The 56,800-nt window shown below is 61.8% G+C and carries 52 protein-coding genes and 2 pseudogenes (2 of these 54 only partly in view); 19 read left to right on the forward strand and 35 right to left on the reverse strand.

Annotated features, from left to right (window positions below):
* A protein-coding gene (gene xoxF5 / locus X265_RS11120) for a lanthanide-dependent methanol dehydrogenase XoxF5 (protein ID WP_128964864.1) crosses the window boundary here: on the reverse strand, window positions 1–1,695 show its 5' portion. Its footprint begins 108 nt before the window's first position; 1,695 of the gene's 1,803 nt are visible here — the first part of the coding sequence; its start codon is at window positions 1,693–1,695; its stop codon lies beyond the left edge, outside the window.
* Between the two features lie 515 nt (window positions 1,696–2,210).
* Between xoxF5 and X265_RS11125 the strand changes: the two genes are divergently transcribed.
* Window positions 2,211–3,179 (forward strand): helix-turn-helix domain-containing protein, encoded by a 969-nt coding sequence (locus X265_RS11125; protein WP_128964865.1) that lies wholly within the window; start codon window positions 2,211–2,213, stop codon window positions 3,177–3,179.
* Window positions 3,180–3,234: 55 nt separating this feature from the next.
* On the opposite strand, the gene X265_RS11130 is transcribed toward X265_RS11125, so the two are convergent.
* From X265_RS11130 to X265_RS11140, 3 genes are read right to left on the reverse strand one after another with little or no spacing between them, the layout of a single operon-like run.
* Window positions 3,235–4,158, reverse strand: coding sequence for a substrate-binding periplasmic protein (locus X265_RS11130; RefSeq protein WP_128964866.1), 924 nt, complete (start codon window positions 4,156–4,158; stop codon window positions 3,235–3,237).
* Entirely contained in the window at window positions 4,155–4,508 is a 354-nt protein-coding gene (locus X265_RS11135; protein ID WP_128964867.1) for a c-type cytochrome, read from the reverse strand. The genes X265_RS11130 and X265_RS11135 overlap by 4 nt, the downstream gene beginning before the upstream one ends.
* A gap of 12 nt (window positions 4,509–4,520) precedes the next feature.
* Window positions 4,521–6,185: a methanol/ethanol family PQQ-dependent dehydrogenase gene (locus tag X265_RS11140; RefSeq protein WP_128964868.1), complete on the reverse strand. Its 1,665-nt coding sequence runs from the start codon at window positions 6,183–6,185 to the stop codon at window positions 4,521–4,523.
* Between the two features lie 340 nt (window positions 6,186–6,525).
* Here X265_RS11140 and lanM point away from each other — a divergent pair, with 340 nt between their 5' ends.
* The 3 genes from lanM (at window position 6,526) to pqqA (ending at window position 7,677) form a co-directional block, all read left to right on the forward strand.
* A complete protein-coding gene (gene lanM / locus X265_RS11145; RefSeq protein WP_128964869.1) occupies window positions 6,526–6,918 on the forward strand; it encodes a lanmodulin LanM in 393 nt (130 codons plus the stop codon).
* A gap of 113 nt (window positions 6,919–7,031) precedes the next feature.
* Window positions 7,032–7,358 carry a hypothetical protein gene (locus tag X265_RS11150; protein ID WP_128964870.1) on the forward strand — a complete coding sequence of 109 codons (327 nt, stop codon included), beginning with the start codon at window positions 7,032–7,034 and terminating at the stop codon, window positions 7,356–7,358.
* A 238-nt stretch (window positions 7,359–7,596) separates the two neighbouring features.
* Entirely contained in the window at window positions 7,597–7,677 is an 81-nt protein-coding gene (pqqA, locus tag X265_RS11155; protein ID WP_012029362.1) for a pyrroloquinoline quinone precursor peptide PqqA, read from the forward strand.
* 101 nt (window positions 7,678–7,778) lie between these two features.
* Here pqqA and X265_RS11160 read toward each other — a convergent pair whose 3' ends face one another.
* Window positions 7,779–10,913 (reverse strand): efflux RND transporter permease subunit, encoded by a 3,135-nt coding sequence (locus X265_RS11160; protein ID WP_128964871.1) that lies wholly within the window; start codon window positions 10,911–10,913, stop codon window positions 7,779–7,781.
* Window positions 10,903–11,919, reverse strand: coding sequence for an efflux RND transporter periplasmic adaptor subunit (locus tag X265_RS11165; RefSeq protein WP_244659224.1), 1,017 nt, complete (start codon window positions 11,917–11,919; stop codon window positions 10,903–10,905). The genes X265_RS11160 and X265_RS11165 overlap by 11 nt, the downstream gene beginning before the upstream one ends.
* A 261-nt stretch (window positions 11,920–12,180) precedes the next feature.
* Here X265_RS11165 and X265_RS11170 point away from each other — a divergent pair, with 261 nt between their 5' ends.
* Entirely contained in the window at window positions 12,181–12,390 is a 210-nt protein-coding gene (locus X265_RS11170) for a hypothetical protein (RefSeq protein ID WP_128964872.1), read from the forward strand.
* A gap of 5 nt (window positions 12,391–12,395) precedes the next feature.
* Here X265_RS11170 and X265_RS11175 read toward each other — a convergent pair whose 3' ends face one another.
* From X265_RS11175 to X265_RS11190, 4 genes are read right to left on the reverse strand one after another with little or no spacing between them, the layout of a single operon-like run.
* Window positions 12,396–12,746 carry a hypothetical protein gene (locus X265_RS11175; protein ID WP_128964873.1) on the reverse strand — a complete coding sequence of 117 codons (351 nt, stop codon included), beginning with the start codon at window positions 12,744–12,746 and terminating at the stop codon, window positions 12,396–12,398.
* A 48-nt stretch (window positions 12,747–12,794) separates the two neighbouring features.
* Window positions 12,795–13,505: an ABC transporter ATP-binding protein gene (locus X265_RS11180; protein ID WP_128964874.1), complete on the reverse strand. Its 711-nt coding sequence runs from the start codon at window positions 13,503–13,505 to the stop codon at window positions 12,795–12,797.
* On the reverse strand, window positions 13,495–14,232 hold the full coding sequence (locus tag X265_RS11185) for an ABC transporter permease (protein ID WP_128964875.1): 738 nt from the start codon (window positions 14,230–14,232) through the stop codon (window positions 13,495–13,497). The genes X265_RS11180 and X265_RS11185 overlap by 11 nt, the downstream gene beginning before the upstream one ends.
* A gap of 1 nt (window position 14,233) precedes the next feature.
* The gene (locus X265_RS11190; RefSeq protein ID WP_373291570.1) at window positions 14,234–15,208 is read right to left on the reverse strand and encodes an ABC transporter substrate-binding protein; all 975 of its coding nucleotides are present in this window, start codon (window positions 15,206–15,208) and stop codon (window positions 14,234–14,236) included.
* A gap of 86 nt (window positions 15,209–15,294) precedes the next feature.
* On the opposite strand from X265_RS11190, the gene X265_RS11195 reads away from it, so the two are divergent.
* On the forward strand, window positions 15,295–15,654 hold the full coding sequence (locus X265_RS11195; RefSeq protein WP_128964877.1) for a hypothetical protein: 360 nt from the start codon (window positions 15,295–15,297) through the stop codon (window positions 15,652–15,654).
* Window positions 15,655–15,710: 56 nt separating this feature from the next.
* On the opposite strand, the gene X265_RS11200 is transcribed toward X265_RS11195, so the two are convergent.
* On the reverse strand, window positions 15,711–16,529 hold the full coding sequence (locus tag X265_RS11200; protein WP_164938516.1) for a quinoprotein dehydrogenase-associated SoxYZ-like carrier: 819 nt from the start codon (window positions 16,527–16,529) through the stop codon (window positions 15,711–15,713).
* 52 nt (window positions 16,530–16,581) lie between these two features.
* The gene (locus tag X265_RS11205; RefSeq protein WP_128964879.1) at window positions 16,582–17,508 is read right to left on the reverse strand and encodes a quinoprotein relay system zinc metallohydrolase 2; all 927 of its coding nucleotides are present in this window, start codon (window positions 17,506–17,508) and stop codon (window positions 16,582–16,584) included.
* Window positions 17,509–17,635: 127 nt separating this feature from the next.
* On the opposite strand from X265_RS11205, the gene X265_RS11210 reads away from it, so the two are divergent.
* Complete coding sequence (locus tag X265_RS11210; protein WP_128964880.1) at window positions 17,636–18,514, forward strand: substrate-binding domain-containing protein; 879 nt, start codon at window positions 17,636–17,638, stop codon at window positions 18,512–18,514.
* Window positions 18,511–19,068 carry a PQQ-dependent catabolism-associated CXXCW motif protein gene (locus X265_RS11215; RefSeq protein ID WP_128964881.1) on the forward strand — a complete coding sequence of 186 codons (558 nt, stop codon included), beginning with the start codon at window positions 18,511–18,513 and terminating at the stop codon, window positions 19,066–19,068. The genes X265_RS11210 and X265_RS11215 overlap by 4 nt, the downstream gene beginning before the upstream one ends.
* A 139-nt stretch (window positions 19,069–19,207) precedes the next feature.
* On the opposite strand, the gene X265_RS11220 is transcribed toward X265_RS11215, so the two are convergent.
* The 6 genes from X265_RS11220 to X265_RS11245 all read right to left on the reverse strand — a co-directional run bounded on the left by X265_RS11220 (window position 19,208) and on the right by X265_RS11245 (window position 24,051).
* Window positions 19,208–19,510, reverse strand: coding sequence for a copper-binding protein (locus X265_RS11220; RefSeq protein ID WP_128964882.1), 303 nt, complete (start codon window positions 19,508–19,510; stop codon window positions 19,208–19,210).
* A 135-nt stretch (window positions 19,511–19,645) separates the two neighbouring features.
* The gene (locus X265_RS11225; protein WP_128964883.1) at window positions 19,646–20,257 is read right to left on the reverse strand and encodes a hypothetical protein; all 612 of its coding nucleotides are present in this window, start codon (window positions 20,255–20,257) and stop codon (window positions 19,646–19,648) included.
* The gene (locus X265_RS11230) at window positions 20,254–21,102 is read right to left on the reverse strand and encodes an ABC transporter permease (protein WP_128964884.1); all 849 of its coding nucleotides are present in this window, start codon (window positions 21,100–21,102) and stop codon (window positions 20,254–20,256) included. The genes X265_RS11225 and X265_RS11230 overlap by 4 nt, the downstream gene beginning before the upstream one ends.
* The gene (locus X265_RS11235; protein ID WP_128964885.1) at window positions 21,099–21,905 is read right to left on the reverse strand and encodes an ABC transporter ATP-binding protein; all 807 of its coding nucleotides are present in this window, start codon (window positions 21,903–21,905) and stop codon (window positions 21,099–21,101) included. Before X265_RS11235 ends, X265_RS11230 begins: the two co-directional genes overlap by 4 nt.
* Window positions 21,902–22,885 carry a YVTN family beta-propeller repeat protein gene (locus X265_RS11240; RefSeq protein ID WP_128964886.1) on the reverse strand — a complete coding sequence of 328 codons (984 nt, stop codon included), beginning with the start codon at window positions 22,883–22,885 and terminating at the stop codon, window positions 21,902–21,904. The genes X265_RS11235 and X265_RS11240 overlap by 4 nt, the downstream gene beginning before the upstream one ends.
* Window positions 22,870–24,051, reverse strand: a complete 1,182-nt coding sequence (locus X265_RS11245) for an ABC transporter substrate-binding protein (protein WP_128964887.1) — start codon at window positions 24,049–24,051, stop codon at window positions 22,870–22,872. Before X265_RS11245 ends, X265_RS11240 begins: the two co-directional genes overlap by 16 nt.
* A 60-nt stretch (window positions 24,052–24,111) precedes the next feature.
* Between X265_RS11245 and X265_RS11250 the strand changes: the two genes are divergently transcribed.
* On the forward strand, window positions 24,112–24,684 hold the full coding sequence (locus X265_RS11250) for a DUF3280 domain-containing protein (protein ID WP_128964888.1): 573 nt from the start codon (window positions 24,112–24,114) through the stop codon (window positions 24,682–24,684).
* Between the two features lie 157 nt (window positions 24,685–24,841).
* Here the strand turns inward: X265_RS11250 and fghA are convergent, their stop codons facing one another.
* Entirely contained in the window at window positions 24,842–25,687 is an 846-nt protein-coding gene (gene fghA / locus X265_RS11255) for an S-formylglutathione hydrolase (protein ID WP_128964889.1), read from the reverse strand.
* A 67-nt stretch (window positions 25,688–25,754) separates the two neighbouring features.
* Window positions 25,755–26,375: a response regulator gene (locus tag X265_RS11260; RefSeq protein WP_128964890.1), complete on the reverse strand. Its 621-nt coding sequence runs from the start codon at window positions 26,373–26,375 to the stop codon at window positions 25,755–25,757.
* A gap of 198 nt (window positions 26,376–26,573) precedes the next feature.
* On the opposite strand from X265_RS11260, the gene X265_RS11265 reads away from it, so the two are divergent.
* Both X265_RS11265 and X265_RS11270 read left to right on the forward strand, forming a co-directional pair.
* Complete coding sequence (locus X265_RS11265; protein WP_164938517.1) at window positions 26,574–27,932, forward strand: histidine kinase; 1,359 nt, start codon at window positions 26,574–26,576, stop codon at window positions 27,930–27,932.
* Between the two features lie 198 nt (window positions 27,933–28,130).
* Window positions 28,131–30,533 carry a TonB-dependent receptor gene (locus X265_RS11270; RefSeq protein ID WP_373291569.1) on the forward strand — a complete coding sequence of 801 codons (2,403 nt, stop codon included), beginning with the start codon at window positions 28,131–28,133 and terminating at the stop codon, window positions 30,531–30,533.
* Between the two features lie 321 nt (window positions 30,534–30,854).
* Here the strand turns inward: X265_RS11270 and X265_RS11275 are convergent, their stop codons facing one another.
* Complete coding sequence (locus X265_RS11275; protein ID WP_128964893.1) at window positions 30,855–31,586, reverse strand: choice-of-anchor K domain-containing protein; 732 nt, start codon at window positions 31,584–31,586, stop codon at window positions 30,855–30,857.
* 983 nt (window positions 31,587–32,569) lie between these two features.
* Entirely contained in the window at window positions 32,570–33,046 is a 477-nt protein-coding gene (locus X265_RS11280) for a DUF3833 family protein (protein WP_128969213.1), read from the reverse strand.
* Between the two features lie 194 nt (window positions 33,047–33,240).
* Between X265_RS11280 and X265_RS11285 the strand changes: the two genes are divergently transcribed.
* Complete coding sequence (locus tag X265_RS11285) at window positions 33,241–34,371, forward strand: YihY/virulence factor BrkB family protein (protein ID WP_128964894.1); 1,131 nt, start codon at window positions 33,241–33,243, stop codon at window positions 34,369–34,371.
* A gap of 53 nt (window positions 34,372–34,424) precedes the next feature.
* On the opposite strand, the gene X265_RS11290 is transcribed toward X265_RS11285, so the two are convergent.
* Window positions 34,425–36,350 carry an AI-2E family transporter gene (locus tag X265_RS11290; RefSeq protein ID WP_128964895.1) on the reverse strand — a complete coding sequence of 642 codons (1,926 nt, stop codon included), beginning with the start codon at window positions 36,348–36,350 and terminating at the stop codon, window positions 34,425–34,427.
* Between the two features lie 276 nt (window positions 36,351–36,626).
* Here X265_RS11290 and X265_RS41275 point away from each other — a divergent pair.
* Window positions 36,627–37,078 (forward strand): annotated as a pseudogene (locus tag X265_RS41275) (YidB family protein).
* Window positions 37,079–37,116: 38 nt separating this feature from the next.
* Window positions 37,117–37,380 (forward strand): GlsB/YeaQ/YmgE family stress response membrane protein, encoded by a 264-nt coding sequence (locus X265_RS11300; protein WP_128964896.1) that lies wholly within the window; start codon window positions 37,117–37,119, stop codon window positions 37,378–37,380.
* A gap of 108 nt (window positions 37,381–37,488) precedes the next feature.
* On the opposite strand, the gene X265_RS11305 is transcribed toward X265_RS11300, so the two are convergent.
* The 12 genes and pseudogenes from X265_RS11305 to X265_RS11360 all read right to left on the reverse strand — a co-directional run bounded on the left by X265_RS11305 (window position 37,489) and on the right by X265_RS11360 (window position 51,340).
* The gene (locus X265_RS11305; protein ID WP_128964897.1) at window positions 37,489–38,223 is read right to left on the reverse strand and encodes a hypothetical protein; all 735 of its coding nucleotides are present in this window, start codon (window positions 38,221–38,223) and stop codon (window positions 37,489–37,491) included.
* The gene (locus X265_RS11310) at window positions 38,220–38,636 is read right to left on the reverse strand and encodes a phage holin family protein (protein WP_128964898.1); all 417 of its coding nucleotides are present in this window, start codon (window positions 38,634–38,636) and stop codon (window positions 38,220–38,222) included. Before X265_RS11310 ends, X265_RS11305 begins: the two co-directional genes overlap by 4 nt.
* Complete coding sequence (locus tag X265_RS11315; RefSeq protein WP_128964899.1) at window positions 38,633–39,313, reverse strand: hypothetical protein; 681 nt, start codon at window positions 39,311–39,313, stop codon at window positions 38,633–38,635. Before X265_RS11315 ends, X265_RS11310 begins: the two co-directional genes overlap by 4 nt.
* 12 nt (window positions 39,314–39,325) lie before the next feature.
* Window positions 39,326–40,285 carry a DUF3618 domain-containing protein gene (locus X265_RS11320; protein WP_128964900.1) on the reverse strand — a complete coding sequence of 320 codons (960 nt, stop codon included), beginning with the start codon at window positions 40,283–40,285 and terminating at the stop codon, window positions 39,326–39,328.
* Window positions 40,286–41,131: 846 nt separating this feature from the next.
* A pseudogene (locus X265_RS11325) lies at window positions 41,132–42,274 on the reverse strand (ABC transporter substrate-binding protein); the annotation flags it as partial.
* Window positions 42,275–42,295: 21 nt separating this feature from the next.
* A protein-coding gene (locus tag X265_RS11330; RefSeq protein ID WP_128963646.1) for an IS3 family transposase occupies window positions 42,296–43,464 on the reverse strand; the annotation gives its coding sequence in 2 pieces (ribosomal slippage) (window positions 42,296–43,176 and window positions 43,176–43,464; 1,170 coding nt in all).
* Window positions 43,465–44,899: 1,435 nt separating this feature from the next.
* The gene (locus X265_RS11335) at window positions 44,900–46,033 is read right to left on the reverse strand and encodes a helix-turn-helix transcriptional regulator (protein WP_128964901.1); all 1,134 of its coding nucleotides are present in this window, start codon (window positions 46,031–46,033) and stop codon (window positions 44,900–44,902) included.
* Window positions 46,034–46,786: 753 nt separating this feature from the next.
* Window positions 46,787–47,497, reverse strand: coding sequence for an ABC transporter ATP-binding protein (locus X265_RS11340; RefSeq protein WP_128964902.1), 711 nt, complete (start codon window positions 47,495–47,497; stop codon window positions 46,787–46,789).
* A complete protein-coding gene (locus X265_RS11345; RefSeq protein ID WP_128964903.1) occupies window positions 47,494–48,264 on the reverse strand; it encodes an ABC transporter ATP-binding protein in 771 nt (256 codons plus the stop codon). The genes X265_RS11340 and X265_RS11345 overlap by 4 nt, the downstream gene beginning before the upstream one ends.
* On the reverse strand, window positions 48,243–49,202 hold the full coding sequence (locus X265_RS11350; protein WP_128964904.1) for a branched-chain amino acid ABC transporter permease: 960 nt from the start codon (window positions 49,200–49,202) through the stop codon (window positions 48,243–48,245). Before X265_RS11350 ends, X265_RS11345 begins: the two co-directional genes overlap by 22 nt.
* Window positions 49,199–50,098, reverse strand: coding sequence for a branched-chain amino acid ABC transporter permease (locus X265_RS11355; RefSeq protein WP_128964905.1), 900 nt, complete (start codon window positions 50,096–50,098; stop codon window positions 49,199–49,201). The genes X265_RS11350 and X265_RS11355 overlap by 4 nt, the downstream gene beginning before the upstream one ends.
* A 6-nt stretch (window positions 50,099–50,104) precedes the next feature.
* Entirely contained in the window at window positions 50,105–51,340 is a 1,236-nt protein-coding gene (locus tag X265_RS11360) for an ABC transporter substrate-binding protein (protein WP_128964906.1), read from the reverse strand.
* Window positions 51,341–51,730: 390 nt separating this feature from the next.
* Here X265_RS11360 and X265_RS11365 point away from each other — a divergent pair, with 390 nt between their 5' ends.
* The 5 genes from X265_RS11365 to X265_RS11385 all read left to right on the forward strand — a co-directional run.
* Window positions 51,731–52,690 (forward strand): N-acyl homoserine lactonase family protein, encoded by a 960-nt coding sequence (locus tag X265_RS11365; RefSeq protein WP_128964907.1) that lies wholly within the window; start codon window positions 51,731–51,733, stop codon window positions 52,688–52,690.
* A gap of 108 nt (window positions 52,691–52,798) precedes the next feature.
* Window positions 52,799–53,737, forward strand: coding sequence for an ABC transporter ATP-binding protein (locus X265_RS11370; RefSeq protein ID WP_128964908.1), 939 nt, complete (start codon window positions 52,799–52,801; stop codon window positions 53,735–53,737).
* The gene (locus X265_RS11375) at window positions 53,734–54,435 is read left to right on the forward strand and encodes an ABC transporter permease (RefSeq protein ID WP_128964909.1); all 702 of its coding nucleotides are present in this window, start codon (window positions 53,734–53,736) and stop codon (window positions 54,433–54,435) included. The genes X265_RS11370 and X265_RS11375 overlap by 4 nt, the downstream gene beginning before the upstream one ends.
* Window positions 54,432–56,036: a Gldg family protein gene (locus tag X265_RS11380; RefSeq protein ID WP_128964910.1), complete on the forward strand. Its 1,605-nt coding sequence runs from the start codon at window positions 54,432–54,434 to the stop codon at window positions 56,034–56,036. The genes X265_RS11375 and X265_RS11380 overlap by 4 nt, the downstream gene beginning before the upstream one ends.
* 35 nt (window positions 56,037–56,071) lie before the next feature.
* Window positions 56,072–56,800 carry the 5' portion of a hypothetical protein gene (locus X265_RS11385; RefSeq protein ID WP_128964911.1) on the forward strand. 288 nt of this gene lie beyond the right edge of the window, so only the first 729 of its 1,017 coding nucleotides appear in the window; the start codon lies at window positions 56,072–56,074; its stop codon lies beyond the right edge, outside the window.

The following is a 56,800-nucleotide window of genomic DNA, read 5'->3' on the forward strand; positions in this document are numbered from 1 at the left end:
TGCCGCCAGACCGATGCCGGCCCAGCCGCCCACGCCGGAGAGCACGGCAACGTACTGCTTGCCATTGTTCTCATAGGTCGTGACGTTGCCGATGATGCCGGAGGGAGTCTTGAACTTGTAGAGCTCCTTGCCGGTCTTGGCATCGACCGCCTTCAGGTAGCCTTCGAGCGTGCCGTAGAACACCACGCCGCCGGCGGTGGCGAGCGCACCCGACCAGACCGAGAACTGCTCCTTGTTCGACCAGACGATCTTGCCGGTCTTGCCATCCCAGGCGATGAAGTTACCCATGTTGGTATCGCCCTGCGGCGGATACATCGAGAGCGTCGCGCCCACATAGGGCTGGCCCGCGGTGTAGCTCACCTTGAACGGCTCGTAGTCCATGCAGACGTGGTTGGTCGGGACGTAGAACAGCTGCGTGTCCGGCGAGTAGGCTGCCGGCTGCTCGTCCTTGGTGCCCAGCGCTGCCGGGCAGATGCCCTTCACGTTGTGATCTTCACCGGCCTTGTCCGTCGAGGCCGCGTCGAGCACCTTCGGACGGCCATAGGTCGCCGAGTTCTTGTCCATGTCGACGCCGGAGGTCCAGTTCACCTTCGGATCATACTTTTCGGCGACTAGCAGTTCGCCAGTGGCGCGATCGAGCGTATAGCCGAGGCCGTTACGATCGAAATGCGTCAGCAGCTTGCGGGCCTGGCCGTTGATCGACTGGTCGGAGAGAATCATCTCGTTGACGCCGTCATAGTCCCACTCGTCATGAGGCGTCATCTGATAGACCCACTTGGCGACGCCGGTGTCCGGGTTACGTGCCCAGATCGTCATCGACCATTTGTTGTCGCCGGGACGCTGTTTCGGATTCCAGGTCGAGGGGTTGCCCGACCCGTAATAGATCAGGTTCAGCTCGGGATCGTAGGAGATCCAGCCCCAAGTGGCGCCGCCGCCGATCTTCCACTGATCGCCTTGCCAGGTCTTGAGGCTCGAATCCTTCCCGATCGGCTTGCCGAGCGCGGTGGTCTTGTCGTCGACCAGGATCTGGTCATCAGGACCTTCCGAATAGCCGCGCCAAGCCAGCTTGCCGGTCTTGATGTCGTAAGCGCTCATGTGAGCCTGGACGCCGAATTCGCCGCCCGAGATGCCGATCAGCACCTTGTCCTTGATGACCATCGGCGCCGAGGTGCCGGTCTCACCCTTGCTGGGATCGCCGTTCTTGGCAGTCCACGCAACCTGGCCGGTTTTGGCGTCGAGCGCGACGAGAGTCGTGTCGGCCTGATGCAGGAAGATCTTGCCGTCGCCATAGGCGAGGCCGCGGTTAACCGTATCGCAGCACATCACCGGGATGACGTTCGGGTCCTGCTTGGGCTCGTACTTCCAGACGATCTTGTTCTCGTTGGAAAGGTCAATGGCGTAGACCTTGTTCGGGAACGGCGTGTGGACGTACATCATGTTGCCGATGATCAACGGGCCACCCTCGTGACCGCGCAGCACGCCGGTCGAGAAGGTCCAGGCGACCTGGAGCTTGCCGACATTTTGTGCGTTGATCTGGTTCAGCTTGGAATAGCGGTGATTGGCGTAGTCGCCGGTCGGCATCACCCAGTCCTTCGGGTTCTGCGACATCTTGTTCAGCTCGTCATTGGCCGACGCGGTCCCGACGGCGAGCGCCGCCGCGGAGCCAAGGAAAGTCGCCAGTAGCACCTTGCGCATAGTCATTTCCTCCGTTGGTCTCGTTTATTGTTTCCGAAGCATTGCTTGATTTACCGGGCTTCTCGTCCGGCATCTGCTCGTGCAGGGCGGTCGCTGATGGGACCAGAAACGATACTGTGCTGTTTCCTCCTCCTGATGAGAGCTACAGGTCCGCGTGCAGGAGCGGCCCGTTCTTTTTGTTCCTGCCGCAATTCCTAACGGCTTCGTAACCGGGAAACTTGCCCAAGAGAGAAGCCGATTTGCTCGATAGCGCACGGACGCGAAGTTTTTGATTTTGCAGGAGCGAATTCAGCGGCCGCGACGTCGCGTGAGGCCGCGCTCAACGGTCAGGTTCCCCTTGACGGCGGTGCAACTAAGGCGGAGGATTAAGTTTCAAGGGTGGCAACGGAGTGATGGCGCTCGTTCTCAAAGACCGCCCAAATTTGAGGTAAACGTCACGCAATCACGGCTGAGGGCTCCAGCAAGCGCTGGTCGCGATTCGCGTCGAATCCGGGGACACACCAGTGGCTGGATTAATGTCCGACACAATTCATACGCTCTCGACGACCGGACTGACGCCGAAGCGCCAGATCCAGAGCTGGATCGACGGGCTCACGAGTCTGTGTGGTCACTTCGATGTCGATCCGCTGGAGGCGTCCTCGCTTGAAGGGCGTATCGATTACACCACGGTCTCGCGTCTGAAGCTTTGCCAGATCGAGGTGAGCCAGCATCGCATCGCGCATACGCTGGCGCGCGCCAAGTCAAACGAACACCCTTACATCAAGATCCACTTCCAGACCTACGGCGTCTCCTATTTCGAACAGGAAGGCCGCCACATCGAGCTGAACCCCGGCGACATCCTTGCCTACGACGTCTCATGTCCGCATTTGATCGTCAGTCCCGCCTTCACGCGCCACGACGTGGTGATCGTGCCGAAGGCGCTGCTGCGCGATCGCGGCTTCCCGTCGCAGCGCATGCCGGCCTGCAAGCTGACGGCGAAGACGGGGACGGGGCGGATCGCGCACGATTTCGTCCATGCCACCTTCGACGAGGCGGCGAAACTCTCGGCCAACAGTGCGGTCGGCGTGGCCGATTCGCTGATCGACTTGTTGTTGCTGCCGCTGCGCGAGGCCGACACGATGTTCGATCGGGTCGGGCCCGAGGCGATGTATGTTCGTGCCCAATTTTTCATCCGAGAACATCTGCGCGATCCCGATTTGTGCATCGACCAGATCTCGGCCGAGCTCGGCTGCTCCAAGCGCTATCTGCACATGTTGTTCTCCGAGCGCGGCACGACGGTGAGCGACTACATCTGGCAGGCGCGCCTTCAGAACTGCCGCCAGGAGCTCGAGGCCCACGCCGGCAAGACCATTACCGATGTGGCATTCTCCTGGGGCTTCTCGAGCTCATCGCATTTCAGCCGCGTATTCCGGAAATATTTCGGTGTGGTGCCGTCCTCCATCCACAAGGCGCAGCAGGGCGCCGTGGCGGCGGACGAGAATTAGGCGCCGGCCCGCCGACTCGTCTCGGGGCTGCCAGGGCAGCCCTCCGCGACAAGGTTCACCGCTGAATGATCCTGGTCCACACGTCGCCGAGGATCGCGGGCTCGTGCGGCGGCAGATAGGTCAGTCCTGCCTGCTTGGCGAATTCGGCGATCTTGCCCTCCGCGGCAAGGTCCGTCAGCGCCTTGCTGACGGCATCGACCAGGGCGGCGTCGCTGGCAAGTCCGACATAGCCGCGATTGGCACCAATTGGATAATAGTAGCCGGAGGCGGCGATAGCCGTAGCTGGATGCGCGGCACGATAGGCGTCGAAACGGGCAAGATCGATCAAGGTGGCGTCGTAGTCGCCGCGATCGAGTGCACCCAGGAGGTCGTCGCGGCCGGGGACCAGATGCGTGATGTTGTCGATCAGCCGTCCCTTGTCGAAGTTCATCAGGATCGCGTCGCCCAATGAGCCGCTCTCGACCGCGAGGCGGAGCCCGGCAAGATCGCCGATGTCGCCGATCTTGCGGTCGCGCGCCTTCGGCCCGAGCACGACGGTCATCGGCGCATAGACGTAAGGCCTGCTCGGCGCGAGCTCGCCGAGCGCAACGCGGCGGCGCCGGTCGTCGCGCGTGGCTCCGGTGAAATCCGGCAGACGCGCGGTCTTCACGCCCGGCTTGACGAGCGAATCCACCGTCAGCGCGTAGCCGCCGATCAGCGAGCATCGCCCGTCGGAGAGCAATGCATTGGCCTCGAGCTGCGGGCTGGAATCCTCATCCAGTTTGCTTTCGAACCACTGGATCTTGAGCGGCCGTCCCATCCGGTCGGCGATCGCCTGCGCCAGCAGCACGTCGAAGCCGGAATCCGGCTTGCCGCGGTGATGCGCCGAGAGCGGCGGGCGATCCTCGTCGAGGCAGATGCTGAGCGGATCGGCCGCCCACGCCGTGGCCGGAGCGGCCAGCATCGCAACAAGACCGAGCACTGGCAGCCGGCGCCTCATGGCTTCCTCCGGCTCGAGATGAAGGCCCAGAGATTTGCTATGTCGTCGTCGCTCAAGACGTCGCCCCAGGGCGGCATCCTATTGTTCTTGCCGTTCTTGACGGTGGTGACGAAGCGCGTCTTGTCGTCCGGAAAGGCGCGCAGGTCCGGCGTGATGGTGCCGGAGTTCATCATGTTGGGGCCGTGGCAGTGCGAGCATCTTTCGGCATAGGTCGACTTGCCATGGTCGATCTGCGCCTGCAACGGATTGCCGTTCGAATCATCCGCAGCACGAACGGTCGCCGCAAGCGCGACCGTCAGCGCCGCGACGGTGGCGAGGATCGCCACCGTCCTGTGAGATGTGTTCCTCAACGTTCCTTGCCGCTACTGCTTCACCGCAAAGACCCACAGGGAGCCGCCGGGCGGCACCTTGGCCAGCCGCTCGTCGCCGGAGAACAGCGAGTAGACGCCGCCATAGCCGCTCGTGACGGCGACGTACTGCACGCCGTCCTGCTGCCAGGTCACCGGCTGTCCCTCGATGCCGGAGCCAGTCTGGAATTGCCAAAGCTTCTTGCCGCTGTCGGCGTCGAAGGCCTCGAACTCGCCGGTCAACGCGCCCGTGAACACGACGCCGCCCGCCGTCGAGAGCACGCCGGAGAAGCGCGGAATGTCGCTCGGTGCCTCCCACTTCGCCTTGCCGGTCATCGGATCGATGGCCTTGAGGTGACCGCGCGGCCCGTCGCCCCACTCCCAGGGGTCGGTGAGGTCCATGCCGAGATACCATTCACCCTGCTTGAAGGTGGCCGGCTCCGTCTTGTACTTGCCGCCAAAGGCGAGCGTGTTGGCGTAGGCCAATCCGGTTTGCGGGTTGAACGACATCGGTTCCCAGTTCTTGCCGCCGAGGATCGACGGATAGACCGTAACCTTCTTGCCCTCGCGCGCATCCTTGACGACGTCGGTCTCGATCGGACGGCCGGTCTTCATGTCGACGCCGGTTGCCCAATTCACCTTCACGTAAGGATTGGCCGCGAGCACCTTTCCGTTGGTGCGGTCGAGTACGTAGAAGAAACCGTTGCGATTGGCATCCATGAGCACCTTGGTCGGCTTGCCCTCGACGTTCATGTCGGCGAGGACCATCTCGGCCACTGAGTCATAATCGAACGGATTGTTCGGTGAGAACTGATAGTGCCACTTGATCTTGCCGGTCTTGGGATCCATCGCCAGCACCGAGCAGGTGTAGAGGTTGTCGCCGGGACGCACCGCCGCATTGAACGGGCCGGGGTTGCCGATGCCCCAATAAACGGTGTTCAGCTCCGGATCGTAGGACCCTGTGATCCACGTCGAGCCACCGCCGAGCTTCCAGGTGTCGCCCTTCCACGTATCGCCGCCGGGCTCGTCCGGCGAGGGGATCGAATGGGTGCGCCAGAGATGCTTACCGGTTGCCGGGTCCCAGCCGTCGATGAAGCCGCGGGTGCCGAACTCGGCGCCGGAGATGCCGGTGATGACGACGCCGTCGGCGACCAGCGGGGCCACCGTCATTGAATAGCCTTCCTTGATGTCGGCCGCCTTCTGCCGCCACAGCTCCTTGCCGTCCTTGGCGTCGAGTGCGATGACGTTGGCATCGAGCGTGGTGCGGAACAGCTTGCCTTCATAGAGCGCCGCGCCGCGGTTGATGATGCCGCAGCAGACGATGCGCGGCGTCTCGGCCGGATATTCGATCTTGGATTTCCAGATCTGCTTGCCGGTCTTGGCGTCGACCGCCATGGTCGCGTTGTGCGAGGTCACGTAGATCACGCCCTGGTAGACCAGCGGCTGCGATTCTTCGCTGCGATCGTCGTTGAAGGAGTAGTTCCAGATCGGGACGAGGTTCTTGACGGTGTCTTTGTTGATCTGGTTCAGCGTCGAGAAGCGCTGGAGATTGTAACCCATCCCGTAGTTGAGAACGTTCGACGTATCGGTTGCACCCTTGACCAGTTGGTCGGTCGTCTGTGCGCTCGCAACCGAGCATGCGGATATGACGAGGCTCGCGGCCATCGCAAAACGTTTCATCCGTTCCTCCCAATATGCGCGCCTTTTGACGCTGCGAGCGCAACACTCCGTCGGAAAACAAAACGCGTCAATACGAAAGTCGAAAGCGGCTTGCCGATATGTTGGACGTCGGATGCCGGTCACCTCAGGGAAACCCGACGATCGACTCCTCACTTGTGCGCAGACGCTGAAATAATTCCGCGGCATGAAGTTGTCTCGGGGGCGTTGCAATCGGAGGCCGTGGTCCCGCGAGTTGTGGGGCGTGCAGGTTGCAATTCCGGGCTTGAACCGAGGCAGGCTTGTGGACTTATGTAGCTTTCGAGCCCCGATGAATCAGGGCTGTTGGTCAAGGAGGTCTCAAATGATATCGCGTCATTCGGTTGCGCTTGCGCTCACGATCGCATTGCTGGCGGGGCCGGCCTGGTCGGCATCCGGCAGCGCCGTCAAGATGTTCGACACCGATAATGACGGCACAGTCGATCTCGCCGAGGTGAAGAAGGCCGCAGCCGCGCTGTTCGCAAAGCTCGACCCCGACCATGACGGGACGCTCGACGCGCGCGAATTGCGCGGACGTTTAACCGCGAAGGAACTCGGTGCCGCGGATCCCGACCATGATCGGACCCTGACGCTCGACGAGTATCTTGCCGTGGTGGAGCGACGCTTCAATGCAGCCGATCCAGACAAGGATGGAACGCTGGACGCGAACGAGCTGAAGTCGCGCGCTGGCGGCGCATTGCTGCGGCTGCTGCGATAGGCAGGGGCGGAACTCTGCCCAACTTCGGAACATCGGCCGATTCGACCTGTTCTCCTCAACATCCCCGCCCGGCGCTGGGCTCCCGCGGCGGGAAGGTTGAGGAGACGAAGCGGATGAACACGAAGCGATCCATTCTTCTTGCATGCACAGCCCTGACGCTGAGCGCCGGCATGGCAGTGGCGGGTCCCTGCAAGACCAATAGCGCCAGCAACAAGGATGCCGGTTCTGGTCCTGTCACGGTGGGCTCGGCGCAGTCACATCCATCCGACGCGGCCAGCAACACCGGCCAGCATCCGCCGACCAGCACGATGAATCGCGCGAGCGGCGAAACACCGACATCGTCCGAGGACGCGCAGCGTCAGATGCAAAGTCAGCCGACGGCGGCTCAGAGCGCCCAAGGCGCCAAGCCGAATGCGATGACGTCCGACAAGGGCTGCTGACCGGGAAGGGCAGCCCGCATCGAGAGGTGCGCCGCCTCGCGCGGGGGCGCTCCTCGGTCGTTGCGTTTGACCAAGAGGGAACTGGCTTTGTCCGAGAGCGAAATGCAGCCGCGAAGAATCGGCATAGAGTCGCTCGGCGTTCGAATCCAGGCTTGAACTGCGTGGAGCACAGCCCTACGTTTTGCCCCGCGCGATGTCGCGCTCGAATACTTGGCTCAAAATACTTGGGGAGACCCGAATGGCCTGGAAAGCTCCGAAGATCGTGGAAGTGCCGGTCGGCATGGAAATCAACATGTACGCCTGCGCTGCGCGCAAGTAAGACTGACGATCTGTCACGGCTTCGATGGCGGATGCCGTCGACGCCGTGACAGTGTTCGGCGTTCGGCGCCGTTCACTCTCCGACATTGGGCGAATTTCCCTTTAGTCGGCACGGACCTTGAAACGCGCGTAACGAAGCGCAAGGGTCGGCAACACCAGCAGACTAAGCGCCATCGAGGTCATAAGACCCCCAAGGATGACGATCGCCATTGGGCCCTCGATTTCACGGCCAGGCTCTCCTGCGCCTATCGCGAGCGGCAGCAATCCCAAGCCGGTTACGAGAGACGTCATTAGGATCGGGACAAGGCGATCCGCCGCGCCCTCAATAGCAGTCTCCGCTCCCCATACACGACCATCGATGAGGACGAGATGCTCGTAGTGCGAAATCATGAGGATCGAATTCCGCAGCGTGATTCCGAGCAGCGTGACGAAGCCGACCATCGACCCCAGTGAAAGCAGGCCACCCGTTAAGGCGAGTGCGAGCACGCCACCGACCAATGCAAACGGCAGGTTGATCATCACCAGCAACAGATTTCGCCAATGGCCTGTGACCATCGAAAGCAGAACGACGATGCCTGTCCCGGCCAGCAGCGAATTGACGATGAGATCGCGTCGCGACCTGGCTTGAGCCTCTGCCGCTCCGGCAAATTCGATGTGAGCGCCGGGCGGGAGTTTGACTTCGCGGGCAAGTTTACGTTTGGCAGCGGCCACGAAGGATTCGAGATCGCGTCCGCTGACATTCGCCGTCACGGTTTGAACGCGCTGCGCATTCTGGTGCTGGATCTGATAGCGGCCAGTCGTTTCATAGACGTCCGCGATCTGTTTCAGCAGAATGTAGGCGCCGCTCGGCGTGCGCACCGGCAGGTCGCCGATCTGAGTGAGCCGGGCGCGGGCGGGCGCATCGAGGATCACGATGATGTTGAAGACGGCGTTGCCTTCATACCCCTGACCGACGACGTCGCCCTGATAGGCGGTGCGCACCAGTTCGAGCACTTCGACCGCATCGAGGCCCCAACGCTGCAGGTCGGCCGGCCGAAGCGTCACGTTGACCTGCGGCATTCCGGGCGGTGACCGTCGCTGCACGTCGGCGGCACCGCCGACTTCGTCGAGCTCTCGCGCGACGTCGCGTGAGGCGCGATCGAGCGAGTCGAGATCAGTCCCGTAGATGTTGACGACCACCGCCGCGCTGAAGCCGGAGACGGTTTCCTCTACGCGCTCAGTGAGGTAGGTCTTGCTGGAGAAGGAAACTCCCGGGAAGTCGGCGAGCGCATCCCTGATGCGCGCTTCCGCTTGGGATTGGGCCTGACCCGAAAGCCCGGGCGCCAAATCGACCTCGAACTCGCTGGAATGCGGACCGACCGTGTCGATCCCGGCCTCGGCCCGGCCTGCATGCTGCGCCACCCTGCGGACGCCCGGGATCTGCCGGAGCGCATTCGTCATCAGTTTGCCGATGCGAAGAGATTCGTCGAGCGAGGTGCCGGGGATTGCCGAGACGTGCAGAATCAAATGGCCTTCCCTAAGGTCGGGGAGGAAAGTGCCGCCAAAGAACGGCAGCATTGCTATTCCGGCGATGGTGACGGCTGCGGCTGCCGTCATCACCAGCTTCGGGTAGCGGCCGATACGACGGAGCAAGGCCTGATAGGAGCGACGGGACCAACGCACCACGGGCGGTTCATGCAGGCGCTGCCCGCCGCTCCTCCCGACGAGGAGCAGCATCGAGAGTGCCGGCGTCACCGTCAGAGCGACCGCGAGCGAAGCAATCACGGCGAAGATATAGGCGATGCCCAGGGGGCCGAACAGACGGCCGGCAATGCCGGAAAGCGTCAGGACCGGAAAGAACACCAGCAACACCGCAAACGTCGCATAGGCGACGGCCGTGCGCACCTCGAGGAAAGCGTCTAGCACGACGCGCGCTTCTGCCCTCGGCGCCGCGGCGCGGCGATTTTCGCGCAACCGGCGCACGACGTTCTCGACGCCGATCACGGCGTCATCGACGACTTCGCCGATCGCGATGGCGAGGCCGCCCAGCGTCATCGTGTTGAGGGTTTCCCCCATCCACTGCAATGCGAGCACGGCCGCTATCAACGACAGGGGGATCGCGGTGCAGCTGATGATGGACGTGCGCCAGTCGGATAGAAACATGACCAGGACGACGACCACGAGCGCTCCGCCGATCAACAGGGCGTCGAGGACGTTCTCGGTCGCCGCATCGATGAAATTGGCCGGACGAAAGATGTCCGCATGAAGCTTGACGCCGTCGGCTTGAAGGCCCGGTCGCAGCTCCTGCAGTGCGGCTTCCGCGCGTGTGGTGACATCTCGCGTATTGGCGCCGTATTGCTGGCTGACCATGAGCATGATGCCGGGCACGCCGTCGATGAGGGCGGCTCCGATCGGCTGCTCGGGAGCGGTCACGACGGTTGCGACGTCGCCGAGAACCACGCTTGCGCCGCCTTGGTGCAGGAGCACGGTGCGGGCCAGCTGGTCGGGCGTCAGCGACTGTCCCTGGGTTTGCAGCGTGATGCGCTGATTGGCGGTATCGATGAAACCGGCGCCGCGCACGCCGGTGGCTTTGCGCGCCGCGGCCAGCACGTCGTTCAGGCCGACCCGGAAGCGGATCAGATCGTCGGGGCGGACCTGCACTTGCAGGGATCTGACGTCTTTGCCGTAGGTCGAGACCTGGGCGACGCCCTGCACGGCCAGAAGCCGTCTTGCCACGGTCCAGTCCGCGATCGTGCGCAAATCCATCAGCGAACGCTTGTCGGACGTCAGGCCGATGACCAGCACCGTGCCGGCCAGCGGCGTCAACGGCGTCATCGAGGGCGGCTGAACGCCTTGCGGCAGCCGCGCGGCCACGACCGCGAGGCGTTCGGTCACCAACTGACGCGCCCGATAGATATCGCTGCGCGGCTGGAAGATGACGGTCACGACCGAGAGCCCCTGGATCGACGATGAGCGCAGACTCTCGACGCCGGCCAGGCCGTTGATCGACGTTTCGATCGGCTGCGTGACCAGGATCTCGACATGCTCGGGGCTGAGGCCTGGGGCCTCCGTCTGGATCGTGACCTGCGGTGGCGCGAATTCGGGGAAGACGCCGTACTTGGCTTCGCCAAGGGCGAACAGGCCGTAGCCCAGGAGCGCAAACGAAAGCGCGAGCACGATGCCGCGGAAACGGATGGCAAAGGCGACGAGAGCGGCTTGCGGCCCTGACCTGCCGGAGCCGGTGCCATCAATCGTCATCGCCGCCCCGAAGCTCGCTTTTGGCCTCCTCGGACAACAGGACCTGCGCGCCCCGCATGACGATTTCGGACCCGGATGGGATGTCCCGAACCACGTAGTCGTCATCGGAGACCGGCTGGTCCGTGCTGATCGGATGCCGTCGGAAGCTGTCGGGGCTTACACGCAGGTAGACCCACGCCCGACCTTGCCACCGCACGATGGCGGTGTCCTCGATGAACACGCCCTCGTAGCTGTTGCCGGAGGGCACATAGACCGTGGTGTTCATGCCGGGCAGCAGGCCGCTATCGCCCGGCACGGAGAAGAAATAGCTCAATCCCTGAATGCGAGGGTCGGTGCGCGTTGCCGGCGAGATGTACTGCAGATCGATATTCGCATTCCGCGTCGGCGCCTGCGCCAGCGCCGTTCCCGGAGTGCCGGTGACGGTCGTGCCCGGCGGCAGCGTCACCTGGACCAGAAGCTGATCACGTTCGATCAGCCTGACGACGACCGGCGAGCGCTCGATGATTCCCCGGCCGATGACGGGCCCCCATTCCTGCTGTGCTGTTGCCGCGAGCGTCCTGAGCTGTGATTCCGCCGCGGCCAGCGCCGCCTTGTCGACCCGCCATGTGCCTTCTGCGGCTTCGGCTTCCTTTTTTGGGAGGGCGGCGGAGTCGACGAGATTCCTGGTCCGGTCGTATGCGCTCTTGGCGACTTCGAGCTTGGCTTGCGCCGTCTGAAGTTGGGCTTGCGCATTGGCGTAGCTGTTGGCGAGCTCCGTAATGCGGGAAATATCGAGCACGGCGCCATAGGCACGGAATTGCTCGGGATGGGGAGCTGCTTGCAGAGCCGTAGTTTCCAGCCCGACCTGAGCCTGCTGGCTCGGCGTCAGCTTGACCACCGGCTGGTCGCTATTTGCTGTGCGGGAAGGCTCGGTGTTGCCCGAATTCGGTTTGTCCGGCTGCGTCTCCGCTTTAGCTCGCTGGACATAACCCGTGAGGGCACAGGCGCTGGCGACGAGCACCAGCACGCAGACTGCGGTGGCGACGCCGCGCCGGGAGGTTTCCTTAAGAGCCATCAGCCTGTTAGCAGTTGTCGGGAACCAGCTTATTGACGAAATTGGCAGGCGGCAAGGCGGCGATGGCACCTAGGCTATCTCTGCGATGGCTCACTGGGTGTGGTTGCGTCGCCGTGATCATGCTCGCCCGGCTCACGCCTGTGTGAAACTTCCTGCCCGCTGAGGCGTAGCGTTCTATGATAACGTTCCAGCGATCCCTGAAGGATTCTCGGCATGAACCCGATCGACCTGGTGGTGACTGTGTGTGCGGTGCTCTCGCCTGCGACCTGCGAGGAGCAGCATCTGGTGTTCAACTTTGGCGGCTCGCCGGCGCAATGCTCCATGGCCGCGCCGCCCTATATTGCACAATGGGTCGGCGAACATCCGAAATGGCAGGCGGTGCGCTGGCGGTGCGAATATCCACACACGCATGACAAGGCGTAAGCCGCCTACTTGCTGCAATCCTTCAGATCCTTGTCCGCGATCGAGAACACCGCATCCGCCTTGATCTCGATGTCGCGAACGACGCATTGCCGTGAATTGGGATAGCTGACCTTGGCGTCGTAGCGGCCGGGCTCGACGCCGGTGATGCGCAGCCGCTCGTCATGATCGACCTCCTTGTCCTTGTCGTTCAGACACTGGTTCGGACCCCAATCCGTCTTGCCTGCTGGTGCAAGCTGGAAGCCGGAGATCGTCTCGCTCGTCAGGTTCCAGAGCCTGATGCCTTTGCCCTTGCTCTGCGCGAGCGTCGCGCCCGGCATGACAGCCAACAGGATACCGATCGCAATCAGCCGCCGCATGGTGGTCTCCTCAGGACAATCTCGTTTGATCCAATTGACCACGAGTGTTCACTTCGATTCAAGCAGCAAGGCTGCAAGCTCGGCCCTGATCCTCGCAAGCTCAGCCTCGCTGCGCCCGGCGCGCGGCACGGCGATCGGCACCTCCTGCACGATGCGGGCGGGACGGGGCGACAGGAAGAACAGGCGGTCACCAAGACGGATGGCATCGTCCAGGCTGTGGGTGACGAGCAGCGTCATCACGGGACGACTCGCCACCAGCGTCGCGATCTCGTCGCGCAGGCGGCCGGCAAGCGCATCGTCGAGCGAGGCGAGGGGTTCATCGAGCACGAGCAGGTCGGGCTCGACCGCAAAGGCGCGGGCGAGCGCGACGCGGCGGGCGAGGCCCAGCGACAACTCGCCGGGAAAATGACTGCGATGCGCGTCCAGCTCGAGGATCTTGAACAGCTCCGACAGCTTTGCGTCGGTGACGTCAGGCGCGGCCAGCCGGACATTCTGCTCGACCGAGCGCCACGGCAATAGTCGCGGCTCCTGAAATACCATGCCGATGCGCGCCTCTGGCGGCCGCGCGACATGGCCGTCGAAGTCGCGATCGAGTCCGAGGATGATGCGCAGCATCGTGCTCTTGCCGCAGCCGGACGGCCCGATCAGCACGCCGACCTCGCCTGACTGCAGAGCGAATTTGACCGGGGCCAGCACCTCGTGCGTGCCGCCCGCGGCGCTGCTGTAGGTCTTGCCTGTGATCTCGACCTCAAGCCGCACGGGGCCGCCACCGCGTTGCGCGGGCCTCGAACGGCTGCACCAGCGCCGTCTCGATCACGAGCACGACGGCGGCGAATGTCAGGGAATACGCGAGCAGTCGTGGCGTGTCGAACAGCTGGAAGGCGACGCCGATCTCGAAGCCGACCCCGTTCGGGCGTCCCAGCAGCTCGGCCACCAGCACGATCTTCCAGACCAGCGACAGACCGGAGCGGGCGGAGGCCGCGATATAGGGCGCAAGCTGCGGCAGCACAACATGGCGGAACGCGCGCCAGCGCGGCATCGCGAATACGCTCGCCATCTCGTCGAGCGAGCGGTCGAGCGCGCGCGTGCCCTCGCGCAAGGTGACGACCGCCGTCGGCAGCTTGTTGATGGCAATCGCCGCTATCGCGGCGGCTTCGGTGAGTCCGGCCCAGATATAGGCCAGCACGATCACGACCAGCGCCGGCAGATTGAGCAGCAGGATCAGCCAGGGATCGCCGAGCCGGTCGGCAAGCTTCACCCGCCCCATCAGATAGCCGATGGCACTGCCGACCGACATGGCCAGCACGAAAGCGAGCGCGACGCGCGCCAGCGTCGCACCGAGGTGCAGGAACAGCGCGCCGCTCGCGGCTTCAGCGATGATGACATTGAGCACCGCGGGCGGGGAGGGCAGCTTCGCGCCGCCGACGAACAGCGCGGCGATCCACCAGATCGCGAGAAACAGGGCGAAGGAGAGAAGGCGCAGCAACTCAATCTCCGGAGAGGGCGTGATAGAAGGTGCCGGGATCGAGCTCGGCCGCCGGACCGACCAAGTCGCGACCGCCGATCTCGGCGAGCACGCGGTAGAGCACGCGCGCATCCGCCTCTTCGTCACTGATGCTCCGGCGCGGAATACCATCGCGATAACGGTCGCGATAGGTCTTGACCATGGCCGGATCGGTCGCGCCGGTGAGCGCGGCGATCTTGTCCCAGGCCGCATCCGAAGTGACCAGCAATTGTTTGGCCTTGCGCGTCATGGCGATGAAACGTGCCACGGCGTCGCGATGGCTCGCGGCCCAGCTCTCGTCGAAGACATAGCCGACCGCGGACACCGCGCCCTTGGCGCCGAGCTTGGGCAAAATCTCCTCGATGCCGACGAGGCGCCTAAAACCCTTGGCCTCGAGCTGGGCACAGAAATTCCAGAAATTGAGGCTCGCATCCATCTCGCCGTCGAGTGCCTTGGCCGCGATCAGGGGCGGGGCGCCATAGACGATGGTGGCATCCGACTTCAGGTCGATGCCGTCCTGCTTCATCCGCGCCTGCAGCAGCAGCCAGCTCTTGTCGATCGGGCCGCCGCCGACGGCAAGCTTGCGGCCCTTCAGATCAGCCAGCGTCTTGATCGGCGAGGCGGCCGGCACCATCACGGCGCCGAGGGCGCTGGAATAGGGATAGAAGGTCAGCTTGGCACCGAGCGCGCGCTCGCGCGACACCCAGAGCCAGTCCGACAGCATGATGTCGGCATTGCCGGCGCGGAGCGCGATCTTGCCGGCCTCGGGACTCGCAAGCTCCGTGACCTCGAGCGCCAGGTTGGCTTCCTTGTCGAGCCCGGCCTCGCGGATCGTCGCCAGTTCCCAGGAGAATGTTCCGGTCTTCTGCACGGCCAGGCGGATGGTGTCCGCAGCATGGGCCGCCGTGCCGCACGCCAGCACCATCGCGAGCGCCAATGTCCGTGCCAAAACTCTCATCACTTGTGAGCCATTTCCTCTGACAGAGTGCTTTTCAGGACAATACGCATAGCATAGCTTCCATCGCAACCAGCGGGAGGACGCCTATGAGTTTTGCGGGACAGGTACGACCGATTGTCGCCGCTTTGGTCGTGCTCGCAGCAGTGGTCACCGCGGCGCGGGCCGAGGAGGCCAACGACTATCCGACGTCGGCGCGCGCGGAATATGTCTATGGTTGCATGAAGGCCAATGGCGAGACGCGGCAGGCGATCGAACAATGCTCCTGCTCGATCGACGTGGTCGCCTCGATCGTGCCCTATGAAAGATATGTCACTGCCGAGACCGCACTCAGCATGTCCCAGGTCCGCGGCAATCTCGGCACCCAGTTCAGGACGTCGGAGCAGGCGAATGCGGCCGTGAACGATTTGCGCCGGGCGCAAGCCGAAGCCGAGGTGAGGTGTTTCTGATCTGGCTGGTCATTCCGGGTTCGCGCTCTGCGCCCCGGAATGACGGCAAGAGGCATTCACGTCCCCGACTTCTCCACATCCCACTCATGGCGGAATACGTGTCCCTCCGTGTCCTTGGCTTCCGCGCGGAAGCGCTTGGCGCCGTTGGAGACATAGGTGAAGCGCAGATTGGGGTCTTCCGAGATCGAGATGCCGCCTTCCATCGACAGCACGGGGCTGTCGTCCTGCGTCAGCTTCAGCTGGTTGATGAAGAAGGCGGGGATATAGAGCTGCGTGACCTGGTCCATCTGCAGGCCGGAATTGTTTGGATGCCCGATCATGATTTGCGCCTCGCGGATGCGGCTTGCCGGCGCGTCCTCGCGCGCGAATTGCCGGTAGCGCATCTGGCCGAGGCGATTGTTGGCCTCCTCGGCATTCTTGCCGGCCGGTGCCGAGCAGCCGCCCGAGGCCTTCACATAGGTCTTTGAGACGTAGAGCTGGCCATCGCTGAGCTCGGCGACCGCGTGGACGTCGGTGTAATTGTTGACGCGCACGCGCGTGGAAATCTCGGTGACGTTGGCATCCGCGCCAAGCTCGAATTTCGCCGCCATCGGCGCCGGATTGCGATCGATCACCAGCGTGATCGATCGGATGCGGCGGCTATCTGCCGGCGACAGCTTGCTGCGCAGGGTCACCGGCACGATCGCCGCGTCCTCGGCGCGATAGGGCATCTCGATGGCGATGACGCCGCTGCCGTCGTTCATCGGACGGTTGTTGAAGATGTCCTGCACCAGACCCGGCCAGGGGTCGTAGGCCTCTTCGGCGCTGGCAGGCAGCGCGAAGGCGATGCCGAGCAATGCGGCGATCAGGGGCAGGCGGCGTGTGCATCCCGTCATGGTCAAGATCCTGTGCGGACGACGCGGTTGTTCGAGTAAGGTAGCGCGCCCGCTACTCCCATTCAATTTCAGAAAATGCTGCGGTTGCGTTGCGCGCGTTGTAATCGTCGAACAGTTCCCAACGCGGCCGCTCGGACGCCGCGGCCTTTTCGGCTGCGGTTCTGATCGGCTCGCCCTTCTTGTTCGAGGCGCGGACGTCCGACAGCAGCGTCGAAAGATAACGCTTCTCATCGGCCAGCGCGGCCGGCCAGTCGCTCACAGGGCCGTGACCCGGAACGACGCGGACCGCCGGAACGGTCTCCAACTCCTTCAGCAAGGCAAGCCAGCCGCGAATGCTGCCGTCCATGACCGGAATATGGCGGAGAAAGACCAGATCGCCGGCGAACAGTGTCTTCGTGGTCTCGTCGAATACCGTCAGGTCGTTGTCGCTGTGCGCGGCCGGCCAGGCTCGCAAGGTCAGCTGCCGCGATCCGAGATCGAGCGTCATCGTGTCCTTCACGAGCACGGTGGGCTGCACGATCTTCACGGGATCGATCAATTCGGCGCCCATGATGCGCCGGAAATTATCGAGATAATACGGCCCGCGTGTCGCCAGCGCCTGCGGCAGCTTGCTTTGGCCGACGAAGCTGGTTCCGTCTGCGACAAAGGCCGCATTGCCGAAGACATGGTCGGGATGGCCGTGGGTATTGATGACATAGCGGATCGGCTTGCTGGTTCGGGACCGCACAGCGGCCAGCAGCTCCTCGCCTTCGCGAAGGCTGCCCCCGGTATCGATCACGGCCACCGCCTCATCGCCGACGATGAAGCCGACATTGGCAATGTCGCCCTCGTTCTCCCGCGTCATCAGGGCGATAGTCCCGGAGTGCACGAAGATTCCCGGTGCCACTTCGCTCACAGGCAATTCGGTCGCCCCGGCGCGTGCTAGCGTCGCTGCGACCAGCAGGGTCAAGGCGGCGATCTTTGACGTGAGATGAGACACTTTTTCGCCTCAGTTCAGGTTTCACTGCATTGCACTGCAATACGAAAAGCCAACGCAAAGTTTGGCGAGACATGGTGCGTCCATGGCGTGCATGGATAGCATTCGAACGAAACGAGGAGGAAGCGCGATGGAGGCCGGACGACATCGTCGCTGGTTATTTTCACTTTTTGTGGTAGCGGCGTCTTGTGCAATCGGCAGCATGGCTCGCGCGCAGACGACTGACGGTGGTGACCTCTCCTTCGAGCTGGTCGATCCGAAGGTGCTTCGGGTCTGCGCCGACCCGCGCAACATGCCGTTCTCCAACGAAAAGGGCGAGGGGATCGAGAACAAGATTGCCGAACTGTTTGCGGACAAGCTGCAGAAGAAGCTCGACTACGTGTTCTTTCCGCAGGCCACGGGTTTCGTGCGAATGACGCTGGGTGCGCATCGCTGCGATGTCATCATGGGATTTCCGCAAGGCGACGACATCGTGCAGGGTACGAACCCCTATTACCGCACGACCTACGCGCTGGTCGCGAAATCAGGCAGCGGGCTCGAAGATGTCGATACGCTCGAGGATCCCAGGTTGAAGGGCAAGCACGTCGGCATCATCGCCGGCACCCCGCCGGCGACCAATATGGCCATTGCGGGGCTGATGCGCGACGCAAAGCCCTATCCGCTGATGATCGACACGCGCTACGACAATTCGGCGCAGGCGATGATCGACGATCTCACCGCGGGCAAGATCGACGCCGGGGTGCTGTGGGGGCCGATGGCGGGCTACTACGCCAAGAAGGCCGGCTCGCTGCACGTCACGCCGCTGGTGAAGGAAACCACGGGTCCCAAGCTGGTCTATCGCATCGGCATGGGCGTGCGCGCCGCCGATCAGAACTGGAAGCGGCAGCTCAACAAGCTGATCCAGGAGAACCAGGGCGAGATCAACAAGATCCTGCTCGATTTCGGCGTGCCCCTGCTCGACGAAAACGACCGGCCGCTCGGTGCGGAGACGGCCAAGACGTCGCCATGAGGCGACATCTTGCCGCTGCGCTCCTCGTCGCCGCCCTGGCGGTGCCGGCGTTGGCGCAGCAGCAGGAGCCGTTCGAGCCGGAAGGCTATCGCACCGACAATTACCGCGCGCCCGTGCCGGCGACGCTGGAAGGCGCGCGGGTGCTCACGACGGCGGATGCCGAGGCGATCTGGCGCGCGAAGAGCGGAGCCTTCATCGACGTATTGCCGCGTGCGCCGAAGCCGAAGAACCTGCCGGCCGGAACGGTCTGGCGCGATATGCCGCGGAGAAATATTCCGGGCAGTATCTGGCTGCCGGACACCGGCTACGGCGCGTTGCCGCCGGCGATGGACGATTATCTCCAGCGTGGCCTTGCGCGCGCCTCGCACGGCGACAAGGCCGCGCTGCTCGTGATCTATTGCCTCGCCGACTGCTGGATGTCCTGGAACGCCGCCAAGCGCGCGTTGACTTATGGCTATTCCAATATCGCCTGGTACCCTGATGGGACCGACGGCTGGGAACGCGCGAAGTTGCCCACGGACGAGGCGCAGCCGGAGCCGCGGCCCGAGCAGTAGGCAAACTATCTCCTCGTTATTGCGCACGGAGCGAATCAATCCAGATCTTTCCGCGGAGGGACTCTGGATTGTTTTACTCCGCTCGCAATGACAACGCGGATGCAGCATCGTCATCAGTCGGACTGCGCCGACCTGAATCTTACTGCTTCTGCAACTTCGTCAGCGTGCTCGAGCCGTCAGCGTCCGTCGCGGAGTACGTCACCCTGTCGCCGGCATGCACGGCATCCAGCATCGCGGCATCCTTGGCTTTGTACTGCTGGAGCGCGCCGGCTGCTCCACCAGTGCCGCTGCCCACCGTGCCTTTCTGGATCTGCTGGATCGAGATGGTGTTGTTGAGCCTGTTAATGCTGGTGACCATTCCGGTCATGTCGTCAGCAAAGGCGCTGGATGCGAGCATAGTGATGGCTGCAGCGCCCGCGAGGATGAATTTTGCTGTTCCCATCGAGGCCTCCCGGCGTTGGAGATTCTCATCGACAAGCCATCCTAGATCGATTTGGTTCCGGCAGATAGCGCGGTAACATTAAGGATCGCGTTGATATCGCGGGAACTTTTATGAAAGTCGTCAGCAAGGCTGACGCTATTCCATTTCCTGCTGGATGACGCGACCGAGCGCGAACAGGCGCTGGTCGATCGTGGTCGGCACTTCGCAGACGAAGCGCACCACCTTGCGGCGGTCCTCGAAGATGCGGGTGTCCCAGATCAGCTGGTTGCTCATGGTGTCGACCTTGGCGTCATCGCGCGGCGTTGCGTCCTGAAGCGCCTGGAGCTCAATCGTCTCCTCGCGGATCCTGTCGGCAGCGTCACGTTGCTTGCGGCTGACGCGCTCTAACCCACTCATGACCTGGGCGCGTTGGGCGTTCAGGGTGTCGAACAGGCCGGCAAACAGCAGCTTGGCATTGGTGGTCTTGTCGGCCGAGGCCGCGAGGAATTCCTTCACCGACTTCTCGGCCTCGTCCAACGGCGTCTTGCGCGCCGCGAGCTTGGAGACCAGTGCGCTGACCTTGCTGTCGTCCTTCCACTTGTTCTCGGCGTCATCGAGCGGGGGACCAGCCCAAACGGCGGCCAGCGAGATATCCGGAACCTTGGCCTGCGCGCAGGGCCAATTGGGATAGCGTGGATCCGCTGCGCGTGCGGCCGAGCCTGCGACCACGAACGCAAGCGCCGTCATGGCAAATGTGCGAACCATCATCCTTCGCCTCCCGCAGGCCCGCGCCGTGCCAGCCCGCGTGACGGATCATAGGCATAGATCGCGGCGATCATGAAGACGATTGTGCAAGCTCCGACCACCGCCAGCGAGATCCAGTTGATCTGCCCATACAGCGCGAAGCGGATCAGTTCGACCGCATGGGTGAACGGATTGGCCTGGCAGATATAGTACAGATAGGGACTGCCCTCCTGCACGCGCCAGAGCGGGTAGAGTGCCGAGGAGGCAAAGAACATCGGGAAGATGACGAAATTCATCACGCCGGCAAAGTTCTCGAGCTGCTTGATGCCGGAGGAGATCAGCATGCCCAGCGAGCCCAGCATCAGGCCGGACAGGATCAGGGCGGGCAGTACGGTGAGGTAGCCGATCGGGGGCGGGGTGATGTCCCAGAACCAGGCGATGATCAGGAACGCATAGACCTGGAGCAGCGACACGGCGGTGCCCGCAAGCAGCTTGCAGAACAGGAGGAAGCCGCGCGGCAGCGGGCTCACCAGCAAGGTGCGCATGTTGCCCATCTCGCGGTCATAGACCATCGAGAGCGAGGATTGCATGCCGTTGAAGAGCTGGATCATTGCCATCAATCCCGGCGCGATGAAGACCTCGTAGAGAATGTAGGTCTCGTAGGGAGGGATGATGGAGATGCCGAGCACCTGGCGGAAGCCGGCGGCGAAGATGAACAGCCACACCAACGGCCGCACCAGCGCCGAGACGAAGCGCTCGCGCTGATGCAGGAAGCGCAGGCCCTCGCGCCAGACGATACCGGTGAGGCAGGTCATGTACTCGGAGGCCGAGAAGCCGCGCGGCACGTCGCGCGTGGTGATGCTGCTCATGCGCCGCCTCCCGGCATCACTTGCGCGCCGGTCAGGCGCATGAAGGCGGTGTTGACGTCCTGCGCGCCGGCCTCGGCGATGACGCGGCTCATCGAGCCCTGCGCCAGCACCTTGCCCTGGTGCAGCACCACCAGGTCGTCACTGGGCATGATTTCGTCGAGCAGATGCGTCGCCCAGAGCACGCCGATGCCCTGCTCGGTGACGAGCTGCCGGACATGGCTGATGATATCGGCCCGCGCCTTGACGTCGAGGCCGACGGTCGGCTCGTCCAGCAAGAGCAGCCGCGGCCGATGCAGCAGTGCGCGGGCAATCTCCAGTCGCCGCATCTGGCCCCCGGAGAGATCGCGCACCTTGCTGCCGGCGCGCTCGGTGAGCCCAATGCGCGCCAGCAACTCGGCGCTGCGGGCGGCCGCCTCGCGCCTGGCGATGCCATGGAGGGCTGCGTGATAGAGCAGGTTCTGCGTCAGTGACAAATCGAGATCGAGCGTTCGCGGCTGGAATACGACGCCAAGCAACCGCAATGCCTCGCCGGGCGACCGCCTGATGTCGTGGCCGAAAATGCCGACGCGGCCGGACTGGATGCCGAACAATCGCGTGATCAGCGAGAACAGGGTGCTCTTGCCGGCGCCGTTGAGGCCGAGCAGAGCGGTGAAGCTTGCGGGCTGCACGTTGAAGGACACGTCCATCAGCGCGCGGCGCGGGCCGTAGGAATGGCTGACGCCGTCGATCGACAGCGCCGGCACCGGGGCGGCTTCCAGCCTCGGTCTGTCCTGCGATTCGGCGATGGTGGCGGGGCTGGTCATGGTGCGATCGTGATGCCCCAGGGCAGTTCGCCCACTTGAATGGTCTTGATGACTTTCTGCGCGGCGACGTCGATCACGGAAACATCGTTGGAGACGCCGTTGGTGGTGAGCAGATATTTTTCATCCGGCGTGAACGCCATGTGCCAGACGCGCTGGCCGACCAGGAGATATTTCGTCACCTTGCGCGTGGCGGTATCGACCACGGCAATGCGGTTGGCGGGGCCGAGTGCGATGAAGGCGGTCTTGTCGTCCTTGGTCATGCCGATGCCAACCGGCTGGATTGCCTCTTTGCGCAAGCCCGGAATCTCGAAATTGACCTTGCCGATCACCGCATGCTTGTTGGGATCGACAATCGAGACTGTACCGCCGATCTCCGATGACACCCACAATTCGGATGCGTCGTGCTTGTAACAGGCAAAGCGCGGCCGTGCGTCGACCAGCACGTTGGCGACGATCTGGCGCGAGCCAGTATCGATGAAGTGCGCCATGTTGGTCGTTTCCGACGTGTTGATCAGGGTTTTGCCGTCGGGGCTAATGGTCATACCCTCGGGCTCGACGCCGACCTGGATGTCGCCGAGACGGGCGCGCTTTTCCAGATCGATCACGGTCACCGTGTTGTCGTTCTCGTTGGCGACGTAGAGCGTCTTGCCGGTGGCGTCCTGGGTGAACAATTCGGGGTCGGGACCGGAGGGCAGGGTGTCCACGATGCCTTGCGTCTTGGCGTCGATCATCTGGATGGTGTCGTCATCGCCGACGGCGACCATGACGAACTTGCCGTCGCGGGTGAATTCGATCCCGCGCGGGCGCTGGCCGACCTTGATGGTCTTGGTCACGGTCCAGCTGTCGGTATCGATCACCGAGACCGTATTGCTCTTCTCGTTCGAGACATAGGCGATGAAGGCATGCGCTGGTGCCGCCGTCAGCATCAGCGCGGCCAGCAATCCCGCACGCAACATCCCAACCTTCATTTCAGCTTGCATTTGCTCTCCGGGCGATCGTAGCCGAGCGTGTCGAGCTCGGAGACCTGGTGCAGAAATCCTTCCTGCGGCGACACCGACACCACCATGCGGCCGTCGACAAGGAGTATCGGCTGGCGCAGCTGGAGATTCCAGTCGCGTAAGGTGAGCCGGGTGCCCTTGAAGGCGGCGACAGAGAAATCCGGTCTCTTGATGAAATCCGTGACCTTCTTGACGTCGCCGGAATTGGTGCGCGAGGTCGCTTCGCCGATCATCCGCACCGCCGTCCAGGCCTGCATGTCCAGCGCGGTCATGCGGCGCGAGTTCAGCTTCATGAAGCGGTTCTGCATCTGCGTCGCGCCCCACTGGTCCTGTGCGGCGTCCCAGCTGCGCGGCACGAGGCCGGCCGAGCCTGCGACAGGGCGCGGATCCCAGGTGCGGTAGGGCAGATAGGCGGCGAACACCTCGCTCTCGTCGGCGGCGACCAGCACATCGTAGGCGGGGGCCTGCTGCGTGAAGACCGGCATCTGGCGCTGGATCAACGTCACGCCGGAATCGGTGCGGCGCGCTCCGCCGGTGTCCTCGAACGTGCGCTCCTGCACGATCTTGGCCCCGAACCGCGAGGCGGCGCGGCGGAGCGCATCGGCGTAGAGCTTGTCCTGGTCATGCGAGCCGACCACCAGCAGCCAGCGCGACCATTTCTTCCAGACCAGATACTGGCCGAGCGCATCCGCCAGCATCGACCGCGTCGGCGCGGAATGAATCACATTGGCGCGGCAGTCGGCCTCGCGCAGCCGCTCGTCAATGGCGCCGGCATTGAACAGCAGCGTGCCGCGATCGCGCAGGGCATCGGAGACCTTCAGCAGCGCGTCAGCGGGCAGGTCGAGGATGATGAAGCTGTTCTTCTCGGCGAGTGCGGTCGCGGCCTGGACCGGGTCCTCGCCCTCCTCGATGCGGTGCTCCTCCAGCGTGAAATGCTGGTTGAGGAATTTTCCGGTGGTGTTGTTGTCCTCGATGGCGAGATGGGCTCCGGCGACGCCGTCATTCTGGGCCGGCTGCTCGACCAGCGACAGCGTCGATTTGGTGCCGGCGACGCCGAGATAGCCGACGCCGATTTCAATGGGGTCAGCCGCCAGCGCCTGCGTCGCCGCAAGTGCGAGGCCAATCAGGCCGACCAACCAACGGATCATGTTTCCTCCAAAATTTCTCCCCGGCTTGACCGCCGGTTGAGAATTGTTTCTGCTGGAAGCATGACCGATTTGGCAAGGCTTGCAACCCCGCATTTCGTTCGCACGCGCGCCAGCGCAGGCATCACGATCGTGCGAGCGCTGCTGTGTTTCGCCGCATTGCTGTCGACGGGATCGGCCGCGTTCGCCGATCCGCCGAAGCTTGCCGTGTTCGATTTCGAGCTGATCGACACCAGCCTGCCCGGCGAGTTCTACGGCTCGAAGCCCGAGGAGGCGCGCCTTGATCGCATCAGCGAGCAGCTCCGCAAGGAACTAGCCGATTCAGGCAAGTTCCAGTTGCTCGACATCGCGCCTATCAGGGATGCCGCCCGTCACAGCAATCTGCAGGCCTGCGGCGGCTGCGACCTCAAGCTTGCGGCGCAGCTGGGTGCCGAAGTCGAGATCACCGGCTTGGTACAGAAGGTCTCGAATTTGATCATCAATCTCAACATCTATCTGCGCGACGTGAAGACCGGCAACATGATCACGGCGGCCAGCGCCGACATGCGCGGCAATACCGATGAATCCTGGTCGCGCACGATGAGCTATCTAATCCGCAACCGCCTGCTCGCGCCAAATTACGGCAAGCCGGAGTAGGGCAACTCTCAGCGAGTCCGGAATCGCAGGGTGGGCAAAGGCGCCCTCGCGCCGTGCCCACGATCGTTCAATGATTCGAGAGAAATCGTTGGGCACGCTTCGCTGTGCCCGCCCTACGATACTGCGGTGGCGGAGAGTTAGGGGAGAAGGAAGAACCTCACCCCTTCAGCCGCTCCGCATGCCAATGCAGATGATCGCTCATGAACGTCGAGATGAAGTAATAGCTGTGGTCGTAGCCCGGCTGACGCCGCAGCGTCAGCGGGATGTTGGCCTTGCTGCAGGCGGCCTGGAGCAATTCGGGCTTGAGCTGCTCCTTCAGGAAATTATCGGCCTCGCCGACGTCGACCAGGAAGCCCGAATATTTCGCGCCGTCCTCGATCAGCGCCACGGTGTCGTGGCTGCGCCAGGCATCTTTGTTGGGCCCGAGATAGCCGTTCAGCGCCTTGATGCCCCACGGCACCTGTGACGGTGCCACGATCGGGGCAAAGGCGCTGGCCGCGCGATAGCGGTGCGGGTTGCGCAGAGCCACCGTCAGCGCACCGTGGCCGCCCATCGAATGGCCCATGACCGATTGGCGCTTGGCATCGACGGGAAAATGTCCCGCCACAAGTTTGGGCAACTCGTCGGTGACATAGCTCCACATGCGGTAGTTCCGTGCGAAGGGCTCTTGCGTGGCATCGACGTAGAATCCGGCGCCCAGGCCGAAATCATAGGCATTGTTGGCGTCACCAGGCACATCGGGCCCGCGCGGGCTCGTGTCCGGCGCGACGAAGATCAGGCCGAGTTCGGCGCAGGCTCTGCGGAATTCGCCCTTCTCGGTGACGTTGGCGTGCGTGCAGGTCAGTCCCGAGAGGTACCAGACCACAGGCAGCTTGGCGCCTTCGGCATGCGGGGGAACATAGACCGAGAACACCATATCGGTTCCGGTGACCTCGCTGGCATGGCGATACACGCCTTGCACGCCGCCGTAGGATTGATTGGTCGAGACAGTCTGGATCGTCATGCCGTTTGCTCCATGGCATCTCACCACATCTTGCAATGCCTGTGTGACCGAAATTTGCGGAGTGCTCTTACGCCACGCCGCTGTCGATCGCCAGCCGCACCAGCTCTACCGAGGTCTTCACCCCGAGCTTCTGGCGCATGATCGAGGAGGTGTTGGCGACCGTCTTGTAGGACGATTGCACCAGCCAGGCGATCTCGGACAGGCTTTTTCCGGCGCTCAGCAGTCGCAGGATCTCCATCTCGCGCGCGTTCAGCTTCGACAGCGGGCTCTGCGCCAGCGTGGGACCGGCGAAAGCGATGCTGCGCGCGATAGCGCTCGGCAGATAGGTGCCGCCCCCACCGACGGTGCGGATCGCTTCGACCAGATCGTCGGGATCGCCGGTCTTGGATACATATCCCTTGGCGCCGCATTCGATCGCGCGCGCGGCGAAGGCGGGGTCATCGTTCATGCTGAACATGATGATGCGGGCCTCCGGCGCGCGCTCCAGGATGCGGCGCGCAAGCTCGAAGCCGGAGACGGTCGGCAGGTTGATGTCGATGACACAGAGGTCGGGGCGCTCGACGATGAAGATGCTCTCGCCATCCTCGGCATCGGCGGCTTCCAAAATCTCGATTTCGCCTTCGTCGGCCAGCACGGCTCGGCAGCCGGAGGCGACAATGGGATGATCGTCGACGATCAGAATGCGCATAGGCGTTTCCCCGTGACAGCGCCTTCCCCGTGTTCGAACTGCCTGTTTCGTGCCGCATGATACCGGATGAGGACGAGTGTCCGGTCATGCAACCCGGCCGGGATTGCTGTACGCTTCCGATTAGATATCGGGCGCTTTGCCTCTGTCAACGCTATCAGACAGATGCACGCGATCCCAGGGCTAGGGCAGACGAAAGCAATGTGGCAAAATCTATCCTTGCGCGGGCGCATCAACCTTCTGCTGGCGCTGCTGCTCGCGCTCGGGCTCGTCGTCAACATCGGTCGCCAGGTCGCGGAGGCCTCTCCCCGCGTGCAGGCCGAGGACCAGAGCGTGATCCGACTGGCGCGCGAGTTCATCGAGATGATCGTTGCCGATCTCAACGAGGCGCCGGATCCCGATGCCAGGCTGAACCAGATCGCGCGTGACCTCAATCGCCTTCGCCATGTCAGCATTGGGCTCCGCGATAGCGGCGGGAACCCGCTGACGCCGCTGCGGCCCGAGACCGACGATGACACCCCCGGGCCGCCGGCCTGGTTCGTCAACCTGGTTCATCCCGAACAAACCGCCGTCAGCGTGCCGGTCTCTGTCCATGGCAAATCGGGCTCGCTCGTCATCACCTCGCATCCCAACGACGAGATCGCCGAGATCTGGGACGCGATTCTCACGCAGCTCGAGGTCGGGTCCGTAATCGCTTTGGTGCTGTTTCTGGTCATGATGAATGTCGTCGGCCGGGCGCTCGCGCCGCTCGAGTCACTGGGGCGAACCATGACCGAGATCGAGGACGGCGACTACAATGCCCGCGTCACGCCCGGCGGCGCACCCGAACTCGCCGCGATCTGCACAAAACTCAATCATCTCGCGGCAACGCTCGGCGAGGCGGTTGAGGACAAGCGGCGGCTTGCCGAGCGCGCGGTATCGCTGCAGGACGTCGAGCGCAAGGAGATCGCGCGCGAGCTGCATGATGAGTTCGGGCCATATCTGTTCTCCCTGCGTGCACATGCCAGCGCGCTGGCGAAGCTGGCCGACGGACGGGCGCCAAGCGCCGATGCCGTGCGAAAGCACGGCAGCGCCCTGCTGGAGCAGATCAATGCGCTGCAGCAGTTCACCCGCCGCGTGCTGGAGCGCTTGAGGCCCGTCGGCCTTGCCGAGCTTGGCCTTGGCAAGGCGCTGGAATCGCTGTCGCGGCTGTGGCGGGAATCGCATCCCGACGTGACGATCGAAACGTCGATCTCGCCGGCGCTCGGCGTCATGGGAGAGACCGCCGACCTCACCATCTACCGCGTTGTGCAGGAGGCGCTCACCAATGCGTTCCGCCATGCCGGTGCCACCGCGATCGTCGTGGTGATCGAGCCGGCGGAGCAGCCCGGGCGCGACGGACGAGGCTGTGCCCGGGTGCGGGTCAGCGACAACGGCCACGGCATGGAGCCGGGCCAGAAACTCGGCTTCGGTCTCGTCGGCATGCGGGAGCGCATCCTCGCGCTGGGCGGCACGCTCAATCTGGTGTCGGGCGAGGGCGGCGTCACCGTCGAGGCGCTGGTTCCGATCGCAGCGGCCTGATGAGGAAAATCTCCGATCGGGAAGAATTCCCGATTTGGTCGGGAAAACGGGTGCGGATATTGCCCGACCTTTTGTGGCTAGTGCATCCGTGAGGGCCGACTACACTTCTCCACGCGATCGGCGACGTTCAAAACAGCCGACGCGGGGGAATGGGAACGGCAGGGGATGGGTGCGCGAAAGCTTTTGATCGCCTCGTCGATGGGGCTGGTGCTTTGGACCGACGCGGGCATGGCCGCGCAGGACGAAGACACCAATGTGCAGAATCTGCCCGCCATCGAGGTGGTGGCGCCACAGCCGGCTGCGCGGCGTAGCGCGCCGCGAACGGCGGCGCGCGTGGTGAATTCCGGGAAGCCCAAGAACCGCATCTACGTCTATCCGACGGCGCCCGGCAATGCGAAGGGCCTCGAAGTCGACAAAATTCCCTCCAGCATCAACGCGGTCGATGCCAGCCAGATCAAGCGTACCGGTTCGCTGAACGTCACCGATGCGCTGCGTGACAATGTCGCCGGCGTCAACATCACGGAGGTGAGCGGTAATCCGTTCCAGCCGAATGTCGAGTTTCGCGGCTTTGTTGCCTCGCCCATCGTTGGCACACCGCAAGGGCTCGCCGTCTACCAGAATGGCGTGCGCATCAACGAAGCGTTTACCGACAGCGTCAATTGGGACCTGATCCCGACCGCAGCGATCCGCTCGGTCACGGTGGTGACCAACAACCCGGCCTTCGGCCTCAATGCACTCGGCGGCGCCGTCAATCTACAAATGAAGGACGGCTTTACCTATCAAGGCGCCGAGATCGACACGATGGGTGGTTCGTTCGGCCGCATCCAGAGCTCGGCGCAATGGGGCAAGCAGGTCGACACCAACTACGCCGTTTATGCCGCGCTCGAAGGGCTGCACGACAACGGCTTCCGCACCTCCTCGCAGTCGGACGTGCGCCGCTTCTACGGCGATGTCGGCTACAAGGGCGGGGACAGTGAATTCCACGTCAACATGGGGCTCGCCAACAACAATTTCGGCGCCTCTGCCACCGTTCCGGCCGAACTGCTACAGCAATATTGGGGTGCGATCTACACCAACCCGCAGACCACCAACAACCGTGTCGGCTACGTCAATCTCACCGGCAAGGTCGAGGCGACGCCGACCTGGACGTTCGAAGGCACCGCGCATGCGCGCGTGTTCGAGCAGCGCGTGGTCGACGGCAACCCAACCAGCGTGCAGGAATGCGCCGCCGTCGGTTTGCTCTGCTTTGGCGACGATACCACGCCTGCGAATGGTCTCAATGGGGCGCAGCTCGCCAATCCCTTCCCGACCGGAAGCCTCCTCGGAGAACTCGACCGAACGACCACGCGATCGACAACGTTCGGGGTGTCCGGGCAAGCGACCAACACGGACAGGTTGTTCGATCATGAGAACCGATTCGTTCTCGGCGCCAGCTTCGATGCCAGCGTCACGCGATTCAATGCGACCGCAGAGCTCGGAACCATCGGCACCGATTACGTGGTCAGCGGCAGCGGGGTTTTCCTCGGCCAGTCCGGCACCCCCGCGACCGGCGAGATGGGACCGGTGTCGCTACGAACCGTCAACCAATATACCGGCCTCTATGCGCTCGACACGTTCAACGTGACCGATGCCTTCGCCATCACCGGCGGTGGCCGATTCAACCACGCCCGTGTCACGCTGGAGGACCAGCTCGGCACCGCGCTCAACGGCGATCACACCTACGACCGCTTCAACCCTGTTATCGGGGGCACCTACAAGATCACGCCGGAGCTCACTGCCTACGCCGGCTATTCCGAGGCCAACCGCGTGCCGACGCCGCTCGAGCTCGGTTGTGCCGATCCGAACAACCCGTGCTTGATCGCCTCCTTCCTGGTCTCCGATCCACCGCTGAAGCAGGTGGTGTCCAAGACGGTCGAAGCTGGCCTGCGCGGCACCAGGGAATTGAATATCGGTACGCTCGGCTGGAAGATCGGCGGCTTCCGCGCCACAAATTATGACGACATCATGGGTCTGCCCGTGGCGGGACGTCAGGGCTTTGGCTTCTTCCAGAACGTCGGCAACACGCGCCGGCAGGGCCTCGAGGCCGAGGTCAACCTCAAATCGGACACCCTCCAGTTCCACGCCAGCTACGCGTTCGTGGACGCGCGTTTTCTCGACGCTCTCGAGCTGTCGTCCAATAGCCCCACCGCCGTGTTGAACGGCGGCCTCATCCAAGTCGTGCCGGGTAACCAGATCCCGGCCGTGCCGCGCCACCGCATCAAGGCCGGTATCGAATATGCCGTGACCGACGCCTGGAAGGTCGGTGGCGAGGCGCTGTGGGTCTCCAGCCAGTATCTGGCCGGCGACGAAGCCAATCTCGAGGCCAAGCTGCCGTCCTATGCCGTCTTCAACCTGCACACGTCGTACCAGGTCAGCAAGAACGTCCAGCTCTACGGCAAGGTCGACAACATCTTCGACAACCGCTACGCGACCTACGGCACCTTCTTCGATACCACTGCGGTGCCGAATTTCGCCAATGGCGGAGCCGCCTTCACCGACCCACGCTCGCTGAGCCCGGCAAGGCCGCGTGCGTTCTATGCGGGGATGCGTGTGACGTTCTGAGTGCACCACAGCAGCTTGCGGCTGGTGGGCAAGGCATGGCCCAATCTAGTTTTCAGGCGCATCCTGCCAGTGTCGCTCCAGCAGAAGCGTTTGACAGAAGCCAAGATTTGTGGCCCGAACGCGCAGTGCTGTTAGGACCCGTGGTCGTCCGCTTACTGGGGTAGACCGAAAAGGAATGCCAAACTCGCTGAAGGGAGCGATCGACCCGAGGCGGAACTCCGTTCTGCTTATAGTTGAAGCTTTCTGACCGCAATTTTTGACAATCAACAGACTAAAGAAGCCGCCAATGGGCGGCTTCTGTCTTGACATATCTTCGTAGCGTCAGACGGACAGTGCTGAGAATGATTTTCGATTGCGATAGGAGGCAAAGCCAACGCCTGCGAAGCCAATGAGCATCATTACCCAGGTGGATGTCTCAGGAACGCCTCCTATTACGCCCGAGGTGTCTCGGGTGACTTCGGCGTACAAATCCGCCGTAGCGCTTCCGCCTTCAATAACGTGCAGTTGGGTGCTGCTGGAGGAAAGGAAGCCATCACCCACTACGTTCTGGAAGTCCACTAATGTTACGGTGTAGTTCGTCCCGCCGATATTGAAGATGCTTGGCGTGAAGGTACTTGGAAGGTTCACAAAGTCGGCGCTTGCGATTGGGTCGCTCGTGTTCGGTGTTGTCACAAGGCCAAGCGTAAATGTACTCGTGACCAAACCAAGAGCGCTCGGGGTCGTGAAATTCGTGGCTAGCTGAAGGTCAACAGATGTTGCCTGCGTTCCCAACGAGATTGCGCCGTTATGGTAGAAAAGGGTGCCCACGTAAAAGGGGACCTCAAACGCACTTGCAAACGAAGGATTGCCGGTAAATGTCAGTCGCGTCGGCACGTCGATTGTCTGGCCGTACGTGAAGTTGTTTGTTCCAACCCCTGTCGTGGTAGCCCCAACTGGCAGTGGGTTTACAAAAATGCCGCTCGACGAGCCTTCAACGTCCGCCGCTTTCGCGGGTATGTCTCCGAAGCTTGCAATTCCTGCTAGGACGACAACAAGCGCTATGTGGTTTCTCATTTGATGCTCCGATAATTAAATGAATTTCCTTCCTTCCAATTAAACAAAGCCAAAAACCGCGCTTAGAATATCCACCTTAATTCATTTTGCGTCAATCGCCGACAGCTTCTTGCCAGCGCAAATTCCGGGGGCTTGCTCTTCCAAATCCGTGGCGGCGGCCCTTTCAATAATCAAGTCATTCTCTCTGCATGGATTTTTAATCGTGCGTTGTTCTGGTCCGACTGCGGAGTTCGACGCTCACTGAGAAGGTCGGCTTATCGGGGTAAAGCGAAAGCGGCTACATGGCGTTCCACTGGCGAACTGAAACTCCAACTCGATCTCTACAGGCCCGCCGTTGTCCCAAAGGCTGCGTTGCAGTTTCTTGCGGACGGCACCGCGCACAGATTCACATATTCGCTGGGCGACAAAGGAGCGCGATCGGAAGAGCAAAAAGCCAGGCTTCTTGTTGAGCAAATATGTTGCCTGATGAGTTCGCAGGCGCAAGCTACGTCGATACTCCCACTAATTCTGTGGCAACCGTTTGGAACGGAATGATTCCAAGTGCTCTGCCAGCGGTTCCGGGCGCCTCGACAAGTAGCGCTTTTGCTATCAACAATTTCGGCCGGGTCGTCGGTGTTAGCAATTCCGGTGCGTCGAGCATCGCAACTGTGTGGAATGCCAACATCCCCACAGCGCTGAACCTTCCGGCAAATACGACAGGTAGTACGGCGCTAGACGTCAATGATGTCGGTCGGGTGGTCGGATAGAGCATCGATGGCGAAGGACACGCTTTTGCAACACTCTGGAATGGGTCGACGCTTACCTTACTTCAGATGCCCGCGACGGACGTAAGTAGCGTCGCATATTCGATTAACGAACTAGGCCAGGTCGCTGGTTCCATCACTGATGCGAACGGACGGACCCTCGCGGTGATGTGGGATGGTTCGTCGATCGTTCAGTTAGATGAGCTGATCCACGATGATCACCGCGATTTTCCTGATGGCCTAAATTCTCTTGTAGGTGACATGCGCCGTCGCGAATGGAATGCCAGCGCGCCCCGCGCTACCGCGGACGATGCACGCACGATCATCGATGGCATAGAACCAATCATCGAAGTTCAGTTTGAAAGACTTGCCATCGCCTTGCGGCGTATCTCGGGTGTACTTCCAATGGAACGCGCATCCGACCTGCTCGCCGACCGCTTCGCCTTCCAGCCGGTTCTCATGCCCCGTATATTGACCTTCGGCCGTCTTATGAATTGTCCATCTCAGTGTATCGCTGTGACCGTCATCGAACGTATAGGTCTCAGTGAAAACGACCGTGTCGGTGTCGCTGTCCAATTCCCCGTGAGCCGTGATTGCCGCACGCTTGAGGAGGCCTCCGACAAGACTTTCCATTACCGCCCATCCTTCGAGGCGACCGACAAAGAACCTCTCGGGAAGGAATAGGGGCGCGGTGCCCGCGAACGCGTCTATAGCCATGGATGATCCTTTCGGCGACACAAGCCGTTGTTCGAAAAGAAGTTCCACCTCGATCGCGGCATCCTCCGGCTCAGCTTTAGCTGAAGCTTGCAGAACGAGCATTCGATAGAGCGCGTCCTGCTTGGTTTAGCGCTCCATGAACTCGAAAAAAGGAACACCGGCGGTCCGATTTGATTGGATGCTCGGAGAGCACCATGAAGAACGTTTGGGCCAAATCAGGCGAGCAAGAAAACCTCAGTAGCTGGGGACTGGCCACCGCGATCGGGCTGCTTGTGGTCGCATTTGTGGTGGAGCGTGTGGCACCGCCGGAGCGCCAGGCGCGACTCGCCGAAAAGTCACCCGCTCGTGCCGCTAGAGCCGGCGCACAAGATAGAGGAGAAGAGCGCGGCCGGCATGCCACCTCTCCGTCAGAGATCCCCGCGAAGGGATGGAAGGATATCCTGCTGCGGGTCTATTCCGACGTCTCGAAGCACCGCATCTTAGCCCTCGCTGCAGGCATGACCTACTACAGCATACTTGCCATTTTTCCCGCGATCGCGGCGCTGGTTGCGGTTTACGGACTGTTCTCCGATCCCATGACCATCGGCAAACACCTCGATCAGCTCGGCGGATTCCTGCCGGGCGGGGCGCTGGAGGTTGCGAGAGAGCAACTGACCCGCGTGGCGTCAAAGGGCTCCCACACGCTCGGCATCACTTTCCTGATCGGACTGGCAACATCTCTCTGGAGTGCGAACGCGGCCATGAAGTCGCTTTTCGACACCATGAACATCGTCCATGGAGAGGACGAGAAGCGCGGCTTCTTCAAGCTGAATGCTGTTTCGCTGAGCTTCACGATCGGGGGTATATTATTCATCCTAGCGGCTCTTGGCGCCATCGTCGCTGTTCCGGTGCTCCTCAACTATGTAGGCTTGTCCAATACCGCCGACCTTCTACTTCGTATCGGCAGATGGCCTGCGATGTTTCTGGTACTCACGCTGGCCTTGGCCTTGATCTACCGATACGGCCCGAGCCGGGAAGCCGCCCAATGGCGCTGGGTGACGTGGGGTAGCGCGATCGCCGCGCTGCTTTGGCTGGCGGTCTCCGGCTTGTTTTCCTGGTACGCTGCCAGTTTTGGCAAGTTCAATGAGACGTACGGTTCGCTTGGGGCCGTCATTGGCTTCATGACCTGGCTATGGATTTCGGCCATCGTCGTCCTCCTTGGCGCCGAAATCGATGCCGAGATGGAGCATCAGACCGCTCGCGACACAACGACCGGGCCTCCAACCAATCTGGGCGCACGGGGCGCACGCGTCGCTGACACGGTGGGCGCCGCGCAAGGCCGGTGAAGGACAGTTGGTGGAGATCATCCGCCGTCGTACGCCTGCTTCTTGCCTGCCATTCACGACAATGCTGTTGGCCGGGATCCCTTCTGGGCTTCAGCCACACACACATCTACAGCAGCTCGCAGCGAACTGACGTAATAATCAGCCCCCACGGCCATCTGCACTGCTTTATCTTTGAGAACCTCGTCATCGGCGGGCCATAACCCGACGAGAAGGGGGGTATCAGGGAGCCTGCGCCTCAGTCGCTGCAGCAAATAGCGCAAATGCGAAGGATTGCCCTGGATGTCAAGGTACGAGATGCAAACCATTGCAACACCCGTTACCTCCAAAGAGCTGATCCCTTCTCGCGACGCCTCATGATAGCTCGCCACCCTTGCTCCGAGACCGTGCTTGTCGAGCAGTTGCGCCAGCATCGCAGCCGCGGATTCGTCGAGGGGACCTTTGCCCGCAAGGCATAACACCGGCCGCTCGCCCTGCCACGGGGCCGAGAGCGAGCGGGGGTTCAAGATGGTCTTCGGCGGAGGCGATTCCGCAATGCGTTGCTGGTCTTTCGGAGTTCCAGCCGGCGGCTCTCCGGAGGAAGGCGGATGGCCGTCATCGTAGGTCGACAGCTCGCTTATCAGGCCGAGGATCGTATTCCTGACCTTCTCCAGTTGCCGGTGACCGATCGCGCCGCGTTCCGCGTCATTCGCAGCAAGCTGCAAGCCCTTGAGCGCAACCTCGTCGTAGTAGGAAGACAAGGAGCGCTTGTCCAACAGGAGCTCCGCATGGTCTTGAGCCTCGTCGGCATCTCCTGCCAGGATTCGCTGATAGAAGCTCTCGACCGGGGTCAGCGGTGGCCGATCACCAAGCAGAACGTCAAGAAATTCAAGCCGGTCCACGTATCTGCCAAGAACGACCAGGCACAATGTCAGAGGCATCGAAAGCACTAGTCCGATCGATCCCCAGAGCCAGCTCCAGAAAATGGCGGAAACGACGACCGCAAAAGGCGAGAGGCCGGTGCTGTGGCCGTAGAGAACCGGTTCAACGCCTTGGCTCACCAGCAGTTCGACCACCACGTAGAGTGCGGCCGTCCAAATCGCCATGGACCAGCCGGGGTCAACCGCCGTTGCAAGTGCGATGGGCAGGCCTGCCGACATGAACGAGCCGATGTAGGGCACAAATCGCAGCAATGCGGAAAGAATGCCCCAGAGAATTGGGTTGGGCACACCGATCAAATAAAGGCCTGATCCGATGACGAGTCCGAATGCCGAATTCAACCCAAGTTGTGCCAGGAAATAGCGGCTCAATCGTTTGGCGGCGTCATCCATCGCCACGGTCGTCCGATGCAAATCCGTGGAGCCGAACAATCGGATCATACGATCGCGCAAATCCTCCTTCTGCAGCAGCACAAAAATGGCGACGACCACAATGATCCCGAATGTGGCGAATGGTGACAGGACCGGCGACAGATATTTTTCCAACAGCGCTAACGGATTTGATGGCTGGGCACCGGGCGCTGGCTGCTCGCGAGGGGGGGAGTCGGCCCTCGGCGTCGAAGGCGGCGTTGTGGAGGTTTGCCCAGACTTTACGTCATAACCAAAATGCTCAACTACGCCTGATATCTTATCCAAGGCTAACTCCCGCACGGTCAAGACCTTCTTCTCGATCGTCGAAGCATATTCCGGGGCATGACGCGTCAATTGCGCGACCTGAGATCCGATGATGGTGCCGATGACAGCGATGATCCCGATCGCAAAGAGGACGGCGATGAGAACCGACGGGATCCGGCCAAGCCGCAACCGGCGAAGGAAGTTCACCAGTGGAGACAGCACGAACGATAGAAGAACCGCGACGGTGATCGGTACGAGCACCTCTCTTGCAAAATAGAGCGCAGCTACGATGATGACGCCAATCTGCAGCGATAAGATGGTCGAAGCCGGACTGGCGGCGGCTGGGACATTTTCTTCTTCCCAGGACGGGGAGCGATCCGCATGAGACATGGCGGCCCTATGAGGCAGGCACCCCGCAAGCGGCGCGGCGCTTAGCCGAACCCGCCGTTCTTCCAAACGTTCCCACGCCCGCAGTCATCGTTTGGGATCCGCAGACGGGTGATGGCCATAAGCAAGGAGCTCCGACTTTTGTGCCAGTCCAAGAGGCCTCGCGTCTACCCACACCCTCTCTGGCGCCGGGTTCAGCGCAACGCTTGCAGGGGCGGCGGATAGGAACACCCCGGTCTCCTCCAAGTTCAACTTCTCAACCTGTTGAGGAGCCCTAAGATGAGCCGCGGAATGCCCTCCATGACCGCACTTCTCGGAATGCTGGCGATTGCCGGGTATCAGAATCGCGACAAGCTGGCGGAGTTGCTTAGAGGGCCAGGCGCTGGATCGCTGGAGCCAACCGCCAGCAGCCGCTCGGCGGCCTTCTCGGAAATCTTACAGGTATGTTGAGCGGCGCGGGCGTTGCGGGCCTGCTTCAAGGAGGAATTGGCGAACTCCTGGAAAACTTCAACCAGAATGGCCATGGAGACACGGCCAAGTCTTGGGTCAGTTCTGGGCCAAACAAGGAGATTTCGCCCCCGCAGCTCCGGGAAGCAATCGGGCCCGAAGTGTTGGACAAGCTCGAGAAGGAGACCGGGCTCTCTCAAGAAGAAATCCTCGCAAGGCTATCGCGTGAGCTGCCACAGGCGATCGACAAGTATACGCCCGAGGGGCGCCTACCAAACTCATAGCCGTTGAACTGTCCCCCATCGATTATCAGGAGTGGAGCATGAGCATTATTTGGACGGTTATCATCGGCTTTATCGCAGGCGTGATCGCAAAATTCATCATGCCGGGTGACAACGAACCCTCAGGGTTCATCCTTACGACTATTCTCGGCATCGTCGGCGCCTTCGTTGCCACCTATCTTGGCCAAGCACTTGGCTGGTACCGTCCAGGAGAGGGTGCCGGACTCATTGGTGCCGTGTTCGGCGCCATGATTGTGCTCTTTGTGTATGGCCTATTCGCTGGGCGACAAAGGAGCGCGATCTGAAAAGCAAAAGGCCAGGCTTCTTGCTGAGCAAGTATGTTGCCTCAACTATGTTGCCTGATGAGTTCGCGGGAGCGTGCCGCCGTCAGCACGCACCTGCGATAACGCTCATCAAGAAGACTTCACCTCGGCACGCGCTGCTGCGGCAGCATCCGAGCCAGTTTGCTTGAGGCGGTCCACCAGTTCCGCGCCGGTGTCGCTGATCTCTGCGACGACGGTGTCCGAAGCTTCCCGGAGAGCCTGCGAGACTGCACCGGCGCGTCGATTCAGATCCGCCTTCAGGTCGTCGCTGACGTCGCCGATATACTTGTTCTCCATATCGGACGCGCGAAACGCGCCCGCAACTGCAGCCCCGATCGCGACACCCACGAAACCGAGCACGAGGGGCTGCCGTTCAAGCATATCGGCAAGCGACGATTTTGCGCTGTTGACGGTTTGTCTGTCCGGAAACGAACTGCCGAGTTTGCTGAATTGCTCCTGCGCGAAGGCGAGGCCCTCGTCGAAACGGTCGCGGACGTTGTCGGCAGCTCCCGAGACAGCATCGGAACCGGCAGCGGTGGCGCCACGAAACGTGTCTCCGACGCCCATCGACCTGTCGTCGTCCATTTCAGGTGCGGTCGGAGGCGCCACAGTCTGCTTGACGGCGGATGCCGCCGACCTGAGACCGCCCGTTGCAGCGTCGGCGGTTGATGTAACGGTCTCTGTCGCCGATCGGGCCGCACTCTTGACCCTTTGGTCGCCGGCGAGCAACCAGAGCGCTCCTCCCCCGATCAGCGCGGCGGCAAGGGGGTTTTCCCTGGCGGCGATCACCAAACTGTCCATAAAGCTGGTTTTTGTGCTGGTCATCGCACCATTCCCTTCACGGTATCCTCATCCTTTTCGAGCTGGCCGATCGTTTCCCGGGGGGCCAGATGTCGCGCATCAAGGCGGTTGATACCGATGGCAACCAGCACCGCGGCGATCACCGCCGCGATGATTGCTGAGGTCAGATAGGAAACCGGCGGCGACCATCCCGCGGAGATCAATGCTGCGGACAAGGCGAAAAGCGCCATGACGATCGCCGGGATCACCAAAACGGCGCCGCCTACGATTAGGCCTAACGCCCCGGCGATCTTCTGAAGCTTGTCGCCGAGCTCCGCTTTTGCCAGGTCTATTTCATTCTGGAACAGCTTGGCGAACTGCGACATGGCATCGGCGAGCAGTGTTGAGATAGCCCTGAATTCGCCCTGGCTGGTTTTGATGTCGCGCTCGATGCTCATGGTACGGTGCTGCCCTGTGCCGACGAGGTTTGTTTCGTATTAGAGCTGCCCTGGGTGGATTCCTGAGCCCAGGCTTGTTGGCCCGCCCCGAACGAGCTCCCGCCCGGCTGCTGACCCTCTCCCGAAGACGAACTGCCCGTCATCTTGCTCTGCCCCGCGGATGAGGACTGCCCTCCTGATGCCTTCAAGAAGCGCACGGCGGCGAAGCCTGCCAGCACTGATATCCCGAGAAAGGCGGCGGGCTGACGTTTGGCAAAATCGGTGGCACCCTCGAGGAGATCTCTGAAGCTTCCTTCCCGGATCTTCTGCGCAGAGTTCTCGACATAGTCGGCGGCGGAATCGATTCCCCGCGCCGCAAACGGCACGTCTGCCTCAAACGCGCGGGCGGCTTCGCGAATATTGCCTGCCAGGCGCTCGATGAATTCGGCGCCGGAGCGCTGCTGCTCGCGAGCCTGGCTCTGGATCTGGTCAACGGCCCCGTCCGCGACGCTCTTCGCGGCATCTGCGGCCTCCCCGAACTTGTCCCGTGCAAGACCGGCCGATGCCTGGAAAGCATCGCCCGCGCGCTGCTTCATCTCCGCTCCGGCATCGCTAAGCTGTTCTTTGAAATCATTCGCGGTGCCCCTGTTCTGGTTCTTCCCGAATTCAGTGACGTTGTGTGGGTCCAAATCGCTCATGACGGTCTTCCTTCAAGTGTTGGTTTGAGAGGGGCTAAAGGCAGCTTTGACCACGTCTTCGGCTGCCTCTTTCAAAGTGTCCGCCATGTTCTGCGTCATACGGCTGGCATGGCTGCCGAGATCAGCCTCGGTGACCTTTTGCGTCGCAGCATCGGCTGCAGATGTGGTCGCGTTTTTCACCACCTCGAATCCGGATTGCGCGGCAGCAGCCGCAGCCTGCCTCATTCCGTCACTTGCCCCGCCCATCACCTTGGCTTCAGCCTTCGTCTCGGGAAGGGCGGCAGCAATGATGGCGCCGAGCGCGATGCCCAAGCCTCCAATCAGCGCGGCATTGTCGCCGATGGTCTGTCGGGCCTGCTCAGGCGCGTTCGCAGCGGCACCCTTGGCTGCGTCCATGCTGCTCTTGAGTTTTTCACTTGCGAAGTTGGCAGCCTGCGCCGCGCTCGCCCGCAGATCCGAGGCAAGACCAGCGGCCTTGTCCTGCGCGTCAGCAGCCGACCCGGCGGCTCGGCTTTGGGCGGAGGATAGTGTCTCCCTGGCCTCACTATGCATGGCCCGGGCGACCTCCGTCACGTCCCCAAGCATCTGCTCCGCTTTGTCCATGACCGGACCGGTGACGTCTGCCGCGCGATCCCGCAGAGTCTTCGAAGTCAGGGCCAGCCCGGCCCCGATCATGAGAAGCGGCAGCGGCGTACCTCGCACCAGGCGGAGCAGCGGGAAACCCACTGCGGCGCCCGCGGCCACCGCGCGCATCGGATTGTCCATGATTTGCTGCTTGAGCCCGTCGACCCAACTCTGGGTCTTTTGGCTGACATATTCGGTGACTTCGGATTTGATGTGCTGCGGGGAGACCTTATGGCGAATGTCGTCAGCGGTGTCCGATATCTGCTCTTTCAGCAGACTTACCGTAGTCGCCAGCTCTGCGCGTGTGCGCTCAGACTCGCGTCTCAACTCCTCCACCGATCGCGTCATCGATCCACCCTCATATTTCTCTTTGTCCTATTTCTCTCGAATTTAAGGACGAACTCACGCTATATTGAATCGTTCCTCAGGGATCGTCTTGGTCGTGCTTGTTGCGACGTAACCGTGCTTTGAAGAGCGGCTAATCCGCCCACCCTGTCCATGTAATTTTGGAGCGATAGAGCTCGCGCCGCGTGCCCGCCCGCGACCTGGACGTTTTAGCCGACGACCTTTGACAGCGCGGCCGAACTATCGGGGAGAACAGGCGTTTACCGACCAGGCAGACGCGTTCGACTATTTCCGCGCCTACACCGTCCGAGCTTGCAAGCGCGGCCGATGCCGAAGGGCCGGATGAAGCACCTGCAGCTTGTGGTCGGCCGGCTCTATAGCCTGATGCGCGCTAGCGTGAGCGCGATAGCGAAGGAGCGGTATGAGCGGTAGTCCAAGATCGGATGCGCTCCGCGTCGCGGCAGGTCTGTAATGCAGCGCGATCACTTATAACCGGGTATGACAGTTTTAGCGGCTATCAGTCACATCGTGGAGCGGCGCAAGCCGCCCGTGCCGTGCTGTCAAAGCGCTGTTGTCGATAGTTCTGTCAGGACGTGCTTGGTCACGTCCGGTCGTATGCCTGCAATATCTCTGATATTGGCGTTGCGATCTTATGTTCGCGCCATGAAAACTCAGAGGTAGAAAGAATGTCGCCTAGGCCCCCACCGAGCATTTTAACGGCACATCGGGTGAGTCAATCGAATGTAACCAGGCCGAACTGAATTGCCTCGCATCGATAAGGGCACTGGCTCGCATTGTCCCAACGGTTAAGAGCTATGCGAGCCAGCGCCGATGGGCGAAAGAGCAGCCCTAGGAGCCTTTCTCCCCGCTCATAACCGGGCCAAATCGCTCCCAGCTTTCTCCCTTGAACCGCATCATTTGAAGCTGTTCGATCGGAGCGAAGTCAGTCGGGCTCGTTTTGATCCGAGTTCCGGGCAAGTAGATGCCGATCTCGAAATCGAGGTTGGCTGCCTGCTTCATGACGTTCTCACGCGTGAGATTGTCACCGCATTGCCGAAGCACTTGCTCCAAACCTTTGGCAACGCCATAGCCGAACACAGTTGCAGAGTCGTCAAGATCGCCTTCAGGATACCACTTTGTCATGAAGGCTCGCCACTCGTTCATAGCGGGATCATTCTTCCACTCAGCATCCTTCGGATCTTTAAGGTATGCCGTAGATAGGATGTCCTGGCTGGCCTCATAACCCGCAGGCTTAATTACACCTCCAATGGAAGCAGAAACGTTGGTCAAAAACTGCACTGGATGCCAGTTCAGTTCAGCGATCTTCTTGATGGCTTGAGCCGCGAATTTGGGCGTTGCGATGTTAACGAAAATGTCGGGGTTTGCACCTTTGATCTGGACGATCTGAGAATCGACTGTCGGCGAGCTCGTCTCATACGCTGCTTCTGCTACGATGAGCTTGCCGGCTTGCTCGCCAAGGCCGTCCTTTAGCCCGATTACGTAATCCTTGCCGAAATCGTCATTCTGATAGAGGACCGCAATCGTTTTCCCCGGGTAGTTTTGGAGGATGTACTTGCCATAGATGCGAGCTTCCACCTGATAACTCGGCTGCCACCCCATCGTCCAAGGGAAGTTCTTCGGGTCATTCCACTTAGCGGCGCCTGTCGACACGAACAGCTGAGGGACTTTCTTGGCATTCATGTATTTCTGAATTGCGGTGTTGCCGGGCGTTCCGAGTGGGTTGAAGATGAGTAGCACCTCGTCGCTCTCTACTAGCTTGCGAGCCTGTTCGACCGTCTTTGGCGGACTGTACGTGTCGTCATAAGAGATGAAATTGATCTTGCGACCGTTGATGCCCCCTTCAGAGTTGATCTTGTTGAAGTAGGCCGCCTCTGTTTTCCCAATGGTGGCGTAAGCTGATGCCGGACCTGAGTACGGCATGATGTTGCCGACCTTGATCTCGGTATCACTTGCCCCGGGATCGTATGATCTTCCCCCGATAAAGTGGACGGGTTAAGCGGCTTTTAGCTCCATCTCGATCGGGGGGATATATCCGAGTGCGGAATGGAGCCTTGTCCGGTTATAGAATCCTTCGATGAAGCTGAAGATATCGCGCTGGGCCTCAGTGCGGGTCTTGTAGTTGCGATGATGGACGAGCTCGGTCTTCAGGGTATGGAAGAAGCTTTCCATCGGGGCGTTGTCGTAGCAATCGGCCCTGCGGCTCATTGATGCCGTCATGCCGGCCTCCATAAGGGTGCTGCGATAAGCGTGCGAAGCGTATTGCACACCCCGGTCGGTGTGACAGATCAATCCGGCCTGCGGCCGCCGCTCCCGGATTGCCATCGTCAGGGCTGCGGAGGCGAGCTCGACCTGCATGTGATCGCGCATGGCCCAGCCGACGATCTTCCGACTGAACAGATCCATGACGGCGGCCAGATAAAGCCACCCCTCGGCGGTCGGGATGTAGGTGATGTCGCCGAGCCAGACCCGGTTCGGGGCTTCCGCCGTGAAGTCGCGCGCGACCAGGTTCGGTGCGATCGGCAGGTCGTGACGGCTGTCGGTGGTGCGCACACGGCGTGGCTTTGCGGTGATGGCGCGGATGCCATGCCGGCGCATCGTCCGCTCGATCCGGCCGCGGCTGGCGCTGCGTCCCTGCCTGCGCAGAGCGGCATGGACGCGGGGACTGCCGTAGCGGCCGCTGCTGTCCTGATGGACCTGCCGTATCTCGGCCAGCAGCGCGGCATGGGATTTTGCCCGCTCGCTCACGGGGTGGTCGCGCCAAGCGTAGTAGCCGGCCGGCGAGACCTCGAGCACGGCGCACATCAGCCGCACCGGATAGGTGTTGCGATGGTCCTCGATGAAGCGAAAGCTCATGTTCGGGTTCCGGCAAAGATCGCGATCGACTTTTTTAAAATGTCGCGTTCCATCCGCAGCCGCTCGTTCTCCTGGCGCAACACGGCGAGTTCCGAAGCCTGGTCCGCCGACATCGGCGTCGCCTGCGTGGTGGGGCGCCACGCCGCCGATGCCGGCTCGCGCCGGAGCTTATCGACCCAGCGCCGCAGCACTGAGTCGCGCAGACCGAGCTCCTTGGCTACCGACCCGATCGAGCGGCCGCTCGACACCACCAACCCCGCCGCCTCGCGCTTGTACTCTTCAGTAAACGACCGACGTGCACGTTCCATTCAACACCTCCAGGCTCAACGAGCCTACTACAGGTGTCCACTCATTCGGAGGAAGTTCAGTATTTCTTTTGGGCGTTGGCGGTGCCAGACAGAGCGAGAAACGTTGCCGCCGCGATAGCGATCGAACAAGTGAATTTGACGTAATCACTACGCATCCTTGTCCTCCCATAAAGCTCCGGCTCTTCACCTTCTATGGGTCTTCTCGGCCGGACTTCTTGAGTATGCACGACAAGGAATTGGACGCTAGGCAAGTTAGCAGTTCCATGCTGCCGCCGAATTGCAGCGCAGTGCACAATTCCTCATATTGGAATATCTGAGCAACGAACGGTTGCGCTCCCTAAGAGCCGCCGGTGTATCCGAGCAAATAATGATCTTGTACTCGCTCACCCTGTTCGCTCATTCGAAATCAATCCATCTAACTGTCGTCGATCTCATGGTTCTCTTCGCTCAGGGACCATCGATAGAGCGGAACAGCTGCTCGAGCGACGAAACGAAGCGTCCGAGCAGCGACTGGCGAGCTTAATTGTGAGAGCGTAACGCTTCCTGAACTGGTTGCATGGAAGGAGCACAAGGACGTGCGGCGAGGCGGATGGCTGCGGATAGGCTGGCCTAGACTGGAAAAGCGGAAACCCAAAGAGGTGACGATGGCTCCGGCCTGGACCTCCGGCAAAAATTGTCCGTCGTCTTGCTTGCCAGGGCTTGTCTTCCAGAGTCGAAACCTCCGGCAAACCCGGGGCGGTTCAAGATTACCCGCGCCGCCGACATCGCGGCCGCCTCTGGCGGCCTAGCGCGTCTGCGCGGCCACCATCCTCACTCCCCTGACGAGAAACTGCGGATTGCCGTCGAAGACTCCGTGTGCCGCAGTCCGTGTCACTCAATTCCCGCTGACAAACCCTATCCCGATAGCCGTTGCGGGAAGCATGATATGGCCACCATAGGTCATATCCCATATGGGTCATGTTCAAACCCAAAGAACGCGATAGAGCCAATATCTGGCTGCATCGCATGCGCAACCCTACTCGCGAGGCGGCGTCCCGATCCGGCCAGCAAGGATTGTGAGCAGTCCAATGACTTCAGTTCCATCGCGTTACGATCATCGCGATTCCGGAGATTTCCTTGTGCTAGACACGCGTGTGCGGAGACGCGCGCGTGGATGGGAATGGAACGTTACGACCTACTCAGGTAGGATCCTCATGCGAGGAAAAGTAAGAAGGCGAGCGGCAGCACGATATGAGGCCGCACGAGCACTGTTTCTACTGCTCATGAGCACGTCATCAGCCGGGGTTCGAAGTCGAAGCGACCCCAGCATTTTACTTAGAAACATCGACGAGTTGTTTTGGGTCTTTGAATGTTCACAACGCGATTCTCGATAGCGGTGAGGTCTCCGCTGATGCCTAATCGTTGTGAACTCACCACTTTCCACACCTGCGTTGGATCAACGCAATACTAGCCGGCCTAACAGCGCCGTGAGCTCGCTTTGCCTGGAGATGTCGAGCTTGCCGAACACGCGCTTCAGCACGTTGCGGGCTGTCTCCTCAGCAATTCCGAGACGTTCCGCAGCCTGTCTCGGGGGGATCCCCGAGCCGACGAGGGATGCGACCCTTGCTTCCCCAAGCGTCAGTCCCAGGATGTCGCGCACGACCGCCGGGTCGGCCGGCTCCGCGGGTTTCTGCTCGATCGCGAGCACGATCGCCCGGGTGTGGGTTAGAAAATGATTGGCTGAAAGGGCGCCCGCCGTGATCGGGAGCAGGTAGATGACGAAACGGCGGCCTGTCGTGGTCGGTCCTACAAGAATCGGCTTCGGTTCCGACAGAACGTCGTGCGCCTCGGCGCGAAGCGTTCGCGTCACTGCGCTCTCGAAAGGACCTTTGCTTGCCGCCATGCAAACACGGAGCTGGTCGTTCACAAGGTCGAACACCTCGCCTAATAGACTTTGAGCGACCGGGTTGGCGAACAGCAAGCGCGACGACCAATCAAGGGAAAAAACGCCGATGCCAATCCGGGCCAGGGCCTCGCCAAGGCCGACATTGGTCAGTTCGGCATTGAGAAGCCGGATCGAGAGCCGCAAGGATTTCTCGATATGGCGTCCCAGCAAGCCGACAACCTCGAGGTCAGCATCAGAAAACTGCGGCTGGGCGAAATGTCGATGCACGGTGAGCACCACACCGATCGCCGGATCCGGCGACACTGGCACTCCGCCAAACCAGCCCAAGCCATGTTTGACGAGGAATTCCTTGTAGAAGGGATGATTGACGTAAGCATCGTCGAACGGTCCAACGTGCCGATCCGTAATGGGTTCGCCTCCGAAGTAGAGGCCGGCCCGCACCGCCCGCTCACCCTTGAAATCGTGCTGTGACCACCGTGCCTCATATTCCCGGGCCGCCTCTGTCAGGCTTTCTGAGACAATTACGCCGAACGTCCCATCCTCCCTTTGCCATTGTAGGAGCGCGCCGACGTTATCAAAGCAGCTTGCCACTTTGCCGAGGGCATGGGGCCAAAGGGACGGATCGGGGGCCGCGTCGTAGATCGCCTCAACGGCTGCGGTCAGATAGTCAAGCTTAACGGACATGGGGTCCTATCAAATAATTCAGAACCCCTTCAGATTATGTGTGTTTTTTGACTCTCAACAACAGCCATTCGTCGAATTTCGCCGGAACCTTCCCAATTTTTCGCACCGTCACTTCAGGGGACAGGGGTCGTCGGCTGCTGAAGGGAGCGTCACTTCGGGTTTGCCGAACGGGTGCTTTTGCATAGACGACGGATGGCAAGCACAGCCCAAATTTTTCGAACTAACTTCGTACCTGCAGTCCCAGATTTTTTCAGCATGCGCAATAATGGTGAGATGTTCTGGGATTTCAGCTTCGCTTCCCCAAAACGTTTGCGAAGTGTTGCTGGGCGAGTGTTCGGGTGCCATCCCGGCGTCCATGGTCAGAGTTGGATGGGAATCGATTGTTCTAGCTCCGCGTTTGTAATGAAGTGAGGAACCCATGGCCTTGAGCGAGGGAGACATCGCACCCGGGCTTGCTTGATCTTAGAAAAAGCCGGCCGCTGATGCATGTAATGGGACATGCCCAATGTTTCATGGCCAAATACCTTATGCTCAATCCGCACAAGCTTGTTGTGAGTTCTCATGCGTGCGTGACTCGAAACATAGGTTCGCTGAGTGAGCAGTCTCTCCCTAGACAGGCTTGTCGAGAATGGCGGGCTCTCTTTGAGCGCGCGCCGAAAGACGCATCCGCAGAAACCGTCCCGCTTGAGACCTCCGGTCACGGATTGAGTATCAGGCGCTCGTCGCGATTAATGCCGGTCCCAAACACGACCGCTACATGGCAAGATAACGCCGGCGGATATCCTCGTTCCTGGCGAGACCGACAGTGTCCTGTTGGTGCACCACTTTGCCTTTATCGATGACTACGGCCTCCTCCGCAATTCGCAGGCAAAAATGCATGTTCTGTTCAGCAAGCAGGATGGTAGCGCCGCTTGCTCCCAGTTCGCGTAGCATCCTGCTGATGGTGGCGACCACCATGGGAGCGAGGCCTTCGCTTGGCTCATCGAGCAAGAGAACCAAGGGATTGCCCATCAGAGCCCGCGCGATCACCAGCAACTGTTGCTCGCCGCCGGACAGGCGGCCCGCCTCGCGGGCGCGAAGATTTTCGAGCAGCGGGAAGGTGTCCCAAATGCGCGGCAGCGTCCAGCCGCGCCGTCCATCGGGACCGCTCTTGGCTGCAATTAGGAGATTGTCTTCCACGCTGTGCTCGGGGAACACTTGGCGATCCTCGGGCACATAGGCGAGACCGAGCCTAGCGCGCGCATGCGGCGGCATGCGGGTGATGTCTTGGCCGGCGAAGATGATGCGGCCGCTCCTGGCCGGCACGATCCCGGCAAGCGTCTTCATGGTCGTGCTCTTGCCCGCGCCATTGCGGCCGAGTAGCGCCAGCGTGCGCTTCTCTTGGAGCACGAGGTTGACATCGAACAGTATCCGGCTGGGACCGTAAAAGGCGCTCAATCCTTCGGCGCGTAGGAGCTCCGTCATGGATCATGTTCCTCCTTGCCGAGATACGCGTCGATCACCGCCTGGTTGTTGCGGATCTCGTCCGGCGTGCCCTCCGCTAGAACGCGGCCGTAGCACAGCACGCGAATGGTGCTCGCGACCTGGAAGACGATGTCCATATCGTGCTCGATGAACACCAGCGTCAGCTTCTGCTGGTCCCATAAGCCCCGGACCCGCTCGATCATGCCCCAGCGCTCGTCGGGGCCCATGCCGGCCGTCGGCTCATCGAGCAGGAGCACCTTCGGTTCGAGCGCTAGCGCAATGGCGATATCGAGCAGCTTCTGGTCGCCGTGGGAAAGGATGGCGGCCTCGACATCGGCTATGTGGCTCAGACCTACCAACTCCATCACCTCTCGAGCGCGCTCTCGCGCGCCGGGCAGCGGAAAGCGGCGGGCGAGATTGCCCCACTGACCGAGATGGGCGGTAACGGCGGCCATTAAGTTTTCCGCCACTGTCATGCTCGGAAAGCAGCTCGCCACCTGAAACGCCCGCCCGATGCCAAGTTGCATGCGCTCAGCCTTTGAGCGACGGACGACGTCCTCGCCATCGAGCAGCACCTCCCCGCTATCGGGGGCGAATGCGCCGCTGATCAGGTTGAAAAAGGTGCTCTTGCCGGCGCCGTTCGGTCCGATCACCGCCGAAAGCGAGCCTGAAGGAAAGGCCAGCGACACATCGTCAATCGCTCGCACGCCACCGAATGTTTTAGTGAGATGTCTGACCTCAAGTTTCATCGTAAGCTGCTCGGCCATGCACGTCGGAGAAAATCCAGCACGCCGCGGCGCAAACCAACGGCGAAGATGAGGACCACGATTCCCAGCACCAGGCCCTGATACTCGGTGGTGCGGGCCAGCAGGTCATTCAGCGCAAGCAGGATCGCCGCACCGAGCAAAGGTCCGAGGAAGCTGTTGATGCCGCCCAGCATGACGGCAAAGATCGCTTGACCAGAATTCGGCCAATCGGCGAGTTCCGGATAGGCGCCCGAGACGAACAGTGCGGCCAATACGCCGCCGAGCCCTGCGAAGCTGCCGGCGATGGTGAATGCCCACAGCCGGGCGCGCCACAGCACCACGCCAAGAAAGCTCGTGCGGCTATCGTTGTCTCGGATCATGCGCAGCGTTTGGCCAAAGGGGCTTGCGGAAATGTGGCGCAGCGCCAGCAAGCCAATTACCGCGACGACCGCGCAGAACTGGTAAAGATGAAGCTGCGAGGCGAGCTCGAAGCCGAAGATCTCGCGTCGCGGCAGGCCGCCGCGCAGGCCCTGGTCGCCGCCGGTGAGGCTCTGCCAGGAGATGATGACACTGTAGATCAGCATCTGAAACGCCAGGGTGATGAAGGCGAAATAGTCCGTGCTGAGGCGGACGCAGATCGCGCCGACGCAGAGCGCGGCTACGGCCGTGAACAGCACCGCGAGCACGGCCGCGACGGGCAGCGAGAGCTCCGTCATCTGCATCATCAAGGCGAAAGCGTAGGCGCCCAGCCCATAGAACAGGCCATGGCCGAATGAGACCATGCCGGTGTTGCCGACCAACAGGTTGAGCGAGGTCGCAAACAGCGCCATTGCACTCAATCGGATGACGAAATCCTCGAACGCAGGGCTGCGATGGACGAACGGGATTGCGAGCACGACAATCAAGGCTAGTGCGGCAATCGCCGCCTCGCGCATGGCCGGGCGGCGATTCTCTTTCATAGACGGCGACCGAATAGGCCCTGCGGCCGGAGCAGCAGGATAGCAATCATCACGATGTAAATCAGGCCGTCGGTGAACTGGGGGAAGCCGATCGTGCCGAAGCCGCGGACCAGCCCTATCAACAGCGCTGAAACCAGAGCGCCCGGGATCGAGCCCATACCGCCGATTACGGTGACAATGAAGCTCTCGATCAAGACCGAAAAGCCCATGCCCGGCGACAGCGAACGCACCGGCGCCGCGAGCGCGCCCGCGAGTCCGGCGAGCCCCCCGCCGATGGCGAAGACGATCGTAAACAGCAGTGTGGTGTTGACGCCGAGCGCAGACACCATCTGCGCGTTGATCGCGGCGGCGCGCACCGTCTTGCCGAGCCGCGTCATCGACAGGCCGAGGCCGAGAATGACTGCGATCAGCGCAGCGATTCCGATCAGCACGGCGTAAAAGGGGGGCACCACTCCACCCGCGATGAACAGCGGCGGCACCTGGAACGCCGGCGGCATACCCATGGCGTGGAATTCCGGTCCCCAGATGATCTTGACGAGATCGTCGAAGATCAACACCACGGCGTAGCAGATCAGAAGCTGCATGAGGACATTGGAGCCATAGACGCGACTAATCAGCGCACGCTCGAACGCAACGCCAAACGCCGCCATTGACAGTGCGCCCGCCAGCACCGCAACAGCATAGCTGCCGGTTACGCCGAGCGCCGTATAGGCGACGTAACCGCCTAGCATGTAGAAGGTGCCGTGGGCGAAATTCACGACTTTCAGCACGCCGAAGATCAGCGTCACGCCTGCGGCGACCAGGAACAGGAGCATGCCCACGATCAGCCCGCTGGTGGTTTGGGTCACCACACAGGCCGATGTTGCGAAGCAGGCGCCGAGTGCGTTGAGGTCCATCTGAGCTCAGATGTACTTCTGCTGCTTCTTCCACTCCGTCTCGAGCTCGATGATCTTACCCCAGTCGGCGGCCTTCACGTCGACAATGAACGGCTCGGTCGGTATGGTCTGGCCCCAGCCGATGGCATAGCCGATCGTGGTGTGGTCGTCGCGCATGGTGATCGTGCCGTCGACGCCGAACGGCGTGTTGATCTTCATGCCGGTGAGCGCGTCGGCCAGCGCCTTGCCGTCCAGGGCATTGGCCTTCTTGATGGCCTGCTCATAGAACTGCATTGCCACCGTGTTCTGCCACGACCAGTTGGTCGGCCGCTCGTTCCACTTCTTGAAGTAGGCCTGGCCCCATTCCTTGTTGGCGGGCGTATCCGGGAAGGTTTCGAGATAGCGGGTAGCCGACTGGATGCCGGCCGGCAGGTTCTTGATCGCAGCCAGCACCGGATAATCGACGTTGGGGGTCGCCACGGCCATCTGCGAGAACAGCGCATAGATGTTGCCCTGGTTCACGAAGGCCGAGAGGTCGCCGGCATAAAGCAACGTGAACAGCGCCTGCGGCTTGGCCTGGATCAGCTTAGTGATGACTTCCGTGAAGTCTGGCTGCCCGAGCTTGGGCCAGGCCTCGGTGATCACCTCGAGGTCCGGCTTGAACTGCTTGAAGAATTGCAGGTATTGGGCGGTGGTGTCGCGGCCGTAGGCGTAGTCAGGCGAACAGGTCGCCCATTTGTTGAGCTTCTTGGCGTTGGCGTATCCGGAGAGATAAATGCTGCCGGCGACAGCGTCGTGCACGCCTTGCCGCGCGACTCGGAACGCGGTGGGCGCACGAATCTTGGGATCCGCAGTCAGCGAGGACGTTTCGCTGTTGGTGTGGATGCAGGGAACGCCGAGACTGCGCACCACTTCCTGGACCGCAAAGGAGGCGGACGATGCCTCGGCATCGATCAAGAGCTCACAACCCGAGCTGTTCACCAGCTCTCGCGCGATGCGGGCGGCCTCCTGCGGCTGGCCCTTTGAGTCGCGGTACACGATTTCGATCTGTCGGCCGAGGAAGCCCCCGGCCGCGTTGATGCGATCCTGTTCCATCATCAGCGCATTACGCGACGAGGTGCCGAGCAGTGCGATCGGCCCGGACAGGATGCTTTGCATTCCAATCCGTAAGGTGTTGCTCTGGGCCCTGGCCACCCAGGGAGCGGCCAGCAGGCTGGCGGTACCACCCGCCAGTACAATGCGACGCGTGATGACTGCGCTCATCGAACCGCACCTCCCATGAACCTGTTCTTTTGGCCTGTCTTGAAAACAACCGGCTCTTTCTGTTCAGGAGGCCCACTGTAGATCGGCCACAGCTGTGTGATCAACCGACATTTGCGAGTGGCGGGCGGCGCCGCGACATTGCGACGGTTACGTGGAGCGATGGCCATGATCGACAGCGGCTGGATCGCTTACGCCGAAGTATCAGGGCGAGGAAGGCGGACGACGAAGGTGCGGCAATATCTCGCCGCGTGAAATAAGCCCGGTCGGGGAATCGACCAGACTGCGGCGGCTCATGCCGCGCCGCAAAACCGCTCTCAATTTCGTCGTGGGGGTGGGCCAGGAGCTGCACAACCGACAGTTTTTGTGCTATGAAGCTGACGTCCGACAAACATGGAAAGACGGAACGGAAAAGACAAAGACAAGAGACGAAACAAAATACGTCAAAACCGGGAGGACGACATGCTGATGCGCTGTGCTCGAGTCCTTGGCTTGGTATTTGGAGGATTGGTTTGGGCAGCCGCCGGGGCGACGGCGGCGGAGCCGCCGAAAGAGATGAAGCTCTACGTGTTCTCCTCGGGGGCGCTTAATCTTGACAAGTCCATCATTCAAAACGGCTCCAGCGGCAAGGTCCAGATTCCCGTCGGTTTTTTCCTGATCCGCCATCCCAAAGGTGATGTGCTGTTCGACTGCGGCAACAATGATCGTATCATCAAGGATCCGGATTATTGGGGACCGTTCGTGAAAGCGCTCGACCCAGGCCGCGATCCCGACATCGCCATCGACGCCCAGCTTTCCAAGATTAACGTCAAGCCCTCCGACATCAAATATGTCGTACTCGGCCACTTCCACGTCGACCACGCCGGCAACATCGGCAAGTTCCTGGATTCGACATTCGTGTTCCAGCGCGACGAGATCAGGAACGCGTTCTGGCCGGCGCCCGGCTACGCGACGTTTTTCATCTCGGAAGATTTCTCCATGCTGCGGAACAGCATCGGCGGGGGCATGCCCGCCAAGTACAAGACCATCGAACTCGACGGGGACCTCGACCTGTTCGGTGACAATAGTGTCTTCATCCACCGCAGCGTCTCGCACACGCCGGGAAGCCAGATCCTTGTCGTGCGGCTGCCGAAGACCGGCACAGTGGTGCTGACCTCCGACGCTGTCTATCTGCAGGAGAACCTCGATAAGAACATCCTGCCGAGCATCGGCAGTGTCTACGATCCGGTCGGCATGCTAGACGCCTACGCTTGGGTGAAACGGGTCCGCGACACCGAGGGCGCCGACATCATCTATGCCCATGACCCTGATACGTTCAAGGCGCACAAGCACTCGCCCGAATTCTACGAGTGATTAGCTAGCGACCTCGGTCGTCTTCGCGCATCATCATCCCGGGCCTGATGCCCGGGATTCTGTTCGGTGCAGTCGGCGGACCGCCGCCAGAGAAGTGTTCGGATTGCCATGCCTCCGGTCGTTCTGGCGCAGCATGTGACGAAATGGTACGGGTCGCGGCGCGCCGTTGCTGACGTGTCCTTTGCGATCGAGCCGGGTGAAATCGTCGGCCTGCTCGGGCCCAACGGATCCGGCAAGAGTACGATTTTCCGCATGCTCACGGGCTACCTCGTGCCGACTTCAGGGCGGATCGAGGTGGCAGGCTGCGACGTGGTGTCGGATTCCCTCGGCGTCCGACGTGCCATCAGCTACGTGCCTGAGGATGCGCCGCTCTACGACCACATGCGGGTTGGCGAATTCCTGCATTTCATGGCGGGCCTCAAGGGGCTGCACGGCGCTGGAGCGCGCGGGGCGGTGGATGAAGCCGCCGAGCGGCTTGAGTTGACGGCGGTGATGATGCTGCCGGCCGGAAAACTGTCGCGCGGCTTCCGCCAGCGCGTTTCGATCGCGCAGGCGCTTCTGGCGAACCCAAAGGTGCTCGTGCTCGATGAGCCGACCAGCGGGCTCGACCCGCATCAGGTGATCGCCGTGCGCGATCTCATCCGGTCGCTGGCCGGCCGCCACACCGTGTTGATGGCCTCGCACATCCTGCCCGAGATAGAGAAGATCGCCTCGCGCGTGATGATCCTGCTCGATGGCCGGCTGCTGACATCAGACGCGCTGAAGGAGATGACGCAGCATCTGGCGCTGCGGCTGTCATCATCGTCCCCTTATGCTCTGATCGTTCTTGCAGCCCAAGGCGTCTCCGGCGTGCGCGAGGTCGCGCCCGATGCGGATGCCGGCACGGGCCATTATCTCGTTCGTGCCGAACGGCGCGCGTCGCTTCCGGCCGATCTCATCGCGGCGCTCGTGGCGGCCGATGTCGCCGTGTCGGAGCTTACGGAGGTGCGTCCCGATCTCGAGCGGGTGTTTCTCGATCTCACCAAGCGCCTCGGTGAGGCAGCATGAGAAGTTTTGCGGTGCTGCTCCAAAAAGAAGAGGCGGCGCTGTTTTCCGCGCCGATCGCCTACGTCCTGATGACTGTGTTCCTCCTGATCATGGGCTACAGCTTCACGCTCACGCTGTTCCTCAGCCATCAGCCCAGCATGGTGCACATCTTCTTCCAGATGTTCGTGCTGTTCGGGCTCACCGCTCCGCTGATCACCATGCGCCTGTTCGCGGAGGAGCGGAAACTGAAGACGCTGGAGGTTCTCCTGACCGCCCCGGTGTCGGAGGTCGCGATCGTCTTGGCAAAATACGTCGCTGCGATGAGCCTAGTTGTGGTCATGCTGCTGCTCTCGACGGCCTACGCCGCTGCGCTCGCCTGGTTCGGCGATCCCGACTTCGGCCCGATCTACTCTGGCTATCTCGGACTGCTGTTGTTCGGCTCCGCGCTGGTCAGCACCGGACTCCTGGCCTCGGCGCTGACGGCGAACCAGGTCATCGCGGCGCTGATTACACTCAGCGTCTTCCTGCTGCTCTGGATCATCGATAATTTCGGCTGGCTGCTTCCGAGCCCCGCCGACACGATGGTGGTGAACCTCTCGCTTTCCGTGCACTTTCGTCCGTTCGCCGTCGGGTCGATCTATCTGTCAGACGTCGGTTTTTTCGTCAGCGTCACGCTGTTGACGCTGGTGCTCTCCGTGCGGGCGCTGGCGCGAAGATGATGGCGCGCTTTGCCCGAGCCGACTTCGGCCTAGCCGCGCTTGTGGCCGGTGCCGTCGCGACCGGCCTGCTCGGCTTTGCCGGACTTGGCGAGACGGTGTCGAACGGCCTACTTTTCGCAGCCTGCCTCCTCGTGCTGCTTGCGCTGTTCGTGCTCGCGGTCCGTCTTCCGCTGCGCGGCGGTGCATCGCGCGCCTCGGAGTGGGCTATGAATGCGGCCATTGTCTGTGGCGCCGTCGCCATCGTGGTCGGCGCCAACGTCGCGCTCTATCGCCACGACGTACATCTCGACGTCAGCCGAGAGGGGGCGAACACGCCGCCGCGCCAGCTCACCGACGTCATCGCGCAATTGCGCGAGCCGCTCGCGCTCACCTATTTCTACAACGCTGGTGATCCCCACGCGGTGGGCCTTCGCGACCTCGTGCAGATTGCCGCGCGCAACCATCCGCTGTTCGTCTTTCGCGCCGTCGACCTTGACAAGGAGCCCGGCACGGCGCGCGACCTCGGCGTGCGCGTCTACAACACGGCGGTGCTGCAGGCTGGGGATCGCAAGGTGCTGGTCGAGAACGTGGTCGATCCCGCGCGGCTCGGATTAGCCGCGCTGCGCGTCCTGCGCAAGCATACCGAGACCGTCTGCTTCGTTACCGGTCACGGCGAGACTTTCCGTCCGATGCCGTCACACTTCCATTACAGCCATGTCGAGACGCTGAAGGGCCATGAGACGCCCGGCGCCGGCGACGTGCTGGAGGCCTCACCCGAGCAGCTCGACAGGCTGGAGCTTGCGCTGAATCAGATCGGTTTCGAGATGCGCGAGCTCGTTACCGCGACTAGCGTGGTGATACCGCCGGACTGCTCCGTGATTGCCGAGATTGGACCGCGCAGTGCGTTCACCGCAGACGAGGTGCAGCTGTTCGGTAATTACCTCAAAGGGGGCGGGCGGCTCCTCTTGCTGCTCGATCCGCTGTCGGAGATATCCGGCGATTTCGAGCGGCTTGTGCTCAAGCCCGTGGGGCTGTCTAGTGCGGCGGCGATCGTTGTCGATCCCCTCAATCATTTCCGGACCGATTCGGACAAAGTAGCGGTTCCTTATTATCCTTCCCATCCGATCACGAAGCGCCTCGCGCTGACTATATTCCCGCACGCGCGGCCAATCTCGGTCGGGCAGCCTCCGTCAGGCGTGGCTGTCGTCGTGCTGGCGGCGAGCAGCCAGGATAGCTATCTGAAATCCCCCCAGGCAACGGTCGCCGTGACAGGCGGCGAAGCGCCGAGTGCTAACCGCACCTCGCAAACGCTCGCCGTGGCTCTCGAGGGCACCTGGCCCGGCGCAGGCGACGACAAACACTTCCGCCTTGTGGTCGCCGGTACCAGCAAGTTCGCTAGCAACGAATACTTTCCTTACGTCTCTAACGGCGAGCTCTCGCTGTCAATGCTGCGCTGGCTCGCCGAGGATGATGCTACCCCGAGCGTGGCACCACAGCCGTTGAAGCTGCCGGAGATCGTGATGACGAGCCGCCAGATGCGCGACAGTTTCATTGTGCTGGAGGTCCTGTTGCCGCTGAGCACCGCGCTTTTCGGGATGCTGATGTGGTGGAGGCGGCGGTGAGGGCGGCGGCTGCAAGCACGACCGGACGATGGCGAATGCCGCTATTGGCCGCGTTGCTGCTGGCGCTGCTCGCCGCACTTGTGATCAGCGGGCAGTGGCCGGAGTTGCGTAGCAAGGTCGCGTTCGCGCCAAAGGGCCTGGTGGCGATTGCGCCGGCCGACGTGCGTCGCGTCGCGATCCGCTCTGGGGGCAACAGTATCGTGCTCGTCCACGGGGCGAGCGGTTGGAGTATCGAAGCTGTCGATGGCGCCGTGCCGCCTGAACTCGGCAAGCATCTTGATACGGCGCTGCGGCTGATCAATGTCAGTGATGTCGTGCGCGAGATTCCCGCGAGCGAGCTCACCGTCGCAAGCTTCGCCGAGTTTGGGCTCGATCCACCAGTCATCGTCGCTGCAATCGAAGCCAACGGCACTGCTGCGACCATCAATTTCGGCGTGCTCAATCCGGCGAGCACCTCGCACTATGTCCGGCTCGCCGGCCGGCCCGCGGTCGCTTTGATGCCGCGTCATGTCGCCGAGGAGTGGCGTGTGGCCTTCGACATCGCACGCCGGTTCCGGGATCAGGCCGGTGCGAGCGCGTCTAGACGCGGCAAGGACCTGCTGCTGCCCGTGTCGATGGCGCAGGTCTGGGCGATCGAGATCGTCTTTGCGGGCAAGCTCACCCGGTTCGAGCGCGACATGGACGGCAAGTGGTTCCGCCATAAGGGCCAGCATAGCCACGCTGGCGGCGATATCACCCACGTCGCCGATCCCGAGCAGGCGGGC

The organism is Bradyrhizobium guangdongense, assembly GCF_004114975.1.
GTDB classification, from domain to species: Bacteria; Pseudomonadota; Alphaproteobacteria; order Rhizobiales; family Xanthobacteraceae; genus Bradyrhizobium; species Bradyrhizobium guangdongense.

Bases quoted from the DNA above. Each gene is read 5' to 3' on its own strand.
- X265_RS11140 (WP_128964868.1), bottom strand. From the start codon at position 6,185: ATGAAACGTTTTGCGATGGCCGCGAGCCTCGTCATATCCGCATGCTCG.
- X265_RS11200 (WP_164938516.1), bottom strand. From the start codon at position 16,529: ATGACGGGATGCACACGCCGCCTGCCCCTGATCGCCGCATTGCTCGGC.
- X265_RS11310 (WP_128964898.1), bottom strand. From the start codon at position 38,636: ATGAGCATCGAGCGCGACATCAAAACCAGCCAGGGCGAATTCAGGGCT.
- X265_RS11360 (WP_128964906.1), bottom strand. From the start codon at position 51,340: ATGAGCGCAGTCATCACGCGTCGCATTGTACTGGCGGGTGGTACCGCC.
- X265_RS11285 (WP_128964894.1), top strand. From the start codon at position 33,241: ATGAAGAACGTTTGGGCCAAATCAGGCGAGCAAGAAAACCTCAGTAGC.
- X265_RS11260 (WP_128964890.1), bottom strand. From the start codon at position 26,375: ATGCGCATTCTGATCGTCGACGATCATCCCATTGTCGCCTCCGGCTGC.
- X265_RS11305 (WP_128964897.1), bottom strand. From the start codon at position 38,223: ATGACCAGCACAAAAACCAGCTTTATGGACAGTTTGGTGATCGCCGCC.
- X265_RS11290 (WP_128964895.1), bottom strand. From the start codon at position 36,350: ATGTCTCATGCGGATCGCTCCCCGTCCTGGGAAGAAGAAAATGTCCCA.
- X265_RS11300 (WP_128964896.1), top strand. From the start codon at position 37,117: ATGAGCATTATTTGGACGGTTATCATCGGCTTTATCGCAGGCGTGATC.
- X265_RS11375 (WP_128964909.1), top strand. From the start codon at position 53,734: ATGAGAAGTTTTGCGGTGCTGCTCCAAAAAGAAGAGGCGGCGCTGTTT.
- X265_RS11275 (WP_128964893.1), bottom strand. From the start codon at position 31,586: ATGAGAAACCACATAGCGCTTGTTGTCGTCCTAGCAGGAATTGCAAGC.
- X265_RS11240 (WP_128964886.1), bottom strand. From the start codon at position 22,885: ATGCAAGCTGAAATGAAGGTTGGGATGTTGCGTGCGGGATTGCTGGCC.
- X265_RS11215 (WP_128964881.1), top strand. From the start codon at position 18,511: ATGAGGCGACATCTTGCCGCTGCGCTCCTCGTCGCCGCCCTGGCGGTG.
- X265_RS11365 (WP_128964907.1), top strand. From the start codon at position 51,731: ATGGAAAGACGGAACGGAAAAGACAAAGACAAGAGACGAAACAAAATA.
- X265_RS11230 (WP_128964884.1), bottom strand. From the start codon at position 21,102: ATGAGCAGCATCACCACGCGCGACGTGCCGCGCGGCTTCTCGGCCTCC.
- X265_RS11355 (WP_128964905.1), bottom strand. From the start codon at position 50,098: ATGGACCTCAACGCACTCGGCGCCTGCTTCGCAACATCGGCCTGTGTG.
- fghA (WP_128964889.1), bottom strand. From the start codon at position 25,687: ATGACGATCCAGACTGTCTCGACCAATCAATCCTACGGCGGCGTGCAA.
- X265_RS11340 (WP_128964902.1), bottom strand. From the start codon at position 47,497: ATGACGGAGCTCCTACGCGCCGAAGGATTGAGCGCCTTTTACGGTCCC.
- X265_RS11190 (WP_373291570.1), bottom strand. From the start codon at position 15,208: ATGAGAGTTTTGGCACGGACATTGGCGCTCGCGATGGTGCTGGCGTGC.
- lanM (WP_128964869.1), top strand. From the start codon at position 6,526: ATGATATCGCGTCATTCGGTTGCGCTTGCGCTCACGATCGCATTGCTG.
- X265_RS11210 (WP_128964880.1), top strand. From the start codon at position 17,636: ATGGAGGCCGGACGACATCGTCGCTGGTTATTTTCACTTTTTGTGGTA.
- X265_RS11350 (WP_128964904.1), bottom strand. From the start codon at position 49,202: ATGAAAGAGAATCGCCGCCCGGCCATGCGCGAGGCGGCGATTGCCGCA.
- X265_RS11235 (WP_128964885.1), bottom strand. From the start codon at position 21,905: ATGACCAGCCCCGCCACCATCGCCGAATCGCAGGACAGACCGAGGCTG.
- X265_RS11175 (WP_128964873.1), bottom strand. From the start codon at position 12,746: ATGCGGCGGCTGATTGCGATCGGTATCCTGTTGGCTGTCATGCCGGGC.
- X265_RS11345 (WP_128964903.1), bottom strand. From the start codon at position 48,264: ATGGCCGAGCAGCTTACGATGAAACTTGAGGTCAGACATCTCACTAAA.
- X265_RS11195 (WP_128964877.1), top strand. From the start codon at position 15,295: ATGAGTTTTGCGGGACAGGTACGACCGATTGTCGCCGCTTTGGTCGTG.
- X265_RS11225 (WP_128964883.1), bottom strand. From the start codon at position 20,257: ATGATGGTTCGCACATTTGCCATGACGGCGCTTGCGTTCGTGGTCGCA.
- pqqA (WP_012029362.1), top strand. From the start codon at position 7,597: ATGGCCTGGAAAGCTCCGAAGATCGTGGAAGTGCCGGTCGGCATGGAA.
- X265_RS11335 (WP_128964901.1), bottom strand. From the start codon at position 46,033: ATGTCCGTTAAGCTTGACTATCTGACCGCAGCCGTTGAGGCGATCTAC.
- X265_RS11250 (WP_128964888.1), top strand. From the start codon at position 24,112: ATGACCGATTTGGCAAGGCTTGCAACCCCGCATTTCGTTCGCACGCGC.
- X265_RS11265 (WP_164938517.1), top strand. From the start codon at position 26,574: ATGTGGCAAAATCTATCCTTGCGCGGGCGCATCAACCTTCTGCTGGCG.
- X265_RS11130 (WP_128964866.1), bottom strand. From the start codon at position 4,158: ATGAGGCGCCGGCTGCCAGTGCTCGGTCTTGTTGCGATGCTGGCCGCT.
- X265_RS11370 (WP_128964908.1), top strand. From the start codon at position 52,799: ATGCCTCCGGTCGTTCTGGCGCAGCATGTGACGAAATGGTACGGGTCG.
- X265_RS11320 (WP_128964900.1), bottom strand. From the start codon at position 40,285: ATGACGCGATCGGTGGAGGAGTTGAGACGCGAGTCTGAGCGCACACGC.
- X265_RS11170 (WP_128964872.1), top strand. From the start codon at position 12,181: ATGAACCCGATCGACCTGGTGGTGACTGTGTGTGCGGTGCTCTCGCCT.
- X265_RS11270 (WP_373291569.1), top strand. From the start codon at position 28,131: ATGGGGCTGGTGCTTTGGACCGACGCGGGCATGGCCGCGCAGGACGAA.
- X265_RS11245 (WP_128964887.1), bottom strand. From the start codon at position 24,051: ATGATCCGTTGGTTGGTCGGCCTGATTGGCCTCGCACTTGCGGCGACG.
- X265_RS11125 (WP_128964865.1), top strand. From the start codon at position 2,211: ATGTCCGACACAATTCATACGCTCTCGACGACCGGACTGACGCCGAAG.
- X265_RS11315 (WP_128964899.1), bottom strand. From the start codon at position 39,313: ATGAGCGATTTGGACCCACACAACGTCACTGAATTCGGGAAGAACCAG.
- X265_RS11160 (WP_128964871.1), bottom strand. From the start codon at position 10,913: ATGACGATTGATGGCACCGGCTCCGGCAGGTCAGGGCCGCAAGCCGCT.
- X265_RS11280 (WP_128969213.1), bottom strand. From the start codon at position 33,046: ATGGCTATAGACGCGTTCGCGGGCACCGCGCCCCTATTCCTTCCCGAG.
- X265_RS11220 (WP_128964882.1), bottom strand. From the start codon at position 19,510: ATGGGAACAGCAAAATTCATCCTCGCGGGCGCTGCAGCCATCACTATG.
- X265_RS11150 (WP_128964870.1), top strand. From the start codon at position 7,032: ATGAACACGAAGCGATCCATTCTTCTTGCATGCACAGCCCTGACGCTG.
- X265_RS11380 (WP_128964910.1), top strand. From the start codon at position 54,432: ATGATGGCGCGCTTTGCCCGAGCCGACTTCGGCCTAGCCGCGCTTGTG.